This is a genomic window from Plantactinospora veratri (genome assembly GCF_036421995.1).
GTDB lineage: Bacteria > Actinomycetota > Actinomycetes > Mycobacteriales > Micromonosporaceae > Plantactinospora > Plantactinospora veratri.
The window spans coordinates 57,672-115,342 of record NZ_JAZGQL010000034.1 but is presented as its reverse complement, the minus strand read 5'-3'; the positions used below and the strand labels follow the sequence as shown (position 1 = coordinate 115,342).

Here is a 57,671-nt window from a genome sequence, read left to right as displayed (position 1 = left end):
CGCTGGGACGACCCCTTCGTGGTGGAGACGCTGCGCGGCATCCGTACCCGGACGGACTGGGCCGAGGCGGTGCGCCGGATCGACTACCGGTTCGGTTCGGACGAGGTCCGGGCCCGGATCGACCGCCGCCCGGTCTTCGACCCGGCGCAGGCACCCCGGCGGCTCGCGCTGCGACCGGTCGGCGCCAGGTCGCTGCGCTGAGTCGGCGGCGCCGGGCGGTTTCGTCAGCCCGCGTCACCGGTGACCGCTGCCCGCCACAGGGGGGCGCGAGGATTGATTCCCATACCGCCCGGGCGTCGCTGTTCCTTCCGGAGGGACGCCTTGATCCGTACCCGGCGTACGACGTCATCCGGGCGCGCCGCGACCGCCTGGTGCTGCGCGGCTACTCACGCTGCCGGTCGCCACCGCCTGAGCTGGGGGCGCCGGCCACGGCGCCCCCACCGTCAGCGAGTCCGACGTCGGCGGGACCGAGGTGACCGCCCCGGTGCCCGCCGGTTCACCCGATCGTCACCTCGGTGGTCATCTGCCGGTCGTGGCCGACCTTCCGTTCCGGTCCGACCAGGCGTACCCGGAAGGTGTGCCGGTGGTCGTCGCTGGACGCGGAGAGTCGCAGCTCGATCTCGCCCGGCTCGACGATGCGGTGGCCGGCCTGCCCGGTGAACGAGGTGAGTTCGGCGTGCATCCGGAACCTGACCGTGCGCGCCTCGCCGGGTTCGAGCCGCACCTTGGCGTACCCGACGAGCTGCACCACCGGTCGGGTCACCTGGGCCACCGGGTCGTGCAGGTAGAGCTGCACCACGTCGGCACCGGTGCGGTCCCCGACATTGCGGACGGTGACCCCGACGGTGACGACGCCGTCGGTCTCGATCTCCGCCGGCACGTCGTCGTCGACCTCCCAGGCGAATTTCGTGTACGACAGTCCGTAGCCGAACGGGAACAGCGGCGTGGGGTCGACGCTGCTGACCTTGCCTCGCCGGCCGAGTTTCGGCGTCAGGTAGGTGCCCGGCTGTCCACCGGATTCGCGCGGCATGCTGACCGGCAGCCGACCGCTCGGACAGACCCGTCCGGAGAGGACGCCGGCCACCGCCCCGGCGCCCTCCTGGCCGGGGAAGAACGCCTGGACGATCGCGCCGAGCCGGTCGGCCCACCGGCCGAGCGCGTACGGGCGGCCGGAGAGCAGCACCAGCACCACCGGCGTACCGGTGTCGAGCAGGGCGTCCAGCAGTTCCTCCTGTAGTCCGGGCAGCCGCAGGTCGGCCACGTCGCAGCCCTCGCCGGAGGTACCGCTGCCGAACATGCCGGCCCGGTCACCGAGTACGGCCACGCAGACGTCGGCTGCGGCGGCGGCGGACCGTGCGGCCGCGAGCCCGGCCCGATCCGCGCTGTCCACGCCGCAGCCGGTGGCGAGGGTCAGTTCCGCCCCGGGCAGTTCCGCACCGAGCGCCTCCCAGACGGTACGGATCTCGACACCCGCCGGCATCTCCGGGAAATTGCGGCCGAGGTGGCTCGGGAAGGCGTAGCAGCCGAGCATTCCGGTGGTGTCGTCGGCGAGCGGCCCGACGACCGCGATGCGCGCGTCGGCGGGCAGCGGCAGGCTGCCGTCGTTGCCGAGCAGCACGACGGACTCTTCGGCGATCTGCCGCGACAGCTCCCGGGCCTGCGGCGGATCGAGGTCCGGGACGTCACCGTCGGCGGCCCGGTCGGGCCGCCAGTCCGGGTCCAGCAGGCCCAGCTCGCACTTCTGCCGGAGCACCCGGGTGACCGCCCGGTCGACCAGGCCCTCCGGGACCAACCCGGACCGGACCGCGTCGAGCAGCGGGGTGCCGAAGCAGCGTGCGCCCGGCAGTTCCACGTCCACCCCGGCCGCCAGGGCGAGGGCGGCCGCCTGTGCCGGACCGTCCGCCACGCCGTGCAGCAGTTCCAGGAAGGAGACGGCGTAGTAGTCGGAGACCACCGTGCCGGAGAAGCCCCACTCGTCCCGCAACAGGTTGGTGAGGATCGCGGCGTCGGCTCCGGTCGGCACACCGTCGATCTCGGAGTACGAGGGCATCACCGAGCGGGCTCCGGCGTCGCGTACCGCCATCTCGAACGGTGGCAGGATCACGTCGGAGAGCTCCCGCTGCCCGATCGACACCGGTGCCGCGTTGCGCCCGGCGCGGGAGGAGGAGTATCCGGCGAAGTGCTTGAGGGTGGCGACGACGCCGGTCGACTGGAGACCGCGGACGTACCCGGTGCCCACCGTGCCGACCAGATAGGGGTCCTCGCCGATGGTCTCCTCGGTCCGCCCCCAGCGCAGGTCGCGGGTCACGTCGAGCACCGGTGCCATGCCCTGGTGCGCGCCGACCAGGCGGATGGCCGCGCCGATCTCGGCGGCCATCCGTTCGACGAGTCCGGGATCGAAGGTGGCGCCCCAGGCCAGCGGTGCGGGAAAGATCGTCGCGCCCAGGGTCATGAAGCCGGTCAGGCACTCCTCGTGCGCGATCGCCGGGATGCCGAACCGGTTGCCGGCGACCAGTTCGGCCTGCAACCGGGCCAGTGTCGCGCTGCCCTGCGCCGGGGTGACCGGTGCGGTGCCGAGGGTGCGGGTCAGTTGGCCCAGCCCGTCGCCGATCAGCACGTCCCAGGACGGCGTCTCGTCGGCCAGATTGTGTTGATGCGGCGCCAGGTCGTCGCCGGTGGCGGACCCGCCGATCCAGATTGACCGGAGCTGGCCGACCTTCTCCTCCACGGTCATCCGCCCGAGCAGGTCGGCGACCCGCTCGTCGATCGGTAACGCGGGATCGCGCCATGGCTGATCCGGGACACCATCCACATTGCCGGGCACGAATGTCTGTGGGTGGCTGCGGGCGTCAGCGCTGCTTGTCACGCTCGTCTCCTGTCGCTGTCACGGGACCTCTCGACGCCGGTTCGGCGCCGGGATGCGAGGCAATTTCCGGAGGTTCTCCGGAAGGTGGCAACCGGGTACTCGGCATCGACGGTCAGGGTAATGCTGGTGGCGCGCCACATGCTAGCTCGTGCTCACGTCATTGGCGTCAATCGAAGCGCTCGCCGAATTTCAAGCCATTTCCGGATACGCCCTTGGACTTCTGGCCGGACAAACCGGCGATACCCGTACGGGAGAGGCCGGGGCCGGGGGCGGTCCGGCTGGCTCGTGGATCGGGTCGGGGTCCGTCCCGACAGGGTCACCGGAACGTGGCGAACCTCACCGGCCGGACCGGCCCCGGCGTGGGTTGGCGGGCCGGGTGTGGGTCCCGGTCGGTCGACCGGTGCCGGCGTACCCCGTGTGACCAGGGAAAACCTGGCCGGTAACCGGGCTGCGGCGGGCCGTAGACAATGATCATGTTCGTGGTGCGTGCCCTCGCCAGCCCCCGGTGCAGCGCAAACTCGCATTCACCGTGCTCGTGGTGACACCTCGATCACGAGACGGTCCGGCGGTGCCGTGCGCCGAGCGGCGGCCGGCGGTCGGGCGACAATAGTCAAATCAGCGCAGTTCAATGGGCCTATGGTGACCGAAAGCGACGGGCCAGCCCGTCCGAAGTGGACCAAAGTACCGCTGACCCCCTTGACACGGTGGATAGGGTGTAGGCAGCCCAGAGAAACTCGATCAATGAGGAGCATCTGAGGCGACACACGGGGATCCTTCGACGGGCAAGCATGCGGCCTACAACAGCGCCCGATTCTGCCTGATCGCCATTTCCTCGCGCGTCGGTTCAGTGCCCGGCCGGACGACGTAGGGAATTGAAGCCGCTGCGATGGGAATCTAACGAAATAGTCCCTGACCAGTGTGTCCGGGATAACGGCGGCGACCGAACCGCGTAGTCGCATTGGCTGGCGCTGCCGGCGTCGTCCAAGCCCGTGTTGCGAAATGAACAATCACGGTTCCAGATGAGAGGGGGCTCAGGAATACCGTGGTGACAACGGACATCTTCGATCGTTGCCGGTCGTATACGGAAGCCCGGGTGGCCCAGGCGGCGGAGCTCTACCCGTACTTCACCGTCTTCGAGGGCTCGGACACGACGGTCGCCCGTACCTCGGTGGGCGACGTCCTGATGTGTGGCTCGAACAACTACCTCGGCCTGACCTCCGACCGGCGGGTGCGCGCCGCGGCCCAGGCGGCGATCGAGGAGTACGGCTCGTCGCGTACCGGTTCTCGACTACTCAACGGGAACACCCCGCTGCACGAGGAACTGGAGCGGGAACTGGCCGACTTCCTCGGCATGCCGGCCGCGCTGGTCTTCCCGACCGGCTACCAGGCGAACCTCGGCGCGATCGCGGCACTGCTCTCCCGCAACGACGTGGTCATCATCGACCGCGAGGCGCACGCCTCGGTCTACGACGGGTGCGGTCTGAGCATGGCCAAGGTACGCCGCTTCGCCCACAACGACATGGCGGATCTGGAGCGGCGGTTGGCTGCCTGCCCACCGGACTCGGGCCGGCTGGTCGTGGTGGACGGGGTCTACTCGATGGCCGGCGACCTGTGCCCGCTGCCCGAGACGGTGCGGCTCTGCCAGAAGTACGGCGCCCGCCTCCTGGTCGACGACGCGCACGGCCTCGGCGTCCTGGCCGACGGCCGGGGCACCAGCGCGCACTTCGGCCTGACCGAGCAGGTCGACCTCGTCACCGTCACCTTCAGCAAGTCCCTGGCGTCGATCGGCGGAGCGGTGCTCGGGCCGACCGACGTCATCGAGTACCTGCGGCACCACGCCCGCAGTCTCATCTTCAGCGCCGCCACCCCACCGGCCAGCCTCGCCGCCGCCCAGGCGGCGCTGCGGATCCTCCAGGCCGAGCCGTGGCGGTGCCGGCAGGCGCTGGAGAACGCGTCGTACGTGCACCGCGAACTCGCCGCCCTCGGGTACGAGCCGCTGCCCAGCGAGACACCGATCGTCTGCGTACCGCTCGACGGCGTCGTCCCGACCATCTTCACCTGGCGCAGCCTGTTGGAGCGCGGGGTCTACGTCAACGCGGTGATCCCGCCCGCGGCTTCGGCCCGGGTACGGGCCAGTTTCACCGCGACCCACACCCCGGAGCAGCTCAAGCGTGCCGTGGCCGCGTTCGCCGAGGTCCGCGAGCTGACGCCGCCGGACTGGTCGCTGGCCGACCTGCCCCCGGCGGAGTACGTCGCGGAAGGCGTGCGGTGAGCCTGTCCCGCAGCGACAACTCGATTCCGGCGGTGGCGGGTCCGCACCACTCGACGAGGTACGGCGGCCCGTCAGCCGCCCGAACGGAGGCCCGATGAGCGTCACCCAGGTCCAGAACCCCATCCGGCCCCGTGACCGGGCGGTCGCGTGGGCGAGGATGTGGAGATTCCACTTCGTACCCCTGTCCCTCTCGGCCGGTCTGGTCGGCATGACGGCGCCGTCGGCCGGGGCCACCACCGCGAGCGTGGTCGTCGGCCTGCTCTTCTGCATCTTCGGCTACGGCGTCGGCGTGGTCATCAACGACTGGTTCGACCGCAAGGCCGACGCCGTCAACGCCCCGGACCGCCCCTTCGTCGCCGGGCTGATCAACCCGCATGCCGGGCTCGCGCTGACCCTGGCGCTCTCCGGGAGCCTCCTGCTGGTCGCCGTCGTCGTGGCGCCCGCGCTGGCGATCTGGAGCGCCATCGCGATCGCCGGGCATCTGGTCTACACCTGGACCAAGGGCATCCCGATGGTCGGCAACCTCGCCAACGGGGTGGACATGTCGCTCTTCACCGTGCTCGGCGCGGTCGCGGTCCGGCCCGACGCCGGATGGCTGGACATCCCGGCCACGACGTGGTTCCAGACGGCGCTCGTCGCGGTCGTGCTGAGCGGCTTCTGCCTCGTCGGCTACTTCAAGGACATCGAGGGAGACCGGCTGGCCGGCTACCGTACGCTGCCGGTGGCCGTGGGTACCCGGACGGCGAGCCGGGTCGCGTTGATCTTCCCGCCGGTGGCCCTGGGTGCCGCGGCGGTGGGCGCGCTGGCGGGGCCGGAGCGCGGCGCCTACGCCCAGGCGGCCTTCTGGCTGCTGCTCGCCGCCTCGGGGTTGGCGTTCACGCGCAGCCTCGTGAACCTGATCCAGGCACCCGAGGCGCGGGCGTACGAGGCGCTGCTCTGGTTCACCAGGGCGACCACGCTCTTCGTGCTCTCCCTCGGCGCGCTGCACCGGCCGACCTTCTTCCTGGTCGGGGCCGTCCCGATGATGCTCTACCTGGAACTCACGCTCCGGGCGACGCAATCCTCCCGGCAGGCGTGACGTGACCTCCGTCGACTGGACCCGGCTCTACCTGGACGCCGCCGAGGGCGCCCTGATCATGGCGATGCGCGAGGGGATGGCCCGGTCCCCGCGCCAGCTCAACGCCGCCTTCGAAGCCGACGCCGAACTGCTCGACCTCGGCGCCGCCGGGGTCCTGGCGATGACCGTCGACACGCTGAACGACGGCGCCGAGCTGGCCACCGCCCCGACGCCGTACGCGAAGGGGTGGTTGACCACCACCGTCAGCGTGAGCGATCTCGCCGCCGTCGCCGCCGACCCGGTGGCCGTGCTGGTGTCGTGCTCGCTGGTCAGGGACGGGTGGAGTGCCGAGGACGCCCGCCAGTTCGGGCGCGGCGCCTCCGACGCGGCGCAGCGGTACGGCTGTCACATCGTCGGCGGCGACACCAACTGGGCGCGGGAGGAGAGCTTCACCTCCTGCGCGATCGGGACGATGCGCCGGGGTCACCTGCTGAGCCGGGTGGGTGCCCGGCCGGGCGACGCGCTGTACGCGACGGGCCCGATCGGCGCCGGCAACGCCGCCGGTTTCCGCAGCCTGGCGCTGGGCCGGACCGACGCCGGCCAGCCGTGGCTGCCCGAGGCGCGGGTGGTCGCCGGCGACGCGCTGCGGAGCTACGCCCGGGCGTGCGTCGACACCAGCGACGGGCTGTTGAACGCGGCGGTGAGTCTCGCCGAGATCAACGGACTGGGTGTCGAGGTCACCCTGCCGGGTGAGGCGTACGAGCCCAGCGCGGCCGCCCTCGCCGACTCCTTCGGGCTGCCCCGCTGGCTGATGGCCGCCGGGGAGTGGGGCGAGTTCGAGCTGCTCTACGCGGTCGACGCCGCCGACGGGGAGCGCTGCGCCCGGGCGATGGCCGACCACGGACTGGACGCGGTCCAGGTGGGGCGGCTGACCGCCGGGCCGGAGCTGCTCTTCTTCGACGAGTCCGGTGCGCGCCGGGACCTGCGGGAGGTGTTGCCGCAGATGCGGGCGATCGATCCGGCCGGCGCGCTGCTCGACGACCTCCAGAAGCTGCTGGCGAGAGGGGTGTGATGGCGCGGGGCGTGGCGCTGGTGACGGGTGTCACCGGCTGCGTCGGCCGGGCGGTCGCTGCGGCGCTTCTGGAGGGTGGCTGGTCGGTGCGCGGACTGGTCCGCGAACCCTCTCCGAGCGGCGCGAAATATGCGGAACATCTCGGGGACCTGACCGACCCGGCAACGCTGCGCGGCTCGTGCGAGGGCGTCGAACTCGTGGTCCACGCGGCTGCCGATCTGAGCGACTGGCGGCCCGGTCGCCGCATCTGGCAGGTGAACCGGGACGGGACGCGGGCGATCCTGGAGGAGGCGCTGCGTTGCGGGGTGCAGCGGTTCGTCTACCTGAGTACGGTCGACGTCTTCGGGTTCGACGCCCGCCGGGTCATCGACGAGACGTCGCCGAAGCGGGTCCCGGGCTACCCGTACTCCCGGTCGAAGCTGGCGGGGGAGAACCTCGCGTGGTCGTACCATCGGCGCGGGCTCGACATCACGGTGATCTATCCGACCTGGATCTTCGGCCCCGGTGACCGTCATTTCATCCCGGAGCTGGTCCGTGGGCTCCGGGACAACAAGCTCGTCCACATCGGCCGTGGCGTCGCCCCGATCGAGTTGACCTACAGTGAGAACCTCGCCGACGCGATCGTGCTGGCCGGCACCACACCCGGGTGCGCGGGCGGCCGGTTCATCGTCGGCGACTCGTACGGTCTGACCGTGGGGCAGCTCTTCGACCGGGTCGCCGAGCAGGCGGGGGTACTGCCGCCGACCCGTTCGGTTCCGTTCCCGGCGGCGCTGGGAGTGGCGGCCCTCTCCGAACTTGCCGGGCTGGCCAGGATCGGTGTCGGCACCGGACGGCCGATGCTCACCCGGTACGCGGTCCGCTCCGTCGCCGGTGGGATGCGGTACAACCTCGACCGGATCCGGTCGATCGGCTACACCCCCCGGGTTCCGGTGGCGGAGGCACTGGCCCGCACCGTTGCCGGGCTGGAGGAGGAAGTGGGCCATGGCGGCGGATGACGGCGAGCGGGTCGTCTGCATCGTCAACCCGGCCTCCGGGGTCCAGCGTCGGCGGATGGTCGAGCGACGGCTCTCCGTCGAACTGCCCGGCGCCGACTGCTGGCACACCCGCTATCCCGGCCATGCCGTCGAACTGGGCCGCCAGGCGGTGACGGACGGGTACCGCACAGTGGTCGCGATCGGTGGGGACGGGACGCTCTCCGACGTCGCCAACGGGATCCTCGCGACGGACGACGAGAAGGTACGGCTCGGTTACGTTCCCGCCGGAACCTGCAACGACTTCGTCCGCGGCCTGGATCCGGTGACCGATCTCGGTGACCTGCTCGACCGTGGCCGCGACCGTTCGACGGAGGTCGGGTCGGTGACCTTCACCCGGCCCGACGGCACCCCCGCGCACCGCTTCTTCCTGGTCAACTGCACCGTCGGGCTGATCAGCATGGTCGGGCTGCGGTTCACCGAGAAGACTCCGGTCAACCGCGTGCTCAAGCGGGTCAACCTCCAGCTCGCCGAGGCGGCCTCCAGCGCCCGGGTGCTGCTCGGCTGGCGGCCGGTCGAGGTGCGGCTGGATCAGGACGGGGAGGTGTCGCGGCACTCCGTCAGCAATGTCGCGGTGCTCAAGGTCCCGTTCTTCGCCGGGGGGCTGACCTTCGGCTCCACCGAGCCGCCGGAAGCCGGTTGTCTGGACGCGGTGCAGGTGCTCGGCCTCGGCCGGGTCGGCGTACTCGGCACGATGTGGCAGGTGCTGCGCGGAAACGGGACACGGCATCCCGCGATCCGCCGCCGCCAGGTCCGTACGCTCCGGATCGAGGCGGAGACTCCACTGCCGCTGGAGGTGGACGGCGAGATCGTCGGGCAGACCCCGGCCACCTTCTCGGTACATCCGTCACGGTTGACGACGGTGGTCTGACGAGAGCGAGAGAGTGAGGCATCGTGTCGCATATTGGTATAGTTTGCCCGGACTACACCGGTCACCTCAGTCCGATGTCCACACTCGGCCGCGAGCTGCTCCGGCGGGGCCACCAGGTGACCCTCTTCTCCCTGCCGGACGCCGGGCCGAAGCCGTACGTCGCCGGGTTCGAGTTCGTGCCGATCGGCGAGCGGGAGTTCCCGCCCGGTTCCCTGGCCCGCTTCTCCGAGGAACAGGGCAGGCTGTCCGGGCTCGCCGCCATCCGGTTCATCGTCCGTGGTTACGTCCGCGAGGTGGAGGTACTGCTGCGCGACCTGCCGCCGCTGCTGCGGGAGCACCGGGTGGAGGCCCTGCTCGTGGACCAGGTCTACGGTGCGGCGAACACCGTCGCCGAAAGGCTCGACATCCCCGTCGTGACCGTCTGCAACGCGATGGCGCTGAACGCCGAGCCGACCGTCCCGCCCTTCATGACGGCCTGGCCCTACCGCGACTCCACCCTGGCACGCCTGCGCAACATGCTCGGCTATCGGGTGATGGACCGGGTGATCGGGCCGGTGGTGAAACGGATCAACGATCGCCGCGCCGAGTGGGGGATGACTCCGGTGCGCGGGCTGAACGACGGACTGGGCCTGGCCCAGATCACCCAACAGCCGGACTTCTTCGACTTTCCGCGCAAGGATCTGCCGGACTGCTTCCACTACACCGGACCGTTCCACGACGAGGAGAGCAGCGAGCCGGTCTCGTTCCCCTGGGAGAGCCTGGACGACCGCCCACTGATCTACGCCTCGATGGGGACGCTACAGAACCGCCTGCCCCGCATCTTCGAGGCGATCGCGACCGCCTGCGCCGGGCTCGACGCGCAACTGGTGATCGGGCTGGGCAGCCACGAGGTGGAACCGCCGACCGGTCTGCCGGGCGGGCCGGTCGTGGTCCCGTACGCGCCGCAACTGGATCTGCTCGCCCGGGCGTCCCTCGTCGTCACGCACGCCGGGATCAACACGGCGCTGGAATCGCTCACCCACGGCGTGCCGATGGTGGCGCTGCCGGTGACGAACGACCAGCCCGGGGTGGCCGCACGGCTGCGGCATCTCGGCGTGGGTGAGTTCGTACCGGTGCACCGGGCGAGCGCGCCCAGGTTGCGGGACGCCATCGAGAAGGTCCGCACCGACCCGGCCTACCGGACGAACGCCCGGGAATGTCAGCGCCGGATAGCGGAACTCGACGGCCTCGGCCGCGCCGCCGACATCGCGGAAGAGGCGTTCCGGACGGGACGACCGGTGCTCCGGCGTACGTCCTCCAGCGTCGCCGACGGCGGCACCCTGTGACTCGGCCCGGACCCGTCGCAGCCGCTCCCCGCCGAGGTCGGTGCGCTCTCCGTCTCCGCACCGCCTCGACCAACCGGGAGCCGACCGAAGGGGTCGACCGGGCGTCCACGACCGGACCGTGAGGCGCTGCGATCGTCAGGGGCGGTCCGAGCGCTCCGGGGTCCCGGTCGTGCCGCCTGGGCCGGGTTCGAGCAGTGGCACGGTTTCGCCGCGGTGGATGGCCCGGACGCCCGGTTCGAGGCCCTGCCGCCGGGCGAGGTCGAGGAAGTCCCGCAGCGGGGACCGGAAGACGGGATAGTCGTCGTAGTGGATGGGCAGGGTCAGCCTCGGCCGGACGAGCTGGACCAGGTCGACGCCCTGCCGGTCGTCCATGGTGAGGAGTACGCCGAGGAGCCTGGTCCCGCCCAGGTGGATCAGCATGGCGTCGATGTCGGGAAAGCGTCGCGGGATCTCGGCCAGCGCCGCGTGGTTGAGGGTGTCCCCGGTGACGTAGAGCCGGAGGCGGCGCTGCCCGTGCTCTTCGAGATCGAGAATGCTGCCCATCACCGGGGGTAGGGCGCGGGCCAGCAGGCCCGGCCCGTGCTTGCCGGGTACCGCGGTGATCCGTACGAGGTGGTCGCCCCGACTGATCTCGTGACTCTGCCAGGTGGTCAGGGCGGTGGCCGAGCCGAATCCCCAGCGGTCCAGTCGAGCCTGGGCCTGTGGCGTCGTGATGATGGGAAGGGTCCTCGGCAGGTTCCTCCGGGCGACCCGGTCGAAGTGGTCGCCGTGCAGATGCGAGAGGACGATCCCGTCCAGGGGTGGAAGTTCCCCGATCCGCACGGCGGGGTCGGTACGCCGCCGGGTCCACAGCCCGTAGCCGAGGTAGGCGCGCTGACCGGCGTGCAGGAAGTTGGGATCGGTCAGCAGGGTGATGTCGCCAAGTCTCAGCAGGGTGGTTGCCGTACCGACGAACGTGACGGTGGCCTGCGGCCGGGGCTGGGCAACCATGGTCTCTCCTTCTCCGAATCGTGGAGGGGGATCCGTCGCGACACCGGATCGGCGGTCACCCATAGGCCCACCTCTGAACCGCAGAGCACCGTACCCAGGAGTCCGGGAAGTACACCTGCGCCAGCCGGGGATGCGGCCGCACGGCTGACCTCCGGTGCCACCCGTCGACGACTTCAACCCGGCCCGACCCCGACGGCCGGCCGCGGGACAGGTTTGGGCCACCCGGGTATCGGGCATGGGGGGACATGCCGGGCGACGATCCGCATCCACCGTTGCCGCCACATCTGCAACTCGAGATCACCTCGGCCTGCAATCTGCGCTGCGTGATGTGCCTGGTGCGCTACCGGCCACCGGTGAACAAACTCGCCGGTGCCATGCGACCGGAGCTGTTCCGCCGGGTCCTCGACGAGGTGCCCACGCTGAACCGGTTGACGCTCCAGGGGCTCGGCGAGCCCCTGCTGTCGCCGTACCTGATGGAGATGATCACGGCGGCGGTCGACCGGCGGATCACCGTCGGGTTCAACACCAACGCCACCCTGCTCAACCGCCGCCGGGCCGAGGAGCTGGTGCGGAGCCGGGTCGACTGGCTGCACGTGTCGCTCGACGGCGCCAGCGCGGCCGGGTACGCGGCGGTCCGCGAGGGTGCCGACTTCGAGGCCGTCGTGTCGAACCTCGCCGGTCTGGTCGAGGTCAAGCGGGCGGCCGGCAGCGCCACCCCGTGGATCCGGGTGGTCTTCGTCGCGATGCGCGACAACGTCGCCGAGCTGCCCGAACTGGTACGCCTGCTCGCCCGTCTCGGGGTGGACGAGTTGCACGTGCAGAACCTGTCGCACAGCTTCTCCGACACCGACCCCGCCGGGCGCTACGACGACATCCGACGGTTCACCTCCGACCAGGCGCTGTGGACCGGGGAGGACGCGGGCCGGGCCGCTGCCGTCTTCGACGACGCCCGGCGGGTGGCCCGGAAGCATGGGATCCGGCTCCGGCTGCCGTACCCCGGCGTTCCGGCCAGGACCAGTGCGGGCGACGGTCGGGGCTGCTCCTGGCCCTGGGAGGCGGCCTACGTCACCAGTACCGGCGTGGTGCAGCCGTGCTGCATGGTGATGGGGGACGACCGGGTGTCGCTCGGGCGGCTGGCCGAGCAGAGCTTCCCGCAGATCTGGTACGGCGAGCCGTACCGGCAGTTCCGCCGGCGCCTCTCGGGTGACGACCCGCCGGACGTGTGCCGGGGATGCTCGCTGTACCGGCACGCCTTCTGAGGCGGGCGCCGCGACCGCGCGCCGGCCCGCCCGCCCCGCGCCAGGACGGCCCTGCGGAGAGCGGACCATGCGGCGGCAGGGGCAGCAGCGACCGATCCGACCCGGCCGAGTCGGGCGTTCGAGGTGCGAGCGGTCGCGCTCGGTGCCAGGGTCGGAAGTGCAGGGCCGGGCTGACCCGGTGCGGTGCGATCCGACGGATCGGAGCGGGCGGAGGAGGACGCGATGGGCACCGTTGACCGGATCGCGCAACCGTGGGGGAGCCGGACGCCGTACGGGCCGGGGGAGTCGTGGCCGGTCCGGGTGGACACGTTCCTGGCCGACGGGGTACGCCCGGAGGACGTCGACCGGTGGGTGCAGTCCGCCTCGATCCTGCACTCGAACGGCGACGGCCTCGACATCGCGGTCGCCGACGGCCGGATCGTCGGGGTGCGGGGCCGGGCGGTCGACCGGGTGAACCACGGCCGGCTCGGCCCGAAGGACCTCTTCGGGTGGCAGGCCAACGCCTCCCCCGACCGGCTGACCCGACCACTGGTCCGCCGGGACGGGCGCCTGGTGGAGACCGACTGGGACACCGCGATGGGTCTGGTGGTCGACCGGACCCGGGAACTGCTCGACGAGCAGGGGGCGAGCGCGATCGGCTTCTACACCACGGGGCAGCTGTTCCTGGAGGAGTACTACACCCTCGCGTTGATCGCGCACGGCGGGATCGGCACCAACCACGTCGACGGCAACACCCGGCTCTGTACGGCCACCGCCGCCGAGGCGCTGAAGGAGTCCTTCGGCTCCGACGGCCAGCCCGGCTCGTACGCCGACATCGACCACGCCGACGTGATCGTGCTGTACGGCCACAACATGGCCGAGACCCAGACGGTGACCTGGAGCCGGGTGCTGGACCGGCTGGCCGGCCCGAATCCGCCGGCGGTGGTCTGCGTCGACCCCCGCCAGACGCCGGTGGCCCGGGCCGCCACCATGCACCTGGCGCCCCGGCCGAGCACCAACGTGGTGCTGATGAACGCGCTGCTGCACGAGATCATCGCCAACGGCTGGGTCGACCAGGAGTACGTCGCCGCGCACGCGGTCGGCTTCGAGGAACTGCGGCAACGGGTCGAGGAGTATCCGCCGGAGCGGGCGGCCCGGGTCTGCGACGTACCGGTGGAGCGGATCCGCGAGGCGGCCCGGCTGATCGGTACCGCGCAGCGGCTCCTCTCCACGGTGTTGCAGGGCTTCTACCAGTCACACCAGGCAACCGCCGCCGCCGTGCAGGTGAACAACATCCACATCGTGCGCGGCATGCTGGGCCGGCCGGGCTGCGGCCTGCTACAGATGAACGGCCAGCCGACCGCGCAGAACACCCGGGAGTGCGGCGCCGACGGCGACCTGCCGGCCTTCCGGAACTGGACCAACGAGAAGCACATCAGGGAGTTGGCCCGGATCTGGAACATCGACCCGATGCGGATCCCGCACTACTCGCCGCCGACGAACCTGATGCAGATGATGCGGTACGCCGAGGAAGGGTCGATCCGGTTCCTCTGGGTGAGCTGTACGAATCCGGCGGTGTCACTGCCGGAGCTGGCCCGGATCCGGGACATCCTCCGCCAGGAGCGGCTCTTCCTGGTGGTGCAGGACATCTTCCTCTCCGAGACCGCGCAGCTCGCCGACGTGGTGCTGCCCGCCGCGACCTGGGGCGAGAAGACCGGCACCTTCACCAACGCCGACCGGACGGTGCACCTGTCGGAGAAGGCGGTCGACCCGCCCGGCGAGGCCCGGCCCGACCTGGACATCTTCGTCGACTACGCGCGACGGCTGGATCTGCGCGACGACGACGGGCAGCCGCTGGTGCGCTGGACCGACCCGGAGGGCGCGTTCAGGGCGTGGCAGGAGTGCAGCGCCGGGCGGCCGTGCGACTACACCGGGCTGAGCTACGCCAAGCTGCGCGGCGGCACCGGGATCCAGTGGCCCTGCGACGCCGAGCACCCGGACGGTACCGAGCGCCTCTACGCCGACGGGAAGTTCTGGGCCGCACCGGACTACTGCGAGAGCTACGGCCGGGACCTGGTCACCGGGGCGCCGCTGGAGCCGACCGAGTACGCGGCGCTGAATCCCTCGGGCAAGGCGGTGATCAAGGCGGCCGAGTACCTTCCCCCGCACGAGCTGCCGAGCGAGGAGTACCCGTTCCAGCTGATCACCGGTCGTACCCTGTACCACTTCCACACCCGGACCAAGACGGCGCGGGCGCCGCAGTTGCAGGCGGCGGCGCCGGAGGTCTGGGTGGAGATGGCGGCCACCGACGCGGCGGACCAGGGCTTCGCCGAGGGCGACCTGCTGGAGGTCGCCACCCCGCGCGGTTCGGTGCGGGCCCGGCTGCGGGTCAGCGGCATCCGGCGGGACGTGCTCTTCCTCCCGTTCCACTACGGCTACTGGGACGCACCGGGCGGGGCCGGGCCGGACGGCCGGGAGCAGGGCCGGGCGGCCAACGAGTTGACGATCACCGACTGGGACCCGGTGTCGAAGCAGCCGCTGTTCAAGTCCGCGGTGGCCCGGGTGACCCGGGTCGGCGGCGGCGACGGGGCACCGGCGGCGCCGACGACCACCGGGTCCCGACCCGTGGCGGCCGGGGTCCCGGAGACGGCGGGCGGCTCCGCCGCGCTGGCCGACGAGCGGTTGCCGGAGGCTCCCCGAACGGTCGGGGCCACCGCTCCGGCGGTCGGAGGCGACCGATGAACAAGATCGATATGGTCATCCGGGAGCTGCACCGGTCGGAGAACAAACTCGCCGTCGACCTGCTGCGGATGGCGGACCGGCACAAGGCCGACCACGAGGTACACCACGTGGCACGTGACCTGTCCCGCTGGTCCCGGCAGCACGTCACCGAACTCGCCCGGGTCGGCCGCGACTACGGGCTGCGCCTCGACGAGGAGGCGCGGGACGAGTCGGGGGTGCTCGCCACGGTCGAGCAGAAGGCGTCCGAGATGCTCGGCCGGCACCGCGAGCCCGGACTGCTCCTCCTCGCCGACCTGCGCCACCTCTACCGGGACGCCTCCGGCGTCTCGCTGGACTGGGAGATCCTCGCCCAGGTCGCCCAGGCCACCCGGGACCTGGAACTGCTCGGACTCGCCAAGCGCTGCCACCCGCAGACCCTGCGGCAGGCCCGGTGGGCCAACGCGAAGCTCAAGGAGACCTCCGCGCAGGCCCTGGTGAGCTGACGGACGACCGCGACCCGGGAGCATCTGGCCGTCACCCGGATCGCTCTCCGATGGCCCGGGACGCTCTCCCGGACCGCGCGGCCAGGGGATGCGGAATCGTGAACCGGTGACCGACATCAGCGGGTCGGGGTAGGGGTACCAGCCTGATCATGTCTGATGTGACCGTGGTGGTGGCGACCCGTAACCGGCGGGAACAGCTCCTGGCATCGTTGGCCCGGCACGCGGCTCCGGTGATCGTGGTGGACAACGCCTCCACCGACGGGACTCCGGAGGCGGTGGCGAGATGCTTTCCCGAGATAGAGGTCGTCCGGCTCGACCACAACGCCGGTGCCGCGGCCCGCAACGTCGGCGTCGAGCTGGCCCGCACCGCGTACGTCGCCTTCGCCGACGACGACTCCTACTGGGCGCCCGGCGCGCTGGAGCAGGCGGCCCGACTCTTCCGGGCCCATCCCCGCGCCGGCCTGCTGACCGGGCAGGTGCGGGTCGGTCCGCAGCGGCGCCTCGATCCGGTGTCGGCGTCGATGGCCGAGCAGCCGCTCGGAACACCGCCGGACCTGCCCGGCCCGGCGGTACTCGGTTTCCTGGCCTGCGCGACCGTTCTCCGCCGCCGGGCCTTCCGCCAGGTGGGCGGCTTCAATCCCAGGTTGCACGTGTACGGCGAGGAGGCGCTGCTGGCGCTGGACCTCGCGGCGGCGGGCTGGGGACTGGCCTACGCCCCCGAACTCGTCGCGTACCACCTGCCGGGTGCCGCCGGTCGGGACCAGCGTGCGCGGCACCGTATGGAGGTGCGCAACCGGGTCCTCACCGCCGTCCTCCGGCGCCCTGTGCCGGTGGTCCTGCGCACCATCGCCGAGGCCCGGCGCACGCCGCACGGCCGGCGTGGTCTCGTCGACGCCGGCCGCGAGCTGGGCTGGGCGCTGCGACACCGTCGTCGGGTGCCCACCGACGTCGAGGCGGCACGGAACCTGCTCGACCGGCTCGACAGGGGTACGCGGCCGGGGCCGGAGGGTGCCCGCGACCGGGCCGCCGGGCGGGTGCCCGTGCCAGTCCGCAGCGACGGTGGTGGGTCGGGACGACTCGGGGTACGAGGACCGTACGCCGGCCGGCCCGATCCGGGTTCCGGGGTTTCTCGACGGGGTGGACCACCCGCCGGGCAGCAGGCGCCGTCGCAACAGCAGGGGGCGAAGGGTGACCCCGGAGCAGTCTAGCGGGGCGGCGGCCCGCCACCGGTGAACGATCCGGGCCAGATGCACCGCCGAGGATTCCGACGGGACGGCGTATGGTGGAAAATCTGTGGCCGATGCCCACTTCGAGGGATTGGCGAACCGGCGTCGAACGCACGGCCCGGCCTCCGGATCCAGCCTCCGCTGATCTGCGCAGCGGTCCACGACCGTGGGCTGCCACTGCCCCCTTGCCGCACGTGATGACGGTCGGGGCGCCGTTATCGAGGACTTCTGCGCATGTCTGACACTCCTCTGGACCCCACCGACGCGTTCGCCCAGCTCGGGCGGATCCGGCTCAACGAGATGGACCTCGACGGTGTGCTGGACCAGATCGCCCGGCTGGCCAGGCGGACCATTCCCAAGGCGGAAGAGGTGTCCGTGACGCTGTTGCGGGGCAACGAGGCACAGACCGCCGCGTTCACCAGCCGGCTCGCGCTGGCCCTTGACGAGTGGCAGTACCAGCGCGGGCACGGTCCGTGCCTGGACGCCGCCCAAGCCGGCGCCACCCTCTCCCTGCCGGACATGGCCACCGAAAGCCGCTGGCCGGACTGGGCCGCCCAGGCCAGGTCGAAGGGGGTGTCCAGTTCCCTGTCGATCGGGTTGCCGGTCCAGGAGCAGGTCTTCGGGGCGCTCAACGTCTACAGCACCGAGCCAGGGGCCTTCGACGACGACGCCGTCACCTCCGCCGAGACCTTCGCCGGCTACGCCGCCGTCGCCCTGGCCAACGCCCACCTCTACGACACCACCGCCACCCTGGCCCAGCAGATGGGGATGGCGATGCAGAGCCGAGCCGTCATCGAGCAGGCCAAGGGCATCATCATGGGCGAACGTCGCTGCACCGCCGACGAGGCGTTCGCGATCCTGACGAAGGTCTCCCAGGACTCGAATCGCAAACTCCGGGACGTCGCCGCCGCGCTCGTCGACCGCGCCTCGGGGCGTACCCAGGGGTGACAGGTTCGTCACCACGGCGGACAGGGACCGCCGCCCGGGGACGTGTCCGGGGCTTCCGGTTCGAGGCAGATCGGCAGGGCCAGCTCGAAGAGGGATCCACCCTGCCTCGACTCCTCGCCGAGATCGTGGCGCACCCGCCGTACGGCGGGACGTGTCAGTCCTGGCCGCGCTGTGACTCGCGCCAGTCGCGTACGGCGTCGCGCATCCGGTCGAAGATTGCCAGGGGTGGGCCGACCATCAGATTCGCCGAGGCGGACTCGCCGGCGTGCGGGTGCGGACGCGTCGGGGCCATCGCCTCGGCCGCACGCAGTGCCCCGGCCATCCGGCCGAGTTGGGCCGAGGAGAGGCTGCGGCGCAGCGACGGAAACTCCTCCGTCTCCTCCCGGGTCGCGTGCGCGATCACCGCTTCGGAGAATCTCACCAGCCGCCGGTCGAAGTCGGGGTGCTCGACACCGAGATCGTAGAGGGCGGCGAGTTCCTTCTTGGCCTCGTCCTCCTCGTGCCGGAGCTGCCCGGTGACGGTGTCACCCCGTTCGATCTTCCGCTGGGCGCTCGGGTGCACGACGATCTCCTCCGCGCTCTCGTGCACGGCGAGCAGACGCACCAGGTCCTGGAACAGCTCCCGCTTCTGACTTCCCTCGGCACGACCGAGCTGCCCGAACAGCGTCTTGATCTGCTTGTGCTGCTCGATCAGCAGGTCCAGGACGTCCTGCTTCACACCTGCGGTCACGTTCGTCACCCTCCTCCGGTCGACGTCAGCGCCACGGTTTCCCGGCACCGCGACTTCCATGTGTCCCGGCGCCGGGTCGCTGCCGGCAGGCCGCAGCACCTCCGGCACCCAGCCCACCGCAGCGCCGGAACCGGGGCGAGCAGCTCCGGTCCGCTCAGCCCAGCAGTACCAGGAGCGCCATTCCGACCAGGATGGCCGGAATGGTGGTGATCACCGTTGCGGTCGCGGCGGCGCGGCGGCGCAGTGCCGCGAGTGGGATCAGGGCGTCCCCGTCCTGGCTGATCGCATTGGCCACCAGGGTCGTCACCGGCAGGCCGCCGCTGACGAAGATGCCGGTGAAGACGATCTGTACGGCGCAGCCCGGCACGAGTCCGATCAGCGCCCCGACGAGCACTCCGGCGATTCCGGCGAAGGCAAGTTCGGAACCGTCGAACCCGGTGGTGCCGCTGAGAACCTGCCAACCGACGTAGGCCACCGCGACCCAGACGGTGATGAACGAGGCCTCGTGCGCGCTGTGTCGCATCGCCTCCCGCCGGCTCGACGGGGAGGCGGTGGCGACGGTGTCGTCGGCGAACCGGCCCCGTCCGGCGGCGAAGATGAGCACCGCGATCAGGGTTCCGCAGCAGCCGAGCGCGAGATAGGGGTCGACGCCGCCGAGCGCGGCCGTGAGGCGTCGCGGATCGACGGCGTGGAACACCACCGGTACCGACACCAGGAAGGCCGGCATGGTGAGTCCCCAGAACACCAGGGACATCCGGATCGGGCGTACCGGCCCGGCGCCCGGGACCATCGCCACGGCCAGGGTCGCCGAGCCCGGATAGCTGCCGAGCACCGCCGGCCGGCAGTCTGCGCCGGCCCGGGCCACGGGCCCCGGCTCCGGGACGCCGGTCGGCAGGCCGGCTCCGGCCGCGGTGGCGGCGGCGTGACGCCGGGGCAGCCACCACCTCCGGGACCGGACGGTCCGGGCCGGGTCGATGCCGAGCAGGTCGACGGCGTACCCGGTGGCCAGCCCGACGGCGAAGAGCAGAGCGTGGATTTTGATCGCGAACTCGGGGTTCGCGGCGATGACCACCCAGGACGAGTCACCCATGGTCGCCGCGAGGGCGGCCACGACGGTACCGAAGGAGACCTTGCCGCGCGCGTAGAGCGGCATCAGGATGATGGCGCCGCCGCAGCCGGGGCTGACACCCAGCAGCGCGCCGACCAGGGGACCGAGCCTCGGGCGATGGGTCAGGTGGTCGGTGACCCGGTCGCCGTACCGCCAGCGCAGCCAGCCGAAGAGCGCGACCATCACCGCGACGTAGACCCCCACCTGCATGAACGCGTCCGCCAACGGGCGGGCCAGGAATTCGATCATGGCTTCCGTCTTCCGGGTGAGGCCGCGCCGACCCGCCGCCGTGGCGACGGATCGGCGCGGCGGGACGGCGCGGCGGAACGGGACAGGCCGATGCTGTGCTGCCGGTCAGGTGGCGGACGGCGGCGTACCGTGCAGACGCGGGTCGCCCGGCGGCAGCGCGGGCGCGTCCGCGTACGAGGTCGGGTTCGCCTGATAGCTGAACTGTCCCTTGCCGTCCGGGCTGGGGCCGCTGGCCCACCGCCCCTCGGCCGCCTCCTCGCCCGCCGAGAAGTTGATGTACTGGTAGGCGAACTCGTTCTCCTGCTCGGCGTCGGGGAACGCCTCCGGGACCGGCATCTCCTCGAGGCCGTCCTCCTTGAGTTGCTCGATCGCCGCGAGCCACATGTTCTGGTGCATGGTGTCGCGGGCCAGCAGGAACCGCAGCATCTGCTTGACGCCCGGATCGTCGGTCATGTGGAACAACCGGGCGACCTGGAGCCGGCCCTGCGCCTCGGCGGTCACGTTGAGGTGGAAGTCGGCGAGCAGGTTGCCGCTGGCGGTGATGAAGGCGCCGTTCCACGGCACCCCGTTGCTGTCGGTCGGCAGCGGCCCACCGCCGGAGTGGATGAAGTGCGCCGGGTTCGACCCGGCGTAGATCGCGGACAGCATGGGGTTGTCCTCGGCCGCCGCCTCCTGGAGCGACAGTGGAGAACTGTCCAGCAGGTGGGCGATCATCGTGCAGATCATCTCGACGTGCCCCATCTCCTCGGTGCCGACGTCGAGCAGCAGGTCCTTGTACTTGCCGGGCAGTCGGCAGCTCCAGCCCTGGAAGAGGTACTGGTTGGCGACCGTCATCTCTCCCCACTTGCCGCCGAGCACCTCCTGTAGGCGCCGGGCGAAGGCGGCGTCGGGAGCATCGGGCTTGGCGTGGAACTGCAGGTCCTTGACGTGGCTGAACACGGTGTCCTCCTGTTGGAAGTGGCAGACCGTGCCCGGCTACCCGTTCCGCTGGCCCGCCGGGGTCACCGGGTGGCCCGCAGGGGTCAGCCCGTCCTGGCGCTTCCGGCGAGGCATCGTGGGGCGGGCAGGCTCACCCGGACCGCCGTTCCGTCCGTGGTGCGGTACGCCGTGATCGTGCCGCCCTCGGCGGCGACCAGGTGTCGCACGATCCACAGCCCGAGTCCGGAGACGCCGGGCGGCGGTGCGGTCCGGTCCAGCGCAGTCAGCAGGGGGCGGCAGGACCGGCCCTCGTCGGCCACGACCAGGACCAGCGCTCCGGCGCGTACCGAGGCGGAGACCCGGACGCGACCTTCCGGCGGGCCGTGACGCAGGGCGTTGTCCACCAGGTTGGCGAGGATCTGACGGATCCGGTGGGCGTGCACCAGCCGACCACCGGCACCCCGGGACAGCCGTACCGTCAGCCGGTGCGGCGGCGCCTGGGCCGCGACCGCGGTCGGCAGCACCTGGCGGAGCGGGACCGGCCGGTCGACCGGCTCGGCCAGGCTCTGCGTCACCGACATCGCCTGCCGCCACAGGACCGCCAGGTGTGCCGCCTGTTCCTGGGCCAGCGCGACCAGGCCACGTCGTTGCGCGGGGCCCAGCGCCGACGTCTCCTGGGCGAGGGCTCGGGTCAGTGAACGCAGCGATTCGATCGGTGAGCGCAGTTCGTGGCAGAACATCCGCAACAGCAGCGTCTGGCTTCCGGGAGCGGGGGAGTGGGTGGCCTCCGGCGGTGCGTCCCCGGAGCCGGCGGCCGCAGGTTCCCGGCTCCGTCGGGCCCGGATATCGGCGCGATGACCGGTCTCGGTCCGGCCGGGCATGATCGGGCCCAGATCGGGAAACGCCGCCGCGTGTCCGGATCCGCAACCCTGCGCCTCGTACTGGTCGATGACCACCCTCTCTTCGTCCGGGGCCTCGAACTGCTGCTTCCGGCCAGCACTCAGGGGCGGGCCCGGATCGTCGGCTCCACCGGTGACGCTGCCGCGGCGGCCGCCACGGTCCGCCGGTGCGTACCCGATCTGGCCCTGGTCGACCTGCACATGCCGTTACCGGGCGGGATCCGGGCCATCACCGCCATCCGGCGGACCGCACCACGGGTACGGGTCGTCGCGATCTCGGGTCTGGAGGACACCGATCTGATGGTGCAGGCCCTGCGGGCCGGCGCCGAGGGTTACCTGCCGAAGAGCAGTGAACCCGAGGAACTGCTGCCGCCGCTGATGGCGATCCTGGACGGGTGGGCGGTGCTCCCTGCCGGCCTGCTCGCCGCGCTGCTCCGCCCGGCGTACAACGGGTTACCGGTGACGGCCATCCTCGACGACGAGGAACGCCGGCTTCTGCAGCTTATTGCGAAAGGTTGTCGCACGGTGGAAATCGCCGAAGAGCTGAACTTCTCCGAACGTACGGTGAAGCGACTGACGGCGTCGCTGCTGCGGAAGCTGCGGGTGTCGAACCGGACGGAGGCCGCCGCCGTGGCCGGAAACGCCGGTCTGCTCTGACCCTGGCAGTTCCGCCTCGGACGGCACGGCCGAGGCGTTTGTCCCGTCGCCCGCCGGGTACGCCATCGCTGGGCGGCGACGGTCCCCATGGGAGTTTCGAGCCGCCGGTAGTAGGCCGGGTCGGTAACGGCCGCCGGCTTCGGGTTGGGAGGAGCGGCATGGTTGGCAGGGTCGGTGGATGGTTGGCGGTGACGGTGGCGGCCGGCGTGGGAGTGGGGCTGCTCGCGCGGCGGCGCCGGGAGTCGCTGCCGGCGCGTCAGGACGACGGCTACCGGACCGTCCGCGCGGTGACCGTCGACCGTTCGGCGGAGTCCATCGTGGAGTTCTGCGGACAGTCGGGGCAGCTCTCGGTGATGCTGGACCGGCCGGTCGAGGTGCGCGCGGGTGACGGCGGGCGGCGCCACATCGTGCCCGGCGGGCCCGGGACTGCCGAGCGGGCCGTCGAGGTCCGCGCCGACTCCGCGACCGGCCCGTTCCACTGGCACGTCGAGGACGGGCCGACGCCGCACGAGGGCCGGCTCGAACTGGTTTCCGCGCCGGGTGCCCGGGGCACCGAGGTGCGGGTCGAGCTGCGCTACCCGGAGAGCCGGGTCGGACACCAGGCGGCGGTGTTCCGGGGACGCGACCTCGACCAGGTGCTCCGTACGGTGCTGCGGCGGGCCAAGTCCCTGATCGAGGCCGGGGAGGTGGTCTCCACCATGTCCGAGCCGTCCGGCCGGGCCGGCATCACGGAGCGGACCACCCGGGTCGTCCGGGAGAAGCTGTCGGCGGGAGGGCGGGCGTGAAGGCACTGTGCTGGGAGGGTGTCGGGAAGCTGCGCGTGCGGGAGGTTCCCGACCCGACGATCCAGGGCCCGGGTGACGTGATCGTCCGGGTGCGGGCGAGCAGCGTGTGCGGCTCCGACCTGCACCTGATCAACGGCTACCTGCCGGCGATGCGCGAGGGTGACATCCTCGGCCACGAGTTCATGGGCGAGGTGGTCGAGGTCGGACCGGAAGTCGGGAAGCTCAAGGTCGGTGACCGGGTGGTCGTCGGATCGGTACTCGCCTGCGGCGGCTGCTGGTACTGCCGCACCGGCCAGTACTCGCTCTGCGACAACTCCAATCCGCAGCCGAACCTCACCGAGACACTGTGGGGGCACGCGCCGGCGGGAATCATCGGCTATTCGCACGCCGCCGGTGGTTTCGCCGGCAGCCACGCCGAGTACGTCCGGGTGCCGTTCGCCGACGTCGGCGCGTTCCCGGTCCCGGAGGGGGTCCCCGACGACGCCGTGGTGTTCGCCTCCGACGCCATGCCGACCGGCTGGATGGCCGCCGACTTCTGCGACCTCCGTGGCGGTGAGGTGGTCGCGGTCTGGGGTGCCGGCGGCGTGGGTCAGATGGCCGCCCGCTCCGCCCAACTGCTCGGTGCCGAGCGGGTGATCGTGATCGACCGGCTGCCCGAACGGCTCCGCGTGGCGCAGGAGCGGATCGGCGTGGAGACCATCGACTACAGCCGGGTCGACGTGCTCGCCGCGTTGCGGGAGCTGACCGGGGGCCGGGGGCCGGACGCCTGCATCGAGGCGGTCGGGATGGAGGCCCACGACGTCGGTCCGGGGTACCGGTACGACCGGATCAAGCAGGCCGTGCGGTTGCAGAGCGACCGGCCGACGGCGGTACGGCAGGCGATCATGGCTTGCCGCAAGGGCGGTACGGTGAGCATCGTCGGGGTCTTCGGCGGCTTCGTGGACAAGTTCCCGCTCGGGGCCGCGATGAACAAGGCGCTGGTGCTGCGGATGGGCCAGATGCACGCCCAGCGTTACATCCCGATGCTCCTGGAACGGCTGGCCAACGGTGAGATCGATCCCGGCTACCTCGCCACCCATCCGCTGCCGCTGACCGACGGCGTGCGCGGCTACGAGCTGTTCGAGAAGAAGCAGGACGGCTGCCTGCGCTCGGTGCTGCACCCGACACCGGCCTGAGCTGGCGGCCGGCCGGGGCACCGGAGACCGACGGCAGGCCGACCGGGGCTACCGCGCGACGTCGACCGATCCGCGACCGTAGGCGTCGAGCCGGTCCCACCGACCAAGGATGTCGAGCAGCTGTCGGTTGCTGCCCGCAGACTCGGACATTCCGGTCTGGACAGGGCGGCCGGGTCGCTACCGGTCGGCCGGGGCGTGATCCGGATCGGGATCGTCCGGATCGGTTCCGCGAGGTGTCGCGGAGGCTCACCGGGGGAGACCAGAAACGGCGGGTGACCGGCCGCTGTCACGAATCACCGTCCCGCCCGGTCGTTGTGGGTGACAGGGCGCCTCCGGCGCCACGGAACAGACCGAACCAGAGGAACCAAGATGAAGATCGTCGTTGTCGGCGGCAGCGGACTCATCGGCAGCAAGGTCGTGGAGCTGCTCGCCGCCCGGGACCACCAGGCGGTGGCCGCGTCCCCGAAGACCGGCGTGAACGCGGTGACCGGCGAGGGGCTGGCCGAGGCGCTCGACGGGGCCGACGTCGTGGTGGACGTGTCGAACTCGCCGTCCTTCGAGCCGGCCGCGGCGCGGGAGTTCTTCGAGACCTCCACCCGCAACCTGCTCGCGGCCGAGGCGGCGGCCGGGGTGGGCCACCACGTGGCGCTCTCGGTCGTCGGCGCGGACCGGATGCCGAACATCGGGTACATGGGGGCGAAGGTGGCGCAGGAGGGGGTGATCGCGGCGGGGCCGGTGCCGTACTCGATCGTGCGGGCGACGCAGTTCTTCGAGTTCCTCGGCGCCATCGCCGACATCGGAACCGACGGCGACACCGTACGCCTGGGACCGGTGCTCTTCCAGCCGATCGCCGCCGACGACGTGGCGGCCGCGGTGGCGGACGTCGCGCTCGGTGCCCCGGTCGGCGGCATCGTCGAGGTGGCCGGCCCCGAGCGGTCCCGCCTCGACGAGGTGATCCGGTCGGTGCTGCGCGCGCAGCAGGACCCTCGACAGGTGGTGGCCGACCCGGCCGCCGGGTACTACGGCGCCGAGGTGGCCGAGGACGCGCTGGTTCCGCTCGGTGAGGCCCGGACAGGGAGCATCCGGCTGGCGGAGCGGCGTGCGGTGGACGGGGGCGGGCGGTAGCCGTCGACGCGGCACGTTGTCTGCCCGGCCTGCGGCCGGCCCGCCACGCTGGCCGGAGGCCGGGCCCACACCGCGCTGAGCCCGCTGGGTCGGCCGCCGAACCGCCCGGGGTCCACCGATCCCCCGGTCGCCGGTCGGGCGCCGACGGTACTTTGCCACCAGCCCCCGAGCGCGTGGACGATGGCGTGGTGCAGCCCGTGACCGACGGAGAGACGGAACAGTCCGGACAGACCAACGACCTGGCGGACTTCCAGGCGATCCGGGGACGATTGTTCGGCATCGCCTACCGGATGCTCGGCAGTGTCGGGGACGCCGAGGACGTCGTGCAGGACGCCTGGCTCCGCTGGCAGGGGGCGGATCGCCGGAGCGTCCGGAACCCCGCGGCGTTCCTCACCACCACGACGACCCGGTTGGCGATCAACGCGGTGACGGCGGCCCGGGCGCGCCGGGAGACGTACGTCGGGCCGTGGCTGCCGGAGCCGGTGGACACCTCGGCCGATCCGGCGCTCGGCGCCGAGCGGGCGGAGGGGCTGGAGTTGGGGGTCCTGCTGCTGCTGGAGAAGCTCGCCCCGGCGGAGCGGGCGGCGTACGTGCTGCGGGAGGCGTTCGACTACGCCCACCGGCAGGTCGCCGAGGTGCTGGGTACGACCGAGGCGAACGCCCGGCAGCTGTCCAGCCGGGCCCGCCGGCACCTCGCCTCGGCGCGCTCGACACCCGTCGGCCGGGCCGAACACCGGCGGCTGGTCGAGGCGTTCCGGGCGGCGGCCCGGAGTGGCGACCTGGCCGCGCTGGAGCGGCTGCTCGCGGCCGACGTGATCGCCAGTTCCGACGGCGGGGGACGGGTGCACGCCTCCCGGAAGGACCTGTACGGCGTGGCCCGGGTGACGACGCTGCTCGACAACGTGCTGCGGAAGTACTGGAGCGAGTCGGTGCTCCGGACGGTGCTGGCCAACGGCACGGAGAGCCTGCTCGTGGCGGCCGCCGACGGGACCCCGGAGGCGCTGCTCGCCCTGGCGGCCACCGACCGGGGCGTCGAGCGCCTCTTCCTCGTGCTGAATCCGGACAAGCTGCGTCAGTTCGCCGCTCGGAGCTGACGGCCACGGCCGGGCGGATTCCGGCAAACCGCCCTACACCAGGCCCGACCTGTGTCTAAATCGGGTACGTCGGCGCTCGACCGATCGCGACGTACGGGGGAGTCATGGGCTTCGTCACCGCCAAGGACGGCACGGAGATCTACTACAAGGACTGGGGCTCCGGCCCGGTCGTGACCTTCTCACACGGCTGGCCGTTGAGTGCGGACGCCTGGGACGGCCAGTTGCTGTTCCTGGTGCAGCATGGTTTCCGGGTGGTCGCGCACGACCGTCGGGGGCACGGCAGGTCCGGTCAGGCCTCGACCCGCAACGACATGGACGGCTACGCCGACGACCTCGCCGCCGTACTGGAGGCGCTGGACCTGACCGACGTGACGCTGGTCGGCCACTCGACGGGCGGCGGTGAGGTGGCCCGCTACATCGGCCGGTACGGCACCGGCCGGGTCGCCAGGGCGGTGCTCATCTCCGCCGTGCCGCCGATCATGGTGCAGACTCCGGACAACCCCGAGGGGCTGCCGATCGACGTTTTCGACGAACTGCGGGCCAAGCTCTTCGCCGACCGGTCGCAGTTCTACCAGGACCTGGCGCAGATGTTCTACGGCGCGAACCGGCCCGGGGCGAAGGTCTCCAAGGGCATCCTCGACCAGTTCTGGCTCTGGAGCATGCAGGCCGGCATGAAGAACGCGTACGAGAGCATCAGGGCCTTCTCCGAGACGGACTTCCGGGACGACCTCGCCAGGTTCGACGTACCGACCCTGGTGATGCACGGCGAGGACGACCAGATCGTCCCGGTGAAGGATTCGGCCCGGAAGACCGCCCAGTTGATCGCCAACGCCCAGGAGATCTACTACCGGGGCGCGCCGCACGGGCTGACCGCCACCCTCCAGGACCAGGTCAACAACGACCTGCTCGCCTTCCTCAAGAGCTGACGCCCAGGAACCGGCCTGGGACAGTCCGGCCTGGGACAGTTCAGAACTCCTGGCCGGCGACGACCGACAGAAGTCGCAGCTTCTCCGCGCTCTCGCTGCCGGGGGTGGCGGTGAAGACCAGCAGCGACTGGGACTGGTCCGGATCGAGCAGGACCTGGCAGTGCAGCTCGAGGAGCCCGAACCGGGGATGCCGGATCCGCTTCGCCGCACAGTACGGGCCGGTGACCGGGTGCTCGCGCCACAGCTCGGCGAACTCCGGGCTGCGGCTGAGCAGCCCGTCGACGATCTCACCGGCCCGGGAGTCCCGACCGGCCCGGGTGTACGCCCGGTGCAGGTCGGCGACGAGCAGCCGGCTGTGTCCGGGATGGTCGTCCTCGGGGTGGATGCGCCGGCTGTCCGGTTCGGTGAACCAGCGGTAGTGCAGGCTGCGGGCCAACCCGGCGTGCCGGGTCTCGTCGCCGAGCAGCGCGGTGGCGAGCAGGGTCTGCCGCAACGTCTCGCCGAGGTCGCTGACCACTTGGGCGGCCGCGTCGCCGAGCCCGTCGAAGATGCGCATCATGCCCGGGTTGATGTGGTCGGCCCGGCGTACCCGCCCCGGCGTCGGATATCCGCCGAGCCGGAACAGGTGGTCCCGTTCCTCCAACGACAGGCGCAGGCCACGGGCGATCGCCGCGAGCATCTGCTCGGACGGGCGCGGGCCGCGCTGCTGCTCGATCCGGCTGTAGTAGTCGGTCGACATGTCGCTGAGCGCGGCGACCTCCTCCCGGCGCAGCCCGCCGGTACGCCGCCGCCGCTGTCCCCGGGGCAGCCCGACATCCTCCGGTTGCAGCGCCTCGCGCCGGCTCCGGAGGAACTCGGCCAGCCGGACCCGGTCCACGGCGTCCTCCTCCTCGTCCATGCCCGCCGGCCGCCCGCCGACCGTTCGACTTCGGCAACAATCCCCGGACCTGCGGGAATTCCTCCGAGGTGCCGATCGTCGCACCGTGGCGGGCGGCCGACCAGGTGACCGGGATCCACGGATCGGCTGTACCTGGCTGGGCCAGAACCCCGGGCCAAGACTCGGCACCATGACTGGACCAACACAGAGCGCACCCGGACACTGGATCGACGGCGAGTGGACCTCAGCGGAATCGCCGGAGACCATCCCGGTGCTGAACCCGGCGAACGGCGAAATGGTCGCCGAGGTGCCGGCCGGTACCGTCGCCGACCTGGACCGGGCGGTCGCCGCCGCCCGGGCCGCCTTCCCCGGCTGGGCCGCGACCCCACCCGCCGAGCGGGCCGCCGTGGTGCGGCGGATCGGCGAGGGCCTGGGTACCCGTGCCGAGGAGATCGCCGCCGCGATCACCGCCGAGATGGGTTCCCCGCTCGGCCTGTCCCGGACCGCCCAGGTCGGCTTCCCGGTCGCCGTGGCCGAGTCCTTCGCCACCCTGGCCGCCGACTTCGCCTGGACCGAGGAGATCGGCAACTCACTGATCGTGCGCGAGCCGATCGGCGTGGTCGGGGCGATCACCCCGTGGAACTTCCCGCTCCAGCAGATCGTGTCGAAGCTGGCGCCGGCCCTGGTCGCCGGGAACACCATGGTCTTCAAGCCCTCCGAGATCGCGCCGCTGACCGCGCGGATCCTCGCCGAGGTCACCGCCGGGGCGGGGCTGCCGGCCGGGGTCTTCAACGTCGTCTACGGCACCGGACCGGTCGTCGGCGAGGCGATCTCCGCCCACCCGGAGATCGACATGATCTCGTTCACCGGCTCCACCCGGGCCGGCCGGCGGATCTCCGCCGTCGCCGCCGGGACAGTAAAGCGGGTCGCGCTGGAACTCGGCGGCAAGGGCGCGAACGTGATCCTCGACGACGCCGACCTGCCGACGGCGGTTCAGGCCGGCCTGGCGATGGCGTTCACCAACGGCGGTCAGGTCTGTGGCGCCTGGCCACGGATGCTGGTACCGGCATCGCGGCAGGACGAGGCCGTGGCCCTGGCTGTCGCCGCCGCCCGAGAGTACGTCGTCGGCGAGCCGACCGACGAGGCGACCCGGATCGGCCCGATGGCCTCCGAGGCGCACCGCGAGAAGGTGCACGGCTACATCGAGCGGGGCATCGCCGACGGCGCGACGCTGGTCTTCGGCGGTACCGGCCGGCCGGAGGGGCTGGCCGAGGGCGCCTACCTCCGACCGACGATCTTCGCCGACGTCGACCCGTACTCGGTGGTCGCCCAGGAGGAGATCTTCGGTCCGGTCCTGACGATCATCCCGTACGCGGACGAGGACGAGGCGGTCGCCATCGCCAACGGCACCGTGTACGGCCTCACCGCCGGAGTCTTCGGCGAGCCCGCGCACGCCCTCGCGGTGGCCCGGCGGCTGCGCGCCGGTCAGGTCGACGTCAACGGCGGCCACTGGAACCCGCTCGCCCCGTTCGGCGGCTACAAGCAGTCCGGCAACGGCCGCGAGTTCGGCCGGGCGGGGCTGGAGGAGTTCCTGGAGACCAAGTCCATCCAGCGCTGAACCGCCGGGCCGGGCAGCCGGGCAGACCGGGTCCCGGCGGCGGTGCCGGGGTCCGCCGTCAGACCCCTCGCTGGTGCAGGTAGTCCGCCAGCGCGGGCACGGTGTCCAGCGCGGAGACGTCGTCGTCGGGCTCCACCACGACGCCGTAGCGGTGCTCGACGGCCTGGATCAGCCGCACGTGGCCGAGTGAGGTGAGGCCGAGCAGCCCGAGCGACTCGGGCTCGGCCAGGGCGTCCGCCGCACTGATCTGGCCGTCGCTGGCCTCGACGACCAGGCCGGCGAGCTCGTGGTGCAGCCCGGGAACGGTCACGTCGGCTCCTCCGGTCACCACTCCTGCTTCTCCGGTCGTCACTCCTGCTCCTCCTGTCGCAACTCCTCGACGGCACTGACCACCCCGTCGACGGTCGGGGTGTCGAAGAAGACGTCGAACGGCACCTCGACGCCGAGAGCCTGCCGGATCCGGGCGGTGATCTGCATGATCGTCAGCGAGTGGCCGCCCAGGTCGAAGAGGCTGTCGTCCGGGCCGATCTCGTCGACCCGCAACACCTCCTGCCAGATGCCGGCCACGACCCGGGTCAGGGCCACACTCTCCGCCGGGCCGGCAGCCTCGACCTCGGCGGCCGGCGGCGTGACCTGGCCGCGCTCCGGGGTCGGCAGGGCGGCCCGGTCGAGCTTGCCTCCCGGCGTACGCGGCAACCCGTCCAGCCAGCGGAGATCCCTCGGGATCATGTACCGGGGCAGCGTACCGGCGACATGCGCGCGGATCGGCGCCAGCTCGCCCGCGCCGACCAGATAGGCCACCAGCTCGCCGTCCCGGACCGCCACCGCCGCCTCGGCGACCCCTGGCGCGTCGAGCAACGCCCGCTCGACCTCGCCCAGCTCGATCCGGTGACCGCGCAGCTTGATCTGGTTGTCGGCCCGGCCGAGGAACTCGACAGTTCCGTCCGCACCGAGCCGTACCCGGTCACCGGTGCGGTAGTGCCGCCGGCCGGTACCGTCCGGCACGAACCGCTCGGCGGTGAGTTCCGGCCGCCCCCGGTAGCCCCGGGCCAGCCCGGCGCCGCCGATGCAGAGTTCACCGGGTACCCCGACCGGCACCGGACGCAGCCGGGCGTCCAGGACGTGCAGCGTGGTGTTGGCGATCGGCCCGCCGATGGTGACCCGGGACGGGTCGGCCGGTATCTCGGCGGCGGTGGACCAGATGGTGGTCTCCGTCGGGCCGTAGACGTTGACCAGACGGTCGACGAGCGGGCGCAGCCGCCGGGCGAGGGGGAGCGGCAGCGCCTCACCGCCGCTGAGCGCGGTGATCGGCGCCCCGGCCCAGCCCGCGTCGAGCAGCAGTTGCCAGCTCGACGGGGTCGCCTGCACGTGGGTGATCCCGGCGTCCCGGACGAGTCGGCCCAGCGCGCTGCCGTCCCGGGCGGTCGCGTCGGCGGCCACCACCACCCGGCCGCCGGTGCAGAGCGGCGCGAAGAGTTCCAGTCCGCTGATGTCGAAGGAGATGGTGGTCTGGTGCAGCCAGCGGTCCGCCGGGCCGGCACCGAGCAGCTCGGTCATCGCGGTGACGAGGTTGAGCAACGCCGGGTGGGCGATCTCGACGCCCTTCGGGCGGCCCGTCGAGCCGGAGGTGTAGATGACGTAGGCGAGCCCGTCCGGGTCGGTGGCGGTGGGCGGTGTCTCCGGCTCGGCGGCGAAGGCGGCCAGACCGTCGAGCGGCAGCAGCTCGACGGGTACCCCGCCGAGCGCGGCGGTCGCCTCGACGTGCCCGAGGACCAGCTTCACCCCGGCGTCGCCGAGGATGAACTCCAGCCTGCTCGCCGGATAGCCCGGGTCCAGCGGGAGGTAGCCGGCCCCGACGGCGAGGATGCCCAGCACACCGGCGACGAGTTCGACGCCCCGGCGGGGGCAGAGTCCTACCAGGTCACCGGCGCCGACGCCGTGCCGGCGCAGCCCGTGGCCGATCCGGTGCGCGGCGGCGACCAGCTCCCGGTAGGTCAGGGCGCCGTCGTCGGCGTGCACCGCCACCGCGTCCGGGCTGGCCTCGGCGGCCGCCCGGATCAGGTCCAGCACGGTGCTGGCGGGGCGCGGGCGCGCGGTGGCGTTCAACCGGTCGAGCAGCGCCAGCTCCGCCGGGACGAGCAGGTCCAGGTCGCCGACCGGGCGGTCGGGCTCGGCCAGTGCCGCGCCGAGCAGGGTACGCAGGTGTCCGGCGATCCGCTCGGCGTCGGCGACCGGCAGCAGCCGGGCCGGTACGAGCATCCGCCCGGTCAGCCCGGCCGGGGTGTCGACCAGGTGCAGGTGCAGGGCGCTGCGTACCGTCGCCGGGACGAGCAGCCAGTCCACACCGGACGGACTCTCGGTCGGCCGTCGGTAGCTGACCGAGACCGGCGCCATCGCCGGGCGCGGTGGCAGGCCGGGCAGGGCACGTCCGAGCGGTACCTCGCGGTGCCGGTATACGGCCCGGGCCTCGGCGCGTACCGCCCGGACCAGCTCGGCGAAGGGAGCCGCCAGGTCGATGCCGACGGTGACGGGCAGTTCGTTGACCCACATCCCGAGTTCGGGTGCGGTCTCCGGGGACCGGGTGGAGAGGTCGACGGCGACCGAGGCGGTGCCGTTGCCGTAGCGGGCGAGTACCACGTGCACGGCGGTGAGCAGCACCTCGAACCGGGTCACCCCGAGCGCCGCCGCCCCGGCGGTCAGCGCGGCGTCCAGTTCCCCGCCCCAGGCGAGGTCGAGTCGGGTGGCGGGCTCGGCGGCGCTCGGCGTACCGGTCAGTCCGGGCAGCAGCACCTCGTCGGCCGGGGCCGGGCGGGCGGACCAGAAGTCGCGGGCCGCCGGGAGCGCCTCGGCGATCCGGCCGGCCTGTGCCCGTACGGCGGCGCCCAGCCGGGTGGGCGATCCGGCGTCGAGCGGCCGGCCGGCGAGCGCCTCGGCCAGGTCGGCGACGAGTACGTCCTTGCCGCCGCCGTCGAGCACCAGATGGTGGGCGACGACCAGCAGCACCGTGCGGCCGTCGTCGACCCGCAGCGCCAGGCAGCGGGCGAGCGGGCCGGCGGTGAGGTCGAAGCCGACGGCGAGTTCGGCGGCGACGGCGGAGTCGAGCGCGTCCGCTTCGACCGCCCGGTGCGCGACCGGCATCGGGTCGGTGGGGGTCAGCAGCGGTGCGCCGTCCGCCTCGGCCACGGTCGCGGCGAGCAGCGGATGCCGGCCGGTCAGCGCGGCCCACGCCCGGTCCAGCACCGCCGGTGCGACCGGCTCCGGCACGGTCAGCGCCACCGCCAGCAGGTACGTCGTCGACGCCCCGCCGGCCCGCTCGGTGAACCAGACGCCCTGCTGGGTCAGGGTCATCGGGACTCCGACCGGTGGACCGGCCGCCGGGCCACCTCCGTCGGGTCCGGTGCCGACGACCGGGGCGCGCGCACCGGGCGGCTCGGGTGACAGGAGGTTCGGTGCCTGGGTCATGGCCTCGCCGTTCTCTCTCATGCTGCCTCCGGTGGGCGGCTGCTCGGATCCCCCGGAGTCGGGTCGGGCTGGTCGAAGAGGGCCCGCAGGCGGTGCTTGACCACCTTGCCGCCCGCGTTGCGGGGCAGTTCGTCGACGTGGACGATCCGGCTGGGCTGCTCGTGCCCGGCCAGCCGGCTGGCGAGGAACCCGCGTACCTCGGCGAGGCGCAGCGGGCGGGTGGTCACCAGCGCGGCCACCGGGGTGGTCCCGAGTACCGGATCGGGCAGGCCGAAGACGGCGGCCTCGACGATCTCGGGGTGCTCGTGCAGGGCCGCCTCGACCGCGACCGTGGAGACCTTGTCCGCACCGCTCTTGATGACGTCGCTCTCCCGGTCGACGAGGTAGAGGTAGCCGTCGCCGTCGAGATAGCCGATGTCACCCATCCGGGTCCAGCCGTCCCGGAACACCTGCCGGGTGGCCGCCGGATCGTCGTGATAGGACCGGGCGGTACCCGCGCAGCGCAGCCACACCTCGCCGGTCACCCCGGCCGGGCAGGGCCGGCCGTCCTCGTCGCGGACCTGGAGCGCCCCACCGGCGACCACCCTGCCCAGCGCGGCCGGGCGATCGGGCCCGAAGACCACGCTGGTCTGGGTCGGCGCCGCCTCCGTCGAGGTGTAGTAGTTGACGATCGTGGCGCCGGGCAGCGCGGCCGCCAGCCCGGTCGCCACGGCGGGCGGCAGGACGGCGGCGGTCGAGCCGAGCAGCACCACGCTGCTCAGGTCGTACCGCTCCAGCGCGCCCGAGCGGAGCAGTTCGATCGCCATCGCCGGCACCACGAAGACGCTCCCCACCCCGTGCCGCTCGATCAGCCGGGCGAAGTGGTCCGGGCCGAACCGGGCCGTCACCAGCATCCCGGCGTGTGCGTCGAGCGCGTTGAACAGCATGGTCTGGCCGGCGTTGGTGCCGATCGGAAAGGCGTGCAGGAACTGCCGGGAGTGGGCCAGCGCCCGCAGCGGCGGGTCGAGCCGGCAGCCGTGGGTCAGGTTGGCGTGTGTCGCGGTGACCCCCTTGGGTCGACCGGTCGTGCCGGAGGTGTAGAGGATCTGCGCCGGGTCACCGGGCCGCGGTCCGGCCGTCGGCTCCGCCCCGGGCAGCGTCGCCCCGGGCAGCGTCGCCCCGGGCAGCTCCGCCCCGGGCAGCGCCGCCACGTCGTCGGGGCCCCAGCGGAACCGGACCGGCACGTCGGGCAGCTTCGCGGTCGGCCCGTGCAGCAGCGCCGCCGCTCCACTGTGCCCCAGCATGTACGCCAGTTCCGCCGGGGCGCTGCGGGTGGAGAGCGGCACGGCCACCGCGGCGGCGGCGAGCACCCCGGTGTAGGAGCAGGCGTACCCGATCCAGTCCTGGGCGCCGTAGAGCAGCCCGACCCGGTCGCCGGGGCGTACCCCGGCCGCCCGCAGCCCGGCGGCGATCGCCTGGGTCCGGGCCTGCCAGGTGCCCAGGTCGAGGCTGCCCGCGCCCTGGCTGACGGCGACGTGCGACGGTTCGGTGCCGGCCCGGGCGGCGAGCAGTTGCGGCACGGTCAGGGCGACCCGGCCGGTTCCACCCAGCCGGCGGCCGAGGGCCGGCCGCGCCCCGCCGCCGGTAGCGACGCCGCGTCCCGCACCGGCGGCGCCCCCGGCCGAGGTGCCGCTCATCGGGCTGCCACCCGCTCGGCGGCCGGCCGCTGCGCCCCGGACTGCGCCCCGGACTGCGCTCCGGCGGGCTGGGCGGAGGCGGCGCGGCGGCGCAACGCCTCCACCCCGACCTGGTCGTCGGGCTGGGCGTCCGGGACCTCGTCGTCGAAGCGGGCGATCCGGGGCAGCCGCATCGCCACCAGCGCCACCGCCGCGATGGCGACCGCGAGCAGCAGGTAGAGCAGGCCGATGCCCCGGCCGTGCCCGACCCCGATGACCCGGCCGACCGTGCCGGCGAGCAGCCCGTCCGGGGCCATCAGCGGTTCGAGGAGGCGGGAACCGACCGGGCCGACCAGGGTCCAGCCGACCGGCAGGGTCGACCAGGCGATGACGGTGTTGATCGCGAAGACCCGGCCGTGGAACCGCTGTGGGATCTTGACCTGCACGATCGTGGTGTAGACGCCGTTGAGCAGTACCAGCCACATCGAGATGCCGAACGCGCCGACCGCGATCACCCACAGCGTCGGCCGCAGGCCGATGACGAGGCAGAAGCCGGCCAGCACCAGCGTGCAGCAGAGCACGGTGAAGAGCCGGCGATGCCGGGGCCCGCCCCAGATGCTCATCGCCAAGCCGCCGAGGAACGCCCCGACGCCGCCCGCGACCGAGACCTGGGCGACCTGGTCGATGCCGGCGAACGCCAGCACCAGTGGAGTGAGCATCATGAACAGCGGCGACAGGAACACGTTGAGGCTCATGAAGAACAGCAGCAGCGACCGGAAGCCCCGATGTCCCCAGGAGAGCCGCAGCCCCTCGCGGATCTCGGCGGTCAGGCTCTCCCGGCGCCGCCACGCCAGCGTCCGGGGGAACCGCACCAGCAGCACGATGACGATCGCGGCGGCGTAGCTGAGCACGTCGATGACGAGGATGCCGCCGAGGTCGATCACGGCGAGCAACGCCACCGAGAGCAGCGGCATCATGATGGTGGCGACGCCGGTCACCATCTGTACGACGCCGTTGGCGTGCCCGAGGTACTGCTTCGGCACCAGCTGCGCGATGGCCGAGTTGTAGGCGAGGCGCTGGAAGGTGAGCGACACCGACAGCAACGCGATCAGCGGATAGATGTGCCACACCTGGAGCGACCCGGTCCAGAGCAGGAGGCCGAGCAGCAGCTGGGTGCCGCCCGCGCCGACGTCGCCGCAGAGGATCACGGCACGTCTGCTGTACCGGTCGACGACGGCTCCGGCCACCGGCAGCACCAGCAGCCCGGGGACGAGCCCGGCGACGGCGAGCAGCGCGAAGTTCAGCAGCGACCCGGTCTCCTTGAGCACCCAGAGCGGCAGGGCCACGTCGGTGAGGGTCGAACCGAGGATGGAGACGAGCTGGGCGAGCGCGACGACCAGGAAACGCCCCATGCTGGGCTGCGGCCCGGCGGTGGCGACCCGGCCGGCCGACCGGGAGGTGTCGTGCAGCCACCAGGTCGGCGCCGCGCCGCGCGCCGGCCGGGTCAGCGGCCCGGTCCGCTCCGCCAGCACGGCGGGGCCGACGGTGGTGACGATCTCGGCCAGCTCCTCGGCCCGCCACCTGAGGAAGAAGTGTCCGGCCTCGTCGAGTACTACGACCGCGGCGCGGTCGGTCAGGAAGTGCCACTCGGTGAACCGTTCGGCGTAGAACTCGGTCGCCGGGTCCCGCTCGCCCGCCACCGTGACGACAGGCGCGCGGAGCCGTTCGGTGCCGGAGTGCATCAGCCTCGTGAAGTACGCCTCGGCGCTGTCGGAGTCCCGGCGCATGTTCCGGATGATTTGCCGGGCCTGGCCCGGCTCGATGTCGCTCATGTCGACGCCCATCGAGGTCAACCAGTTGGCGTACGCCTTGTCGGAGCGGATCGACTCCATCCGGGTCAGCCGGGACAGTGCGGTCCAGACCCGGCTGCGTGGCCGGGCGAACGGAAAGATCGCTCCGATGTAGACGATTTCGAGTTCCCGCCCGCGCTGCTCCAGACGGCGGGCGATCTCGACGGTGAGCGCGGAGCCGACCCCGCAGTGACCGTAGAGCGCCAGTGGCCCGTCGACCTTGGCCAGGATCTCCTCGGTGCAGCGCTCGGCCAGCTCGTCGAAGGGGAGCGCGGCCTCGTCCAGGCCGATGTCGTGGCCGGGGATGGCGACGGAGAAGAGTCGGTGCCCGGCCGGCAGCGCGTCGGCGAGCGGCTGGTAGACCACGGCGCTGCCGCCGCCGTACGGCACGCAGACCAGGGTGCGTACCCGCTGGGCGGTGGGCACCGGCCGGGTCAGCTCGTGCACCAGGTCCCGGGGACCGCGCTGCTCCGGCGGGGCGGCGACGAGCCGGGCCAGCTCGCGTACGGTGCGGTTGGTGAAGAGGTCCAGCACGGAGACGCCGGCACCGGCGGCCCGGCGCAGCCGCGCGACGACCTGGACGGCGAGCAGCGAGTGCCCGCCGAGATCGAAGAAGTCGTCGTCGAGACCGACCCTCGGCACGTCGAGCACCTCGGCCCAGACCTCGGCGACCAGGATCTCGGTGGCCGTCTCCGGCGCGAGGTACGGTGCGTCGAGGTCGCGTACCCGGGGCGGGGCCGGCAACCGCCGCCGGTCCAGTTTGCCGTTCGGGCTCAGCGGTAGCTCGGGCAGCTCGACGAAGGTCGCCGGCACCATGTAGTCGGGCAGCCGCCGCTTGAGGGCGAGCCGGAGCGCGGCGGTGTCCACCGGGGCGGACCCGACCAGGTACGCCGCCAGCCGCCGGTCTCCCGGGCTGTCCTCGCGGACGACGACGGCGGCGTCGCGTACCCCGGGCTCGTCGCGCAGCGCCACCTCGATCTCGCCCAGCTCGATCCGCAGGCCGCGCAGCTTCACCTGCCCGTCGATCCGGCCGAGGAAGTCGAGCGTCCCGTCCGGCCGCCACCGGGCCAGGTCGCCGGTGCGGTAGCGGCGTTCACCGTCCGGGCCGGTGCGGAATCTCTCGGCGGTCAGTTCGGGGCGGTTGAGATAGCCGTGCGCCAGCCCCACGCCGGCCAGGTGCAGTTCGCCCGGTACGCCGACCGGCACCGGCTCGCCCCGCTCGTCGAGCACGTACACCCGGATGTTGTCGATCGGTGCGCCGATCGGCACCCGGGCCGCGCCGGTCAGCTTCTCGGCGATGCAGTGGTACGCGGTCACGTCGATGGCGGCCTCGGTCGGCCCGTACAGGTTGTGCAGCTCTGCGCCGGGCAGCGCGGCGAGGGTACGCAGCGCCAGGTCCACCGGGAGTTCCTCGCCGCTACAGATGATCCGCCGCAGCGACCGGCACCGTCCGATCCCCTCCTCGGCCAGGAACACCGCCAGCATCGACGGCACGAAGTGCACCGTGCTGACCTGCTCGGCCGCGATCAGGTCGCGCAGGTAGCCGGCGTCCCGGTGCCCGTCCGGCCGGGCCAGCACCAGCCGCGCTCCGGCCAGCAGCGGCCAGAAGAACTCCCAGACGGAGACGTCGAAACCGGCCGGCGTCTTCTGTAGCACGGTCTCCGTTGCGGTGAGTCCGTAGCGGCGCTGCATCCAGTGCAGCCGGTTGACGACGCCGCGATGGCCGTTCGGCACCCCCTTGGGCTGCCCGGTCGAGCCGGAGGTGTAGATCACGTAGGCGGGGTCGTCCGGCCCGGCCAGCGGTTCGGGGGCGGTGCTGGCGGCGCCCGCCCAGCCGGCCGGGTCGTCGAGGGCCAGCACCGGTCGGTCGGTCGGCGGCAACGCGGTCGCAGCCGTCCCGGCGGTGAGTACGGCCACCGGGTCGGCGTCGGCGAGCACGAAGCCGAGCCGTTCGGCCGGGTGGTCCGGATCCAGCGGCAGGTACGCCGCACCCGAGACGAGTACGCCGAGCAGGGCGACGACCAGCTCCGGGCTGCGGTGTGCGCAGACCGCGACGAGCCGTCCCGGCCCGGCGCCGTGTTCGCGGAGCCGGTGGGCGACCTGGTTCGCCCGCTCGGCCAGCTCCCGGTAGCTCAGCGTGGTCCCCTCGAAGGTGACGGCCGGTGCCTCCGGGGTGGCGGCGACGCTGGCCTGGACCAGCTCGTGCAGGGTCGCGTCCGCCGGAAAGTCGGCGGCGGTGTCGTTCCAGCCGACCAGCACCTGTTCCCGGGCCGCCCCGCCGAGGGTGAGCAGGCGGTGCAGCGGCCGGTCCGGGTCGCGGGCGACCTCGTGCACGAGCTCGACGAAGGTGTCGGCGATCCGTTCGACCGTCTCGGCGTCGAACAGGTCGCGGCGGTAGACGAACGCGCCGGAGAGCGTCTCCCCGGCCACCAGGTCCAGCTCCAGGTCGAACCGGGTCGCCACCGCCTCGACGACGAAGGGCGCCACCGCCAGCCGCTCGTCCGCGCCGCCCGGGGAGGGCGAAGAGGCCGGCGGCGGCGCGGCGGGAGTGCGCATCGAGAGCGCGACCTGGAAGATCGGGGAACGGCCGACGTCGCGCGGCAGGTCCAGCTCGGTGACCAGCTCCTCGAACGGCAGCTCCTGGTGGGCGTACCCGTCCAGCACGGTGTCCCGGACCCGGGCGACCAGCTCCGCGAAGGTCGGGTCGCCGGTGGCGTCGACCCGGGTGACCAGCATGTTGACGAACATGCCGATCATCGGCTCCAGCTCGGCGTGGCTGCGCCCGGCCTGCGGTGACCCGACGGCGAAGTCGTGCTGCCGGGCGTACCGGGCCAGCACCGCCGCGTAGGCGGCGAGCACCACCATGAAGAGGGTGGCGCCGTGCTCGAGCGCCAGCCGGCGCAGTGCCGCCGTCGACCCGGCGTCCAGGTGCACGCCGACCGGCGCGCCCCGGAAGGCCGGCTCCGCGGGGCGCGGCCGGTCGGTGGGCAGTTCCAGCGGAGGTACTCCGGCCAGCCGGTCCCGCCAGTAGGCGACGTCGCGGTCCTGGGTACCGTCGGCGAGCCGCTGTCGCTGCCGTTCCCGCTGCCAGAGCGCGTAGTCGCCGTACTGCCGGCGAAGCGGTGGGAGGGGATCGGTCGGGGTGCCCGGCCCGGCGCCACCGGCGGCGGCGAGCAGGGTGAGGACCTCGCCGACGAGCAACTCGGCCGACCAGCCGTCGCAGACGATGTGGTGCACGGTGAGCGCGAGCACGTGGTCGTCGGGGGCGAGGCCGTAGAGGGCGGCCCGCAGCAGCGGACCCCGGGCCAGGTCGAACGGTTCGGCCAGCCGGGCCTGGACGGCGGTACGCACCCACGCCTCCCGGGCCGTCAGCTCGGCACCGGCCGCCTCGACGACCTCGAGCCGGATCGACACCGTGTCGTCGATGTGCAGCACCGGTCGGCCGTCGACGGTGGCGTCGAAGCGCATCCGCAGGCTCTCGTGCCGGGCCGCGACGGTCCGGAGAGCGGCTTCCAGTGCGGTCGCGTCGAGCGTCCCGCGCAGCCGCAGCACCACCGGGACGGTGTACGCGGCCGTACCGGGCGCGTACTGCTCCATGAACCAGAGCCGCTCCTGGGCGAGCGAGAGCGGCACCGTGGTCCCCGGCGGCCGGGCCGGGACGACCTCGGCCGGCGCGGCGGCCGGCCTGAGCCGGGCGGCGAGCAGCGAGCGTTTGGTGGCGGAGAGCTGGCCGGCAACGGCGGTCACGGCGGTGCCCGGCGCGGCGGTCTCCGCCCGGCGCCGGGTCGCGGTGTCGTGCTCCGGTGCGGCCGGGTGCGGCGGGATGCGGCCGGTCATGGTGCCCCCGTCCGGGCGGCGGCGAGTTGCGCCGCCGCCTCGTCCTCGGTGAGCCGGTCGATCTCGGCGACGAGTGCCGCCTCGACCGCGCGGGCGAAGCCGGCGACGGTGGGCTGCTGGAAGAGCAGCCGTACCGGCAGGTCCAGGCTGACGGCCGCCCGCAGCCGGGCGATCACCCGGACGGCGAGCAGCGAGTGCCCGCCGAGGGCGAAGAAGTCGTCGGCCACGCCCATCCGGTCGACCGGGAGCAGCTCGGCGAAGATCCCGGCGACCAGTTCCTCCGCGTCGGTCCGGGGCGCCTCGAATTCGGCCCGGGACTCGTCGGCGATCGAGGGCAGCGGCAGCGCCGCGGTGTCGACCTTGCCGTGCGGGGTCAGCGGCAGCGCGGCCAGCGGCACCACCACGCTCGGCACCAGCGGCGCGGGCAGCCGGTCGGCGGCGTGGGCGCGGACGTCGGCAACGGCGGCGGTGCCGGTCACGTACGCGACCAGCGTCTCGCCGAGGGCGGTGACCACGGCCTGGCCCACCTCGGGATGCCCGGTCAGCACCGCCTCGACCTCACCCGGCTCGACCCGTACCCCGCGGATCTTGAACTGCCGGTCGAGGCGGCCGAGGAATTCGAGTACGGCTTCGTCCCGGCGCCAGCGGGCCCGGTCACCGGTGCGGTAGAGCCGACCGCCGCCGTACGGGTCGGGGCGGAACCGCTCGGCGGTCAGGTCGGGCCGGCCGAGGTAGCCGTCGGCGAGCCCGGCACCGGCCAGGCAGAGTTCGCCGACCGCCCCGCGTGGCACCAGCCGCCCGGCCTCGTCGAGCAGGTACGCCCGGACCCCGCCGATCGGCCGCCCGATCGGTGGCCGGCGAGCGGTGTCGGCGGCCCCGAGGTCGACCGCCGTGGCGATGATCGTCGCCTCGGTCGGCCCGTACGTGTTGGTCAGCCGGATCCGGTCGCCGTGCCGGTCGCGCCAGCGGGCGACCGAGGTCGCGTCCACCTGTTCACCACCGAGGATCACCAGCCGCAGCGCGGCCGGCCAGGCCGGCACGAGGCCCAGCAGCTCCTGCCAGTACGCGGTCGGCAGGTCGAGGACCGTGATCGCCGGGTCGGCGGCGAGCAGTTCCGGCAGCGACTGCGGACCGTCGGGGAGCAGCACCAGGGTGGCACCGGCGGCCAGGGTGGGCCAGATCTCCTCGGCATGGGTGTCGAAGCTCAGTTCGGCGAACTGCACGACCCGGTCGGTGCCGGTCAGTCGGTACGCGTCGACCATCCAGCCGACGCGTGCCGCCAGGGCGGCGCGGCCGACGAGCACCGGTTTCGGGGTACCCGTCGAACCGGAGGTGAAGAGGACGTAGCCGGGGTCGGGCACGCAGGTCGGTGCGGTCGAGCCGGGCCGGAGACCCTCGACGGTGAGTACGGCGGCGACGGCGGCCTGCCCGACCAGCGCGGCGCGGCGCCGGGGCGGCAGTCCCGGGTCGACCGGCAGGTAGCCGGCGCCGGCCCGCCAGGTCGCCAGCAGGGCGACGACCAGATCGGGACCGCGCGGCAGGCTCACCCCGACGAGCTGCCCGGGCCGGACTCCGGCGGCCCGCAGCGCGTCGGCCAGCTCCCCGGCACGTGCCCAGAGTTCCCGGTAGCTGACCTGTTCGGCGCCGCCGACCAGGGCGATCGCCTCGGGTGCGGCGTCGACCGCCCCGGCGATGCGGGCGAGCAGCGGCGGGCCGTCGGCGAGGACCGGCCCGGTGCCGATCCGGGTCAGCTCGGCCCGGGCCGCCTCGTCGACGAGCGGTAGCGCCCGCACCGGGGTGTCCGGGTCGGCGAGGACGGCGCGCAGCACGGCGGTGAACCGGTCGGCGAGGCCGTCGGCGGTGGCCGGTGCGAACAGGTCGGCGCTACAGGTGAGCAGGATGTCCATCCGGACGTCGTCGGACCGGGTGTTGATCGCCGTCGAGCTGACGAAGACGTCCATGGCGACGTCGGTGACGGTGCGCCGCGATCCCTCCCCGAACGCCTCGACGGCCAGCCCCTCGAATCCCTCGAAGCCGGTCGCCGAGACGTCCATCGTGGAGTGCAGGGTGAAGGCGGCCTGGAAGAGTGGGTTGCGGCTCGGGTCGCGCGGCAGGTCGAGGTCGGCGACGAGCTGCTCGAACGGGATCTCCTGGTGGGCGAAGGCGGCCAGGCAGTTCGCCCGGGTCCGCAGCACCAGGTCGCGCAGCGTCACGTCGCCGGAGAGGTCGCCGCGCAGCACCAGCATCCGGGTGAAGTAGCCGAAGACCGACTCCGCCGCCACGTCGTCGCGGCCGGCGACCGGGGTACCGACACAGATGTCCTGCTGACCGCTGGCCTGCGCCAGGGTCAGTTGGTAGACCGTCATCAGCAGCATGAACGGGGTGCAACGCAGTTGCCGCGCCGTGTGCTGTACCGAGGTCCACAGCTCGGCGCCGAACTCGCGGACCACCGACACGCCCGCCGAGGTGCGTACCGCCGGGCGTGGCCGGTCCAGCGGCAGTTCGAGTACCGGCGGCCGGGCCAGCGCCGTCCGCCAGTACCCGAGTGCCGCCTCGTCGACGCCCTGCCGGGAGCGGGCGTGGTCGAGGTAGCGCAGGCCGGGCGCGGCCGGCTCGACGCCCCGGTACGCCTCGGCGACCTGCCGGTAGAGCAGGTTCATCGACCAGCCGTCGCCGACGATGTGGTGCACGGCGGTGCAGAGCACGTGGGTCCGCGCGTCGAGGCGCAGCAGCCCGACCCGGATCAGGTGCCCCTCGGCCAGGTCGAAGGGGCGGCCGATCAGCTCCTCGACGGCCCGCCGGGCCTCGTCCTCGCTGGAGACGTCGGCCCGGTACACCGGCGTCGCCCGTGGCGCCAGCACCTCCTGCGCCGGTACGCCGCCGGACTCGACGAACCGGGTCCGCAGGCTCTCGTGCCGGGCGGTCACGGTGTCGAGGGCGCCGAGCAGCCGTTCGACGTCGAGGTCGCCCCGGAGCAGCACGGTGGTGGAGATGGTGTACGCGGCGTCGCCCGGGTCGAGCCGGTCGAGGAACCAGAGGCGCCGCTGTGCCGGGGTCAGCGGGCCGCGGTCGTGTTCAGCCATGGCGTGCCCGCCCTCCGTGGGACGGCTCCGGGACGCCGGGTCCCAGCAGCCGGTCGAGCAGTCGCGGCAGCTCCGGGTGCCGCCAGTCCGGGAAGACGGCTGTCGCTCCGGCCGCGCCGACCGACGCCAGGTAACCCCGGTCCGGCACGGTCGGCATCGCCACCACCGGACTGCCGGCCGACCGGGCGGCGGTGATGCCGGTGACCGAGTCCTCGAAGACCAGTTGGCCCGCCGGGGGGACGCCGAGCCGTCGCGCGGTTTCCCGGTAGACGTGCGGCGCCGGCTTCAGCTCCGCTACGTCCCGTGCCGTCACCACCCGGTCGGCGCCGAAGAGCGGGAGCAGCCCCGCCCGGCGCAGGATGCCGAGCGCGGTCCCGCGTTCGGTGACGGTGCCGACGGCCATCGGGACACCCCGGTCGGCCAGCCGGTGCAGGATCTCGGCCGCACCGGTACGCGGCACGATCTCGTCGACGGCACCGACCAGCGAGGCGAAGCACCGGCGTTTCGCGGTGAGCACCTCGGCCGGCGAGACCCCGGTGCCGGCCAGCGCCGCGACCTCCGCCGCCAGCCGTGCGTCGGGGCCGCCGACGAAGTGCGGGAGCCGGCGCAGCGCCTCGTCCCACCTGAGCGCGACCCCGACCTCCCGGGCGGCCCGCAGCAGGGCGTCGTGGTGAAACCGTTCCAGGTCCACCAGGGTCCCGTCGAGGTCGAAGGCGACGGCGGACGGGCGAGCGGGGTGCTGCTGCGGGCCTACCAGCTGAGGCTGACCCGCTACCGGCCGGTTGCCGGTCACCGCCGTCCACCGCCTGGCGCGGATCCGAGGTCGGGTGGTGCCACCGTCGCCGACCCGGGGCGGGTCAGGCTGACGACGGCCATCTCGTCGTCCTCGTGGGAGATGACGGCGGAGTATCGGGGAGTGAGCATCGCGAGGAGGTAGTCCAGGTCGTCGATCATCCCGATCCCGTCGGCCGGATCGCGGCGGAGCCCCTTCGACAGCACCAGCAGCGCCACCTCGGCGATGCGGAGGCTGTCCAGGATCAGCGCGGAGAGGTCGATCGGGGTGAGCATGCGCCACAGGTCGAGGTGCACGGCGTAGTCGAAGGAGCCGTCCGGGTACGGCGTCCGGACGCCGAACAGGTGCGGATTGTCCGGCCCGTACGCGACGGCGTGGTCGATGCTCGTGCCACGGCCCGCCGACGCCGCCGTGCCGACGTCGTACCCGATCCAGAGACTGCTCGCCGCGTCCGGCAGGCCGACGGCCTTGCGTACGGCGTCGCCGGTGACCCGGGCCGGGTGGTCGCGGACGAACTCCCGGCACTCCTCGTAGAACGGCAGCGTCCGGGCGACCCGGCGGTGGTTGTCCGACGGGTGGGTGAAGAACTCGACGTCGTAGTGCCGGAACTTGTCGACGAGGTACGGCAGGACAGGCTTGGTGTTCTCCCACTCCGTCGCCCAGTCCCGGAAGTGCGGGGTGTGGTAGCAGACGGCGCCCGGGTCGTAGCGGAAGCGGCTGCTGTCCCGACCGAAGTGCCGGTAGATCCGGTAGGTGAAGTCGGTGTCCTCGTATCCCCACCGGACGAACGCCTCGTCGAAGCCACCGACCTGGAGGTAGAGCTCGCGGGGGAGCGAGAGGTTGTGCGTGAAGCCGAACATCCAGCCGGTACGCCGGTAGACGTCGAAGCCGCCGTCGGCCCGTCCCGGCAGGTCGCGGTGGTCGCCCTCCATCGGCAGCAGGTCGGCCTCGTCGGGTATCGCCTGCCGCAACCGGGTGAACGTTCCCCAGCTCGGCTCGATCCGCCGGCCGTAGACGACCTCGGCGTCCGGCCCGCCGGCCCGGCGCAGGTGCCGTTGCACGAGGTCCGGGGCGGCGTAGGAGTCCGCGTCCATCAGGAGCAGCAGGTCGGCCCGGGACCGGGCGACCCCGGAGTTCCGGGCCGCCGACCGCCCCCGGTTGGTGTCGTGCCGGACGTACCGCAGTCGCAGGTCGGCCTCGTGCCGACGGACCACCGCACGGACGTCCTGGGCCGAGGCGTCGTCGACGACGATCACCTCGAACCCGTCCCGGTCGGCGGTCTGCCGGACGAGGGACCCGAGGGTCAGGTCCAGGCAGGTGACCTGGTTGTAGGTCGGCATGATCACGGAGAGCACGTCAGGCCCCCCGGTCCGCGTGCAGGGCCGGCGTGGCGATCCCGACGAGGTCGGCCACCCGGTCGAGGTCGAGGTCCCCGACGTCGAGCAGCTCGATCAGGACGAGTTCCAGCCCGGCGAGCAGCTTGCCGGCGTCGGCGGCCGGCAGGTGGCGGCTGTCGGAGAAGAGTTCGAGGACCGCGCGGGAGCGCAGCGACTTGACGTGCACGTACAACGTCAGCCGCTCGCTGTCCCGGCCCGCCAGCTCGGTGACCCGGGTGGCGGCGGTCAGCTCGCGCAGCTCGGCGACGCCGAGGGGTGCCGGAGGCGGCCCCGCGACGCCGGGTTCGGGTACCACGTTGACGGTGCTCGCCAGGTCGATGTCGACACCCCGCCGGGTCTGCACCTCCGCCAGCAACCGCGCGACGTCCCGGGGGTCGCTCTGGCCCCGCAGGTACGCCAGCGTCGACGCCCGGTGCGCGTTGCGGATGGTGCCGGCCAGCGACCCGCCGTCCAACCGGATCAGCGCCGGTGCTCCCTGGTAGAAGGTTCCCACCGAGGCGGCGTCGCCGGGGGTGAACCGGTTGCCTCCGGCGAGGAAGAGCGGGACCTCCCGGGTAGCGGTCCGGACGCCGATGACCGTCGCCAGCGCGCCGAGCAGGACGGCGGCCGGCCCGACCCGGTGTCGTACCGAGACGGCCTGTACGGCCGCCGCCAGCGCCACCGAGTGCAGGCCGACGCCGGGGAAGAGCGGGGTCCCGCCCGGCCCCGGCGGGGTGGGGAAGGCGGTCGACGGCATGGTCTCCAGCATCCGGCGCCAGTACGCCAGTGCGAGGTCGTTGGCCCGGCGACCCGGCGCCGACGCCTCGTAACCGGCCCGGGCCAGCGGCTGCCAACCTGCGGCCGGCTCGGCGTGGTCGTCCCGGAGCAGTTCGAGGAACTCCCGGCGGAGCACGAAGCAGCCCCAGGAGTCGGCGGCGAGATGGGAGAGGACGAAGACGACCTGCCGGGGGCGGCCACCGGCCACGACGAGGCTCACCCGCAGCGGCCACTGGGCGTCGTGCCGGAACGGCTCCCGCCAGAGCCGTTCCTCGTCCTGGTCGGCGACCCGGCGTACCCGGCCGGGCTCGGTTTCGCAGATCTCCACCGGCAGGTCGCCCGCCCGGTCGCAGTGCTGCCGGGGCTCGCCGTCCGGGCCGACGGTGAACCGGGTCCGCAGCGCCTGGTGGCGGCGGACGAGGGTGTGCAGCGCGGCCAGCACCCGCTCCCGGGTGGCGTCGCCCGGCAGGTGCACCCGGAACCGGATGTTGAGGTAGTGGTTGGCCGGGGCCAGCGACTCCAGGATGTCCCAGACGAAGCGCTGCCCCCAGGTCAGCTCGGCGCTGCCCCCGTCCAGCCCGGTGAACTCCAGCGTCGACCGCTCGCGTCGCGGCACGTCGGGTATCCCGCCGCCGGTCATGACGCCTCGGCGGCCGGGTCGGTGCCGGCACGGCGGTAGAGCAGGAACCAGTCACCGGCGCCGACGAGGTCCCGTACGTCGGGGTCGGCGATGGTGGGTTCGCGGGCCGCCAGGACGTAGCCGTGGCGCTCGAGCACCGGGGCGAAGTCCCGCCGGAGGTAGTCGTCCTCCAGGCTGAGCAGCCGGTCGCCCTCGTTCGGCACGATCAGCAGCGCGGGTACGCCGCACCGGGCCAGCAGGGCGATCCAGGACTCGATAACCGCGATCGGCATCTCCGAGAAGCTGTGCACGTTGACGGCCAGGTCGGGCCGCTCGGCCGCCAGCCGCTCCGCCATCTCGTCGAGCCGCAGGACCACCGCCTTCTGCTCGACCCCGCGGTGTCGCAGGTAGTGCTCGCTGAGGAAGGTCGACTCCGGGATCGCGTCGACGCAGAGGTAGCGCTTCAGGCCGGGAACGCTCTCCACCATCCGGTGGGCGAGGCGGCCGTAGCCGGCGCCGATGTCGACCACGGTGAAGTCGGTCCGGGAGAGCAGCCCCCAGTGCCGGTCCAGGAAGTAGATCTCGTTGATCGAGTCGAGCAGGTCCCGGCTGGCCGTCGGCAGGCTCTCGAAGTCGAACGTCCAGCAGCCGAACGCGCCGTCCTCGCTGGTCCGGTCGAGCAGCTTGTGGGTGTCGAGCGAGCTGACGTAGCGCGCGAAGAGGAAGAACTTCAGCCGGGCGTTGTCGCCGAGCTGGCGTAGCTGCCAGACGTAGGCGTTGTCGCCACGGAAGTATTTCAGGTCGAGGTCGCGCAGCCGCCGGCTCCGCCGCCAGAACCGGCCGGGTCGGAACGGCGAGGCCAGCTCCCGGTAGCGCCGCCGGAGCTGCACCAGGTCCGGGTTCCGGTCGTGCAGCAGCGCGGCCAGTTCGGCGGGGAGCGGCCGGGAGTCGTCGTACCGCCCGTGGCCGGCGTGGATCCGATAGCTGGAGAGTTCGGTGGAGGTTCGGGTCAGGGTCAGCCCGAAGAGGCCGACGAGGTAGCGAATGGTGAGGAAGAGCCTAGAACTGAAGTGGTTCACCGAACTCGCCAACCTTCTCGCGTTGCGCCCCGGCACCGGCCGGCTCGTCGTCGGCCGCAGCCGTGCTGAATCGGCAGGCGTCGCCGCCGCGCAGCACGCGTACCGCCATGTGCCCGAGGGCGACGTGCAGGTCCTCGGTCAGGCCGTAGTCCGCCTGCCCGAAGACGACGAGCCGGTCCGCGAGCCGCGCCACCTCGCCGGCGTTGCCGAGCGCCGCCAGCACGGTCATCCCGAGGTCACGGCCGACCCGGGCCGCCCGGACCAGGTTGGTCGAGTGACCGCTGACGCTCAGCAGCAGCAGCGCGTCGCGCGGCCTGCCCCAGCCGGTCAGTTGCCGGGAGAAGATCTCGTCGTAGGAGTGGTCGTTGGCGATCGCGGTGATCCGGGCGATGTTCTCGGTCAGCGCCACGACCTGGGAGGCACCGCCGAGCGTGCCCGCCGCCGCCATCAGGTCGCTGGCGATGTGGATCGCCGCCGTGCTGCTGCCGCCGTTGCCGGCCACGAAGACCCGGCGGCCCGAGTGCAGGGTGAGGACCAGTGACTCCAGCAGGTCGGTCACCGAGCCGGTCTCGAGCTGGGCCAGAGCCAGGGTCAGGTCGTCGACGTACTGCTTGACCACCGTTTCGGCGCCGGTGGGTGCGGGGACCGGCCCGGCTGCCGGATCGAGCTGCTCGCCCGGGTGGACGGTCATCGGTATTCGGCGGACGGGGGGCGCCCGAATTGAGCCGGCGCACCATATTCGGTATGGCTTTCGAAAAACCGCCGGAGACCCCGTTTCGGGGTGTGCGGCACAATTATGGTCGCCGATAGTCCGACCAACGCAGGCTCCTCCTCGACACGTTGTGCGAGGACGGTGACAGACCGCAGCGCTGCGCCAGGTCGCCGTTCCCCCGTGACCCGTGTGGAAGATAACAATCATCGATGAGTACGGCAACCCCGCGATTGTGCCTGCCCGGGCCGGCCTGGGCATCTTTCATCGTGCTACCAGCGGGCCGGCGACGGCGGATTATCGAGATTGGACGATTCCAGCCCGCTCGGTCCCGAAATGGACCGGTGCCCACCGTGCGGTGCCGGAATGCGCCGCAAGTTTGGGCACGGCACCGCCACCGGACCGATCCGGATTCGCCGCCTGCGGCACATTGCTGAATGGCCGTCAGGATCCTTCCGCCCGATGGTCCGGGCGGTTACGACGTGGTGGGATTTTCGATAGGAGGACAGAACCGGTGGCACCGGGCACCGGCGTTCACACCCGGGTGATCCGGACTGCGTCGGCGACCACGTAGCCGGTGCCCGAGGTCCACCGGCTCACCCCCACCCTGTTCGCGTCCCCCGCCGGCAGCGTGAACACCCCGAGCGACACCCACCGGCCCCCGTTCACCCGCTGGTTCACCCGTACGGTCTGGTTGCCGCCGGTGGTGGCCACGATGAACGGCGTCGAGTCGTTGTACCCGGGGTCGGCCGGATACCAGACCGCCACCGCGTAGCTGGCGGTCTCCGGGACGTTCACCCGGTACCAGGCGACGTCGCTGGACAGGACCGGGTCGGCGAACCGGTAGTCGGCCCCGAACCTGGAGCTGGAGTAGCTCGAGGTACCCCAGTTCGCACTCGCGGTGAACCGGCCGGCCGTGCCGTTGTCGACCGTGCTGCTCCACGCCTGTGCGGTCGAGACGAAGCCGAGCCCGTTCGGCACCGGTCGTTGCGCGCCGTCCGACGGGGTGTTGCGGACCGATACCGAGGACGCTCCCGGCATCCGGGCGACCATGGTGCTGGAGCCTCCGCCGTCCAGGTTGATCGCGTCGTCGGCGCCGAGCGACTTCATGTAGTTGGCGAGTTCGACGTAGGTCATCCCGACGCTCGCGCTGGTCCGCCCGTCGACGACGACCATCCACATGGTGAGGCCGTCGGCCGAGAAACCGACAGCGGTACGGGGATTCCGCGGGTGCGCCACGGTGGTGGCCACCCCGTCCCTGACCAGTACGAGGTTGCCGCCGATCGCGACCTGCGCGGCTCCGGCCGCACCACGCGGCGAGTAGTTGACGGTGACCGGGTCGCCGACCGCGATCGCGGCCAGGGCGTCGGCACCGGCGTTCACGCCGAGCAGTACGACGGAGTTCGCCGGTACCTTGCCGCCGGCGGTGGTGCTGACCCGGCTGACCCGGCCACCGGTTATCTCGACCTCCCGGCTACGGGTGGCGCCGTCGAGCGCCTGACTGCGTGGCTCGTCGCCCCAGAGCGCGTTGTAGACGCCGATGCCGTCGGCCGCGATGTTCGGCGAGTTGAGGTTGGTGGCGGTGAGCTGGCCGCCGCCGGGGAGGGTGATCCTCGCGTCGAGGAAGATCTGGGCCAGGCCGCCCCGGGTGCCGGTGCCGTCGGCGTAGAGCGCGGCCACGTTGTTCCAGCCGGCGGCGGGGGCGTGCAGCAGCGTGCCGTCGTCCAGCCCCACCCCCCGGGGTGCCCCGGTGGCGCCGATGTCGAAGAAGTCTCCGTTCACGGCGGCGACCGCACCGACGCGGTTCGCCTGGGTGGTCAGGGTGGCGGTGGCGCCGACGGTTCCGGGGCTGAGGTATTTCGGCTTCAGGGTGGGCTCGGACAGGTTCGCGGTGAGCACGTTGATCTGGTTCGGACCGCTGGTCGAGGCGGTGCTCAGGGAGAGGCCGGGGGCCAGCGCGGTGCTGGCGAGCGTACCGATGCCGGGGCCGGCGGTGACCGCGACCGCCGGGACGGGGGTCGCGGCACCGACGCCGACGAAGGCGACCAGTGCGGCGAGCGGGACGGCGAGGGCTGATCGTCGCATGGCGTCTCCCGTGCGGGCAGGGGTGAGACCGGAGACCGGTGGGACCGGACCGGGACGGCGCGAAACTTATTGTCATATCCGGATGTCTGAATGGCAAGAAGCGCCGACCGACCGGGCGGGCGGGCGAGGCGTTGCTAGGCTGCTGCGGATGATCGGACCGGACGCCTACGTGGAGAATGCCGCCGCGATGTGGGGTGCGGTCGCCCTCGACACACGCCGGGACCAGGACTGCTTCCGCGCGGACCTGCCCCGGGCGACCCGCCTGATCTTGCGCGCGCCGATGTCGACCGAGGGCGTGTCGCGCCTGCTCGGCTCCGCGCCGCTAGCCAAGAACGCGGTACTGGAGGACATCTTCGGTGGCGGTGACGCCGAGCCGGTCGACCCGGCGGTGCGGATCCTGCGCATGCCGGTGATGGTGCGTCCGGCGGGGACGGTGGCGACGGCGGGGACCGCCTCCGACGGGGACGTCCGCATCGTGCGCGTCTCCGATCCGGAGGAACTGGCCGTGGCGGAGCGGATCATGGTGGAGGGGTTCCCGCTGCCGGCGTTCCTGCCGTGGCGCAGCGGCGAGGCGCTTCCCGCCGGTGTGCTGGCGGTGCCCGGCTGGAGTGTCCGGCTGGCGTACCGGCGGGGCGAGCCCGCCGCCGCCACCTACACCTACGACGACGGCCGGGTGGTGGGCCTGTACTGGCTCGTCACGTCACCCGCGCACCGCTCGGCCGGACTGGGGCGGACGCTGTTGACCCAGGCCATCGAGGCGCACCCGGACCGGCCGTTCACCCTGGTGGCCACGGAGGCCGGGCGGCCGCTGTACGAGTCGCTCGGGTTCCGTACGGTGGCGACGACCGGTTGGTACCTGCGGTCGCCCGTGCCGGTGCCTGACGCGCACCGGTGACCACGGGCGGGTCAGCCTCGGGATCTCCGGTCGAATTTGCCCGGCACCGCGTGCTCGGTGTCGGTGACGAGCCCCGTCTCCAGCACCTGCTTGAGCCGGCGGAGGTTCGCGGCCAGTTCCTCGGCGGGCGGCTTGCCGGCAGGGTCAGCACGGTGTGGCCCAGATCGCCCAACGGCATGGTCAGCACCTCGCGTACCGCCGTACCGCCCTGGTCGGGTGCGGGCGTGAAGTGCACCGTCCAGTGTGTCCGCAGCCAGGGTGGGGCGGTGGTCTCGTAGCGGATCAACGCGTCGGTGCGTACCTCGGTCAGCCTCACCGTCGACCGCAGGCGGATGCCGAGCGGGCCCTGGATCGTCCACCGGTACCCCGCCCGACCGACCCGTTCCACGGAGATCACGTCACCCAGGAAGCGGGCCCGGTTCTCGAGGTCGCGGTAGAAGGCGAAGACCTCCGGGACCGGCCGCCGGATGGTCACGGTCGCCTCGACCGACCTGGCGCGGAGGCGAGGTAGGAAGTGTGGCACTGCTGTCTCCGGCGGGGTGTCTGGGCAGAGGTTTTCCGCTGCGACCCGGCTCCGGCTCTGATCCGGCTCTGATCCGGCTCGGCTTCGCGGCGGCTTCGGCTCGGCTTCGGGCCGTGGACGAGGCGGGCCGGTCACGGCGAACCCGTCGCGGTTGCCCCGCCTCCCGCCGGATAAACCTGGTGTGCCGGGCGAGCCGGGTGCCGAGTCGATCCCTTCCGGGCGCGGGCAGGACTCGGCGGCACAGCATGGCCCGTGCGCCGGTAACCGATGGTCGAGCCGAAGTTTCGTCCAGACATCCGAAAGTCTGTTCAGATCAAACGAAAGCGGTTAACCTCGCGGCAGGTTTCTACCGAGAGCCGAGGTACGCGATGGGTCGTGCGGCGCCGCGTCTGCTCGCTGCCGTTCTGCTCGGCCTGCTCACCGTCCCGCTGGGAGCCGTGGATCCCCGTCCGGCGTACGCCCACGGCCAGCTCGCCGTCTCCACTCCGGCCGACGGGGCCACCCTGACCGCACCCGTCGAGTCGGTGTCGCTGGCCTTCACCGAACAACCCGCGCCGTTCGCGTACTTCACCGTCACGGCGCCGAACGGCAGCCGGGTCGACCGGCGCTGGTCGACCGGCACCCCGATCCGGCTCGACGAGCCGGTACGCGAGTACCAGTTGGTCAACGGTGCGTGGGAGCCGCGACTGTTCCACGTCGGGTTCACCGTGCAGGTGCCGGTGGCGTACTGGCCGGAGCAGGGCCGGTACGTGGTGCGTTACCAGACGGTCGCCTCCGACGGCGAGGAGGTCGACGGCGAGGTCAGGTTCAGCTACACCGGCGCCAGTACGCCGGCCCCGGCGGGTTGGCAGGCCCCGACCGACCAGCCCAGCCCGGAACTGGCCGCGGCAGCCGGGCACGGCCGACCCACCGCCCCGGCCTCGGCACCCCCGTCGGCACCGCCGTCGGCGCCGGCCGCGCCCACGGCGGCGGAGCGCGGACCGGGCGTGTCGGTCTGGCTGGTGCCCGCCGTGCTGGTGATCGGGGCCGCCGTCCTGGTCGCCGGGGTCGCCCGCCGCCCGGCCCGCCCGGCCCGCCCGGCCCACTCGGCAGGCAGCCGCCGGGCCGGTCCCACCCCGACCCCGAATCGCCGCAGGAGCCGCTAGGCGCCCGTCCACGGCACCACCCACCTCGCGAGCCGTCCCGTCCCGCCGATCCGTCGCCCGTCCCGCTCATCCGGCACCGCGTACCGCCGCCAGCGTCACCACCGTCCCCACGAATCGCGCGTCCCCCGAACCGCCACCGACCGTCCTGGAGACCCCCCATGCCGCCCCACCCCCGGCGACACCGGTCGACGCATGCCGCCGTCGCGCTGCTCGCCCTGCTCCTGATCGGACCGACCGCGTGCGGCGACGGCGAGCCGGCCGCCACCGACACGGTCGAGACCGTCACGGTCACCGTCGCCGGGGGCACCGTCTCACCCGCCCCGGGCCGGGTCGAGGTGGCCCGGGGCCAGACCGTCCGGATCACCACCACCAGCGACGTCGCGGACATGGTGCACGTGCACGGGTACGACAGGTCGGTGACCCTGCAACCCGGGGTCGCCGGCACGGTCGAGTTCGTGGCCGACCGCGACGGGCTCTTCGAGGTGGAGACCCACGGCCAGGACCTGCAACTGTTCCAGCTCGTCGTCAGGTAGCCGGCCGTGTGGCTCGCACACGGCGTCGGCGGGCGCCAGGACCTGCCCATCCCGTTCGGACTCGCCCTGACCGGCGCGCTGGTCGCCCTGCTGGTCTCGTTCGTGGCACTGGGCGCGCTCTGGCGGGAGCCCCGGCTGGGCAACGACGCCGGGCCGTCACGACCGCTGCCCGGACCGGTCCAGCGGGTACTGACCACCCGGGCCTGGTCGTGGCTGTGCCGGCTGGCCGGGTTGGTCGTCGCGGCGTACCTCGGGCTGGGTCTCGCCGGCCCGGACACGGCCGACAACCCGACCGCCGGAGTCGTGTACGTCCTGTTCTGGGTCGGCCTGCTGCCGCTGTCGCTGCTGTTCGGACCGGTCTGGCGGAGCCTGAACCCGCTGCGGACCCTGCACCTGCTGGCCTGCCTGGCGCTGCGCCGGGACCCGGTACGCGGGCTGCGTGATCTCCCGTCCGAATTCGGCTACTGGCCGGCGGCGGCCGGGCTGTTCGCCTTCGTCTGGCTGGAGCTGGTGGCGCCGCACCGGGTGAGCCTGCCGGTCATCGGCGGCTGGCTCGGCGGGTACGCCGTCGCCATGCTCGCCGGGTCGGTCGTCTACGGTTCCCGGTGGTTCGACCGGGGCGACGCGTTCGAGGTCTACAGTGCCCTCGTCGGGCGGCTGGCGGTGCTGGCCCGGCGCCGCGACGGTACGCTGGTCTGGCGGCACCCGTTCGACGGGATCGCCGGGCTGCGACCGGCTCCCGGCCTGGTGGCCTTCGTGGTGGTACTGCTCGGTTCCACCATGTACGACAGCCTCTCCAACGCCCCGTTCTGGGTCCGGCTCTCCCAGTCGGGCGTGGCGCCGCCCCCGCTGGTCGGTACGGCCGGGCTCGCCGTGGTGGTCGCGCTGGTTCTCGCCGCCTACCTGGCGGCGACCGGGTTGGCCGCCCGGCTCGGCGGCCGGTCGGTGCGGGACTGCGCCGGGGAGCTGGCCCATTCGGTCGTGCCGATCGCCGTCGGTTACCTGGTCGCCCACTACTTCACGCTGTTCGTGCTGGAGGGGCAGCGCACCCTGGCCCTGCTCTCCGATCCACTCGGGATCGGAGCGGACTGGCTGGGCACCGGGTCGTGGCCGGTACGGGGGTTCGGCACCTCGCCGGCCGGTACGGCGACCCTCCAGGTGACTGTGATCGTCCTCGGTCACGTCTTCGGCACGGTGCTCGCGCACGACCGGGCGTTACGGCTCTTCGACCGGCGAACGGCGGTCGCCGGTCAACTGCCGCTGCTGGTGCTGATGGTGGGTTACACGACGGCCGGGCTGCTGCTCCTCTTCGCCGCCTGAGCAAGGCTGTGCCGGCACGTGCACCCGCACGCGACGGGAGAGCGGGGACAGGGCGTCAGCGGTCGGGGGCGTCGGCGGGGGCCATCACCCGCAGCGCGTTGGCGTCGAGCCCGATCCGGATCGGGGTGCGGCCGCGTACCTCGCCGTCGACCTCGACCGGGGCCGGGCGGTCGGTGCGGAGCAGGATCTCACCGGCGGTCAGGAAGGGTTCGTCGTCGAGGGTGCGGCGATGCCCGGTCGCCGCGTTGCGCGCCGTCGCGCGCAACAGGTCGCGGCGGGTCGGACCACCCACCGGGTACGCGACCAGCAGCCGGTCGTCGGCGTTCGCGTCCGCGGTGATCGGCCGGCCGGCGTGGAAGCCGCCGTTGGCCACGAAGAGCTGGTGGGTCACGTACTCCCGGGACCGCCCGTCGGCCTGCACGGTGATCCGCATCGGACGGTTTCCGGTGAGCAGCGCCAGGGCGGTGGCCGGGTACGCCAGCCGGCCGACCACCCGCTTGAGCCGGGCCGGTGCCCGGGCCATCACGTCGGCGGAGAGCCCGACGCCGACGTGGTTGGCGAACGGCATCCCGTCGGCGGTCCCGAGGTCGACGTCGATCACCTTGCCGTCGGCCAGGGTCGCGACGGCCGCGTCCAGGTCGAGCGGGATGCCGACGGTCCGGGCGAAGTTGTTGGTGGTGCCGAGCGGCAGCAGCCCGAGCGCGATGTCGCGGTGGGCGAGCAGCCGGGCGGCGGCCCCGATCGTGCCGTCGCCGCCGCCCACGGCCAGCAGGTCCGGGGCCAGGCCGGCGGCGGCGGCCAGGCTCGCCTCCAGTTCACCCGGCCGGTCCGCCGGGTAGGTGCCGAGCAGGGTGAAACCGGCCGCGAGCAAGCGGGTCCGGGCCGCCTCGTAGAGCCGGCGGCCCCGGCGGGAGCGGGCGTTGACCACCAGCGCCGCCCGGCGCTCCCGCCGGATGGCGGCGTCCAGCTCCCGCTTCGACCGCATGCGCCAAGACCCTATCGCCCGCAGCCGGGTCGCCCCCCGGCGGTGCGGGACCGGCGGGCCGCGGGTTGCGGGGTCACCCGGGGCGGGCGGTGAGCAGGTAGTCGTCGGTCTCCGGGCTCCACCGCAGCTCGACCGCACCACTGGTGGCGGCCGCCTTGCAGAACTGGAGGAAGCTGCGGTAGCCGAGCTTCTTCTCGCTGAAGTCGGGCCGCGCGCGGCGAAGCTGGTTCTTCAGCCCGGAGAGCGCCACCGAGCCGTCCGCACCGGCCAGGTCGAGGAGCACGGTACGGAGCAGTCCGAACGCCACCTCCCGGTCGCCGTGTTCGGGCAGGGACACCCCGGGGTCGCCCTTGGCCGGGCCCTCGGTCAGCTCGACCACGTTGTGCTCGGCGAGGTGGCGGAGCAGCTCCCCGAAGGCCCGGAACCCGTAGTCGGACTCGCTGAAGGTCGGGTCCTTGCGCAGCAGGGTGCGCTTGAGCGTGGAGGCGGTGACCTCCCCGCTGGAGCTGCCCTGCAACCCCGCCACGGTCTGCGCGACCACCTCGGCGAGGGTGTCGACGTCGCGTACCGGCTCCTCGGTGCCCTGCGTGGGCTCGGGTACCGGCTCCGCCTGCTGGTCCGGGCCGGCCTGCGCCGCCTCCGGGCCGGTGGACCGGACCGGTCG

The 57,671-nt window shown here is 72.7% G+C and carries 44 protein-coding genes (2 of these 44 cut by a window edge); 23 read left to right on the top strand and 21 right to left on the bottom strand.

Going from position 1 to position 57,671, the window contains the following annotated elements:
* Positions 1-201 carry the 3' portion of a radical SAM protein gene (locus tag V1634_RS32320; RefSeq protein ID WP_331210576.1) on the top strand. Its footprint begins 888 nt before the window's first position, so only the last 201 of its 1,089 coding nucleotides appear in the window; its start codon lies off the left edge, out of view; it ends in the stop codon at positions 199-201.
* Between the two features lie 295 nt (positions 202-496).
* Here the strand turns inward: V1634_RS32320 and V1634_RS32315 are convergent, their stop codons facing one another.
* A complete protein-coding gene (locus V1634_RS32315) occupies positions 497-2,866 on the bottom strand; it encodes a beta-xylosidase/alpha-l-arabinosidase (RefSeq protein ID WP_331210575.1) in 2,370 nt (789 codons plus the stop codon).
* A gap of 1,093 nt (positions 2,867-3,959) precedes the next feature.
* Here V1634_RS32315 and V1634_RS32310 point away from each other — a divergent pair.
* The 6 genes from V1634_RS32310 (at position 3,960) to V1634_RS32285 (ending at position 10,494) form a co-directional block, all read left to right on the top strand.
* A complete protein-coding gene (locus tag V1634_RS32310) occupies positions 3,960-5,138 on the top strand; it encodes an aminotransferase class I/II-fold pyridoxal phosphate-dependent enzyme (protein WP_331210574.1) in 1,179 nt (392 codons plus the stop codon).
* A 94-nt stretch (positions 5,139-5,232) separates the two neighbouring features.
* Positions 5,233-6,216 carry a UbiA prenyltransferase family protein gene (locus tag V1634_RS32305; RefSeq protein ID WP_331210573.1) on the top strand — a complete coding sequence of 328 codons (984 nt, stop codon included), beginning with the start codon at positions 5,233-5,235 and terminating at the stop codon, positions 6,214-6,216.
* Position 6,217: 1 nt separating this feature from the next.
* Positions 6,218-7,267 (top strand): thiamine-phosphate kinase, encoded by a 1,050-nt coding sequence (locus V1634_RS32300; protein WP_331210572.1) that lies wholly within the window; start codon positions 6,218-6,220, stop codon positions 7,265-7,267.
* The gene (locus V1634_RS32295) at positions 7,267-8,262 is read left to right on the top strand and encodes an NAD-dependent epimerase/dehydratase family protein (RefSeq protein WP_331210571.1); all 996 of its coding nucleotides are present in this window, start codon (positions 7,267-7,269) and stop codon (positions 8,260-8,262) included. Before V1634_RS32300 ends, V1634_RS32295 begins: the two co-directional genes overlap by 1 nt.
* Positions 8,249-9,169: a diacylglycerol/lipid kinase family protein gene (locus tag V1634_RS32290; protein ID WP_331210570.1), complete on the top strand. Its 921-nt coding sequence runs from the start codon at positions 8,249-8,251 to the stop codon at positions 9,167-9,169. Before V1634_RS32295 ends, V1634_RS32290 begins: the two co-directional genes overlap by 14 nt.
* Positions 9,170-9,243: 74 nt before the next feature.
* Entirely contained in the window at positions 9,244-10,494 is a 1,251-nt protein-coding gene (locus V1634_RS32285) for a glycosyltransferase (protein ID WP_331210569.1), read from the top strand.
* A gap of 135 nt (positions 10,495-10,629) precedes the next feature.
* On the opposite strand, the gene V1634_RS32280 is transcribed toward V1634_RS32285, so the two are convergent.
* Positions 10,630-11,484: an MBL fold metallo-hydrolase gene (locus V1634_RS32280; protein WP_331210568.1), complete on the bottom strand. Its 855-nt coding sequence runs from the start codon at positions 11,482-11,484 to the stop codon at positions 10,630-10,632.
* Between the two features lie 272 nt (positions 11,485-11,756).
* Between V1634_RS32280 and V1634_RS32275 the strand changes: the two genes are divergently transcribed.
* The 5 genes from V1634_RS32275 (at position 11,757) to V1634_RS32255 (ending at position 18,120) form a co-directional block, all read left to right on the top strand.
* Positions 11,757-12,743 carry a radical SAM protein gene (locus tag V1634_RS32275; protein WP_331210567.1) on the top strand — a complete coding sequence of 329 codons (987 nt, stop codon included), beginning with the start codon at positions 11,757-11,759 and terminating at the stop codon, positions 12,741-12,743.
* Positions 12,744-12,965: 222 nt separating this feature from the next.
* The gene (locus V1634_RS32270) at positions 12,966-15,464 is read left to right on the top strand and encodes a molybdopterin oxidoreductase family protein (RefSeq protein WP_331210566.1); all 2,499 of its coding nucleotides are present in this window, start codon (positions 12,966-12,968) and stop codon (positions 15,462-15,464) included.
* Complete coding sequence (locus V1634_RS32265; protein WP_331210565.1) at positions 15,461-15,946, top strand: hypothetical protein; 486 nt, start codon at positions 15,461-15,463, stop codon at positions 15,944-15,946. The genes V1634_RS32270 and V1634_RS32265 overlap by 4 nt, the downstream gene beginning before the upstream one ends.
* Before the next feature lie 149 nt (positions 15,947-16,095).
* Positions 16,096-17,154 (top strand): glycosyltransferase family 2 protein, encoded by a 1,059-nt coding sequence (locus V1634_RS32260; RefSeq protein ID WP_331210564.1) that lies wholly within the window; start codon positions 16,096-16,098, stop codon positions 17,152-17,154.
* Between the two features lie 252 nt (positions 17,155-17,406).
* On the top strand, positions 17,407-18,120 hold the full coding sequence (locus tag V1634_RS32255) for a GAF and ANTAR domain-containing protein (protein ID WP_331210563.1): 714 nt from the start codon (positions 17,407-17,409) through the stop codon (positions 18,118-18,120).
* A gap of 154 nt (positions 18,121-18,274) precedes the next feature.
* On the opposite strand, the gene V1634_RS32250 is transcribed toward V1634_RS32255, so the two are convergent.
* The 4 genes from V1634_RS32250 to V1634_RS32235 form a co-directional block, all read right to left on the bottom strand.
* Entirely contained in the window at positions 18,275-18,850 is a 576-nt protein-coding gene (locus V1634_RS32250) for a hemerythrin domain-containing protein (protein ID WP_331210562.1), read from the bottom strand.
* Between the two features lie 154 nt (positions 18,851-19,004).
* A complete protein-coding gene (locus tag V1634_RS32245; protein WP_331210561.1) occupies positions 19,005-20,207 on the bottom strand; it encodes a putative manganese transporter in 1,203 nt (400 codons plus the stop codon).
* Between the two features lie 105 nt (positions 20,208-20,312).
* On the bottom strand, positions 20,313-21,146 hold the full coding sequence (locus tag V1634_RS32240; protein ID WP_331210560.1) for a manganese catalase family protein: 834 nt from the start codon (positions 21,144-21,146) through the stop codon (positions 20,313-20,315).
* An 83-nt stretch (positions 21,147-21,229) separates the two neighbouring features.
* Positions 21,230-22,006 carry a sensor histidine kinase gene (locus V1634_RS32235; RefSeq protein ID WP_331210559.1) on the bottom strand — a complete coding sequence of 259 codons (777 nt, stop codon included), beginning with the start codon at positions 22,004-22,006 and terminating at the stop codon, positions 21,230-21,232.
* A 30-nt stretch (positions 22,007-22,036) separates the two neighbouring features.
* Between V1634_RS32235 and V1634_RS32230 the strand changes: the two genes are divergently transcribed.
* From V1634_RS32230 to V1634_RS32205, 6 genes are all read left to right on the top strand, one after another.
* The gene (locus tag V1634_RS32230; RefSeq protein ID WP_331210558.1) at positions 22,037-22,681 is read left to right on the top strand and encodes a response regulator transcription factor; all 645 of its coding nucleotides are present in this window, start codon (positions 22,037-22,039) and stop codon (positions 22,679-22,681) included.
* Positions 22,682-22,839: 158 nt separating this feature from the next.
* Positions 22,840-23,466, top strand: a complete 627-nt coding sequence (locus V1634_RS32225) for a cyclase (protein WP_331210557.1) — start codon at positions 22,840-22,842, stop codon at positions 23,464-23,466.
* On the top strand, positions 23,463-24,641 hold the full coding sequence (locus V1634_RS32220; RefSeq protein ID WP_331210556.1) for a zinc-dependent alcohol dehydrogenase: 1,179 nt from the start codon (positions 23,463-23,465) through the stop codon (positions 24,639-24,641). Before V1634_RS32225 ends, V1634_RS32220 begins: the two co-directional genes overlap by 4 nt.
* A 369-nt stretch (positions 24,642-25,010) precedes the next feature.
* Complete coding sequence (locus V1634_RS32215) at positions 25,011-25,766, top strand: SDR family oxidoreductase (protein ID WP_331210555.1); 756 nt, start codon at positions 25,011-25,013, stop codon at positions 25,764-25,766.
* Between the two features lie 197 nt (positions 25,767-25,963).
* Positions 25,964-26,860, top strand: coding sequence for an RNA polymerase sigma-70 factor (locus tag V1634_RS32210; RefSeq protein WP_331210554.1), 897 nt, complete (start codon positions 25,964-25,966; stop codon positions 26,858-26,860).
* A gap of 104 nt (positions 26,861-26,964) precedes the next feature.
* Positions 26,965-27,786 (top strand): alpha/beta fold hydrolase, encoded by an 822-nt coding sequence (locus V1634_RS32205; protein ID WP_331210553.1) that lies wholly within the window; start codon positions 26,965-26,967, stop codon positions 27,784-27,786.
* Positions 27,787-27,826: 40 nt separating this feature from the next.
* Here V1634_RS32205 and V1634_RS32200 read toward each other — a convergent pair whose 3' ends face one another.
* Positions 27,827-28,684, bottom strand: coding sequence for a helix-turn-helix transcriptional regulator (locus tag V1634_RS32200; RefSeq protein WP_331210552.1), 858 nt, complete (start codon positions 28,682-28,684; stop codon positions 27,827-27,829).
* A gap of 169 nt (positions 28,685-28,853) precedes the next feature.
* Between V1634_RS32200 and V1634_RS32195 the strand changes: the two genes are divergently transcribed.
* The gene (locus tag V1634_RS32195) at positions 28,854-30,281 is read left to right on the top strand and encodes an aldehyde dehydrogenase family protein (RefSeq protein WP_331210551.1); all 1,428 of its coding nucleotides are present in this window, start codon (positions 28,854-28,856) and stop codon (positions 30,279-30,281) included.
* Between the two features lie 58 nt (positions 30,282-30,339).
* On the opposite strand, the gene V1634_RS32190 is transcribed toward V1634_RS32195, so the two are convergent.
* The 11 genes from V1634_RS32190 to V1634_RS32140 form a co-directional block, all read right to left on the bottom strand.
* Positions 30,340-30,591, bottom strand: a complete 252-nt coding sequence (locus V1634_RS32190) for a phosphopantetheine-binding protein (protein ID WP_331210550.1) — start codon at positions 30,589-30,591, stop codon at positions 30,340-30,342.
* A gap of 38 nt (positions 30,592-30,629) precedes the next feature.
* Entirely contained in the window at positions 30,630-33,629 is a 3,000-nt protein-coding gene (locus tag V1634_RS32185) for a non-ribosomal peptide synthetase (protein ID WP_331210549.1), read from the bottom strand.
* A gap of 131 nt (positions 33,630-33,760) precedes the next feature.
* Positions 33,761-35,419: a class I adenylate-forming enzyme family protein gene (locus V1634_RS32180; protein WP_331210548.1), complete on the bottom strand. Its 1,659-nt coding sequence runs from the start codon at positions 35,417-35,419 to the stop codon at positions 33,761-33,763.
* Positions 35,416-41,085 carry a non-ribosomal peptide synthetase/MFS transporter gene (locus V1634_RS32175; protein ID WP_331210547.1) on the bottom strand — a complete coding sequence of 1,890 codons (5,670 nt, stop codon included), beginning with the start codon at positions 41,083-41,085 and terminating at the stop codon, positions 35,416-35,418. The genes V1634_RS32180 and V1634_RS32175 overlap by 4 nt, the downstream gene beginning before the upstream one ends.
* Positions 41,082-44,168 (bottom strand): condensation domain-containing protein, encoded by a 3,087-nt coding sequence (locus V1634_RS32170; RefSeq protein ID WP_331210546.1) that lies wholly within the window; start codon positions 44,166-44,168, stop codon positions 41,082-41,084. Before V1634_RS32170 ends, V1634_RS32175 begins: the two co-directional genes overlap by 4 nt.
* Positions 44,161-44,961 (bottom strand): HAD family hydrolase, encoded by an 801-nt coding sequence (locus V1634_RS32165; protein WP_331210545.1) that lies wholly within the window; start codon positions 44,959-44,961, stop codon positions 44,161-44,163. The genes V1634_RS32170 and V1634_RS32165 overlap by 8 nt, the downstream gene beginning before the upstream one ends.
* A complete protein-coding gene (locus tag V1634_RS32160) occupies positions 44,958-46,316 on the bottom strand; it encodes a glycosyltransferase family 2 protein (protein WP_331210544.1) in 1,359 nt (452 codons plus the stop codon). Before V1634_RS32160 ends, V1634_RS32165 begins: the two co-directional genes overlap by 4 nt.
* A gap of 1 nt (position 46,317) precedes the next feature.
* Positions 46,318-47,730, bottom strand: coding sequence for a condensation domain-containing protein (locus V1634_RS32155; RefSeq protein WP_331210543.1), 1,413 nt, complete (start codon positions 47,728-47,730; stop codon positions 46,318-46,320).
* A 20-nt stretch (positions 47,731-47,750) separates the two neighbouring features.
* Positions 47,751-48,812 carry a putative sugar O-methyltransferase gene (locus V1634_RS32150; protein WP_331210542.1) on the bottom strand — a complete coding sequence of 354 codons (1,062 nt, stop codon included), beginning with the start codon at positions 48,810-48,812 and terminating at the stop codon, positions 47,751-47,753.
* The gene (locus V1634_RS32145) at positions 48,793-49,503 is read right to left on the bottom strand and encodes a D-sedoheptulose-7-phosphate isomerase (protein ID WP_331210541.1); all 711 of its coding nucleotides are present in this window, start codon (positions 49,501-49,503) and stop codon (positions 48,793-48,795) included. The genes V1634_RS32150 and V1634_RS32145 overlap by 20 nt, the downstream gene beginning before the upstream one ends.
* A 552-nt stretch (positions 49,504-50,055) precedes the next feature.
* A complete protein-coding gene (locus V1634_RS32140) occupies positions 50,056-51,606 on the bottom strand; it encodes a golvesin C-terminal-like domain-containing protein (RefSeq protein WP_331210540.1) in 1,551 nt (516 codons plus the stop codon).
* Positions 51,607-51,754: 148 nt separating this feature from the next.
* Here V1634_RS32140 and V1634_RS32135 point away from each other — a divergent pair, with 148 nt between their 5' ends.
* Positions 51,755-52,501 (top strand): GNAT family N-acetyltransferase, encoded by a 747-nt coding sequence (locus tag V1634_RS32135; RefSeq protein ID WP_331210539.1) that lies wholly within the window; start codon positions 51,755-51,757, stop codon positions 52,499-52,501.
* Here the strand turns inward: V1634_RS32135 and V1634_RS35580 are convergent.
* Complete coding sequence (locus V1634_RS35580; protein WP_407951856.1) at positions 52,383-52,976, bottom strand: SRPBCC family protein; 594 nt, start codon at positions 52,974-52,976, stop codon at positions 52,383-52,385. The two genes, V1634_RS32135 and V1634_RS35580, sit on opposite strands and share 119 nt — an antisense overlap.
* A 416-nt stretch (positions 52,977-53,392) precedes the next feature.
* Between V1634_RS35580 and V1634_RS32125 the strand changes: the two genes are divergently transcribed.
* From V1634_RS32125 to V1634_RS32115, 3 genes are all read left to right on the top strand, one after another.
* Entirely contained in the window at positions 53,393-54,169 is a 777-nt protein-coding gene (locus V1634_RS32125; RefSeq protein WP_331210537.1) for a copper resistance CopC family protein, read from the top strand.
* A gap of 158 nt (positions 54,170-54,327) precedes the next feature.
* Entirely contained in the window at positions 54,328-54,702 is a 375-nt protein-coding gene (locus V1634_RS32120; protein ID WP_331210536.1) for a cupredoxin domain-containing protein, read from the top strand.
* A gap of 6 nt (positions 54,703-54,708) precedes the next feature.
* Positions 54,709-56,022, top strand: a complete 1,314-nt coding sequence (locus V1634_RS32115; protein ID WP_331210535.1) for a hypothetical protein — start codon at positions 54,709-54,711, stop codon at positions 56,020-56,022.
* A 55-nt stretch (positions 56,023-56,077) separates the two neighbouring features.
* Here the strand turns inward: V1634_RS32115 and V1634_RS32110 are convergent, their stop codons facing one another.
* The gene (locus tag V1634_RS32110) at positions 56,078-57,007 is read right to left on the bottom strand and encodes a diacylglycerol/lipid kinase family protein (RefSeq protein WP_331210534.1); all 930 of its coding nucleotides are present in this window, start codon (positions 57,005-57,007) and stop codon (positions 56,078-56,080) included.
* Between the two features lie 73 nt (positions 57,008-57,080).
* Positions 57,081-57,671, bottom strand: the 3' portion of a protein-coding gene (locus tag V1634_RS32105) for a PIN domain-containing protein (RefSeq protein WP_331210533.1). It continues 504 nt past the right edge of the window; the window shows 591 of its 1,095 coding nt (coding positions 505-1,095); its start codon lies beyond the right edge, outside the window; its stop codon occupies positions 57,081-57,083.

What these genes read in the sequence shown, in the direction of transcription:
- V1634_RS32125 (WP_331210537.1), top strand. Translation starts at nt 53,393, where the DNA reads ATGGGTCGTGCGGCGCCGCGTCTGCTCGCTGCCGTTCTGCTCGGCCTG.
- V1634_RS32120 (WP_331210536.1), top strand. Translation starts at nt 54,328, where the DNA reads ATGCCGCCCCACCCCCGGCGACACCGGTCGACGCATGCCGCCGTCGCG.
- V1634_RS32260 (WP_331210564.1), top strand. Translation starts at nt 16,096, where the DNA reads ATGTCTGATGTGACCGTGGTGGTGGCGACCCGTAACCGGCGGGAACAG.
- V1634_RS32225 (WP_331210557.1), top strand. Translation starts at nt 22,840, where the DNA reads ATGGTTGGCAGGGTCGGTGGATGGTTGGCGGTGACGGTGGCGGCCGGC.
- V1634_RS32170 (WP_331210546.1), bottom strand. Translation starts at nt 44,168, where the DNA reads ATGGCTGAACACGACCGCGGCCCGCTGACCCCGGCACAGCGGCGCCTC.
- V1634_RS32290 (WP_331210570.1), top strand. Translation starts at nt 8,249, where the DNA reads ATGGCGGCGGATGACGGCGAGCGGGTCGTCTGCATCGTCAACCCGGCC.
- V1634_RS32205 (WP_331210553.1), top strand. Translation starts at nt 26,965, where the DNA reads ATGGGCTTCGTCACCGCCAAGGACGGCACGGAGATCTACTACAAGGAC.
- V1634_RS32245 (WP_331210561.1), bottom strand. Translation starts at nt 20,207, where the DNA reads ATGATCGAATTCCTGGCCCGCCCGTTGGCGGACGCGTTCATGCAGGTG.
- V1634_RS32280 (WP_331210568.1), bottom strand. Translation starts at nt 11,484, where the DNA reads ATGGTTGCCCAGCCCCGGCCGCAGGCCACCGTCACGTTCGTCGGTACG.
- V1634_RS32135 (WP_331210539.1), top strand. Translation starts at nt 51,755, where the DNA reads ATGATCGGACCGGACGCCTACGTGGAGAATGCCGCCGCGATGTGGGGT.
- V1634_RS32265 (WP_331210565.1), top strand. Translation starts at nt 15,461, where the DNA reads ATGAACAAGATCGATATGGTCATCCGGGAGCTGCACCGGTCGGAGAAC.
- V1634_RS32200 (WP_331210552.1), bottom strand. Translation starts at nt 28,684, where the DNA reads ATGGACGAGGAGGAGGACGCCGTGGACCGGGTCCGGCTGGCCGAGTTC.
- V1634_RS32195 (WP_331210551.1), top strand. Translation starts at nt 28,854, where the DNA reads ATGACTGGACCAACACAGAGCGCACCCGGACACTGGATCGACGGCGAG.
- V1634_RS32295 (WP_331210571.1), top strand. Translation starts at nt 7,267, where the DNA reads ATGGCGCGGGGCGTGGCGCTGGTGACGGGTGTCACCGGCTGCGTCGGC.
- V1634_RS32235 (WP_331210559.1), bottom strand. Translation starts at nt 22,006, where the DNA reads ATGCCCGGCCGGACCGAGACCGGTCATCGCGCCGATATCCGGGCCCGA.
- V1634_RS32255 (WP_331210563.1), top strand. Translation starts at nt 17,407, where the DNA reads ATGTCTGACACTCCTCTGGACCCCACCGACGCGTTCGCCCAGCTCGGG.
- V1634_RS32180 (WP_331210548.1), bottom strand. Translation starts at nt 35,419, where the DNA reads ATGAGCGGCACCTCGGCCGGGGGCGCCGCCGGTGCGGGACGCGGCGTC.
- V1634_RS32270 (WP_331210566.1), top strand. Translation starts at nt 12,966, where the DNA reads ATGGGCACCGTTGACCGGATCGCGCAACCGTGGGGGAGCCGGACGCCG.
- V1634_RS32110 (WP_331210534.1), bottom strand. Translation starts at nt 57,007, where the DNA reads ATGCGGTCGAAGCGGGAGCTGGACGCCGCCATCCGGCGGGAGCGCCGG.
- V1634_RS32140 (WP_331210540.1), bottom strand. Translation starts at nt 51,606, where the DNA reads ATGCGACGATCAGCCCTCGCCGTCCCGCTCGCCGCACTGGTCGCCTTC.
- V1634_RS32215 (WP_331210555.1), top strand. Translation starts at nt 25,011, where the DNA reads ATGAAGATCGTCGTTGTCGGCGGCAGCGGACTCATCGGCAGCAAGGTC.
- V1634_RS32175 (WP_331210547.1), bottom strand. Translation starts at nt 41,085, where the DNA reads ATGACCGGCCGCATCCCGCCGCACCCGGCCGCACCGGAGCACGACACC.
- V1634_RS32285 (WP_331210569.1), top strand. Translation starts at nt 9,244, where the DNA reads ATGTCCACACTCGGCCGCGAGCTGCTCCGGCGGGGCCACCAGGTGACC.
- V1634_RS32145 (WP_331210541.1), bottom strand. Translation starts at nt 49,503, where the DNA reads ATGACCGTCCACCCGGGCGAGCAGCTCGATCCGGCAGCCGGGCCGGTC.
- V1634_RS32185 (WP_331210549.1), bottom strand. Translation starts at nt 33,629, where the DNA reads ATGACCCTGACCCAGCAGGGCGTCTGGTTCACCGAGCGGGCCGGCGGG.
- V1634_RS32305 (WP_331210573.1), top strand. Translation starts at nt 5,233, where the DNA reads ATGAGCGTCACCCAGGTCCAGAACCCCATCCGGCCCCGTGACCGGGCG.